A 57671-nucleotide genomic window follows, 5' to 3' on the forward strand; every position below is an offset into this window, starting at 1 on the left:
TTCATGCTTTTGTGCAAGGTGACATATGAACGGAAAAATATCCAGATTGTATTTTGCGGTGTTTTTTTCGTATGAGGTGTTGTCAAAGAAGAACAGATGGTTTATGGCAGACTCGCTGCCTTCTGCGGCAATGGACAGCAGATTGGTAAGAAACTCTGTTGGCTGAGCGATGACCTGAATATCAGAACCATTATGAACATCGCTGCATATAAGCACCTGCAGGTTTTTTCTAAGCTCACGTTTGTCGGTGTAGATGGATATCTCAGGCACAGAGTCAATATCAACTTCTGTCTTGAAAGTCAGAACGTCAGGATCTTCCATGTTGGTGTTTGCCATATCGTGTATTATCTTTGACACCTGCTTACGGCGATTGTAGACATCTTCCCCCATCTCAGAAATGTTATAAAGCTCCATGAGCCTGCTTTTATCCTCTGTGGAAAGCATGAGCTGCAAGCTTATATTTTCTACAAAATCTACGCTTGGCACTTTTCTTTCCCCTTTGAGTACCTTATGAAGATATGTTCTGTCGATACCACATTTTTCGGCAAGGGCTTTTATAGTAATATCTTTTTTCTTTATGTATTCTCTGAGAAGTTCCGAAAATTGTGACATTGGCATCATATCCTTTCTGTAGGAAACAGGCATTTAAAGTATATTTTTACATACCGATACCTATATTATATCCTATTTACGCACAATTGTCAACCTTTGATAATTTTATCTTATTAAGGCAAAAACCGTATATTTTTATAAACAGCTGCAAAAAATACAAGCGTAAAATGAAATGCTTTAAAATTTGGAGGAGTTTTCATGAAAATAATATTCTATGACGCAAAGCAGTATGATATAGATTCATTTGAAAAGCAGCGAAAAAACTATCCCGATATAGAAAGCGTCTACCTTGAAGCCGACTTGACGGAAGACACAGCAAGGCTTGCCGAGGGTTGTGAGGGCGTGTGTGCCTTTGTAAGCTCAACGATAACAGGCTCAGTGCTTAGACGGCTCCATGAACACGGTGTAAAGCTTCTTCTTATGCGATGTGCAGGCTATAATAATGTTGATATAAAAGCCGCCGATAAATACGGCATAACAGTGCTTAGAGTGCCTGGGTATTCTCCGGAAGCCGTGGCAGAACACGCCATGGCGCTTGCGCTTGCAGTAACAAGAAGAATACACAAGGGCTATATAAAGGTAAGAGAGAACAATTTCAGCCTGAATGGTCTTATGGGACTTGATTTCCATGGCAAGACTGCTGGTATAATAGGCACAGGCAGGATAGGTGCGGCAATGTGCAGGATATGCCATGGCTTTGGGATGCGTGTTATAGCTTATGACGTTTATCAAAACCCCGACCTTGATTTTGTGAAATATTATCCCCTTAGCGAAGTCCTGCGGGAAAGCGACCTTATCTCGCTCCATTGCCCGCTGACAGAGGCAAGCTATCATCTTATCAATACTGAAACTATCTCCCTTATGAAAGAGAATGTTGTTTTCGTAAATACCTCCCGAGGTGCGCTTGTGAATACCGAAGACCTTATAAAAGGTATCAGAAGCAGAAAATTCCACGGAGTGGGTCTTGATGTTTATGAGGAAGAAACAGAGAACGTCTTTGAAAACCGACAGGAGGATATCCTAGAAAGCTCCGTGACCGCAAGGCTTCTGTCTTTTCCTAACGTTATCGTCACCTCTCATCAGGGCTTTTTCACCGAAGAAGCCCTAGCCGCCATAAGCCGCACAACGCTTGAGAATGCTTGTGCTTTTGAGCGTGGCAGGATAATAAAAGAAAATCAGGTGAAATAGACCTACGGGAATATTCCCATAAGTCTGGCATGATATAAAAAAACGGACAGTCAGTTGACTGTCCGCTTCGTATATAGCTTTGTTTATACGCTTATATTAGTAAGCGATACCCTGCCACTTCATAGCGTCAGCGACCTTCAGGAAACCTGCGATGTTAGCACCTGCAACGAGGTTGCCTTCAAGACCGTACTCCTTAGCTGCATTGTATGAGTTGTGGAAGATGTTTGTCATGATGTTCTTGAGCTTAGCGTCAACTTCCTCGAATGTCCAAGAAAGTCTCTCGCTGTTCTGTGACATCTCAAGAGCTGATGTAGCAACACCGCCTGCGTTAGCAGCCTTAGCTGGTCCAAAGAGAACACCTGCATTCTGGAATACAGCGATAGCCTCTGGAGTTGAAGGCATATTAGCACCCTCAGCAACAGCAAATACACCGTTAGCTACGAGAGCCTTAGCTGACTCTTCGTTGATCTCGTTCTGTGTAGCGCATGGGAGAGCGATGTCGCACTTGATAGTCCAAATGCCGCTGCAGCCCTCATGGTACTCAGCACCCTGTACTCTGTTTACATACTCCTTGATTCTGCCTCTCTCAACTTCCTTGATCTGCTTAACAACATCGAGGTTGATGCCGTTTGGATCGTATACATAACCGTTAGAGTCAGAAAGTGCAACTACCTTGCCGCCCAGCTCTGTAGCCTTCTCTGTAGCGTAGATAGCAACGTTACCAGAACCAGAGATAACAACTGTCTTGCCTGCGAATGTTTCATTCTTCATGCACTTGATCATCTCAGATGTGTAGTAGCAAAGACCATAACCAGTAGCCTCTGTTCTTGCAAGTGATCCGCCGTATGAAAGACCCTTACCTGTAAGAACGCCTGTGAACTCGTTTCTGATTCTCTTGTACTGACCGAACATATAGCCGATCTCTCTTGCACCAGTACCGATATCGCCTGCTGGAACGTCTGTGTCAGCACCGATGTGCTTGCAAAGCTCTGTCATGAAGCTCTGGCAGAATCTCATAACTTCTCCGTCAGACTTGCCCTTAGGATCGAAGTCTGAACCACCCTTACCGCCGCCGATAGGAAGACCTGTAAGGCTGTTCTTGAAGATCTGCTCGAAGCCGAGGAACTTGATTACTGATGCACATACTGAAGGGTGAAGTCTGATACCGCCCTTGTATGGTCCTATAGCAGAATTGAACTGAACTCTGAAACCTCTGTTTACCTGTACCTTGCCATTGTCATCTACCCAAGGAACACGGAAAATGATCTGTCTTTCTGGCTCAACTATTCTGTCGATTATACCTGCCTCAACGAGGTCAGGTCTCTTTTCTACAACAGGAATGAGGCTTTCCAGTACCTCATATACTGCCTGGAGGAATTCCTTTTCGCCGGGATTTCTCTTCTCAACCTTCTCATAAACGCTTTCAAGATACGCATTGTTCAAAGCCATTATTAAAACTCCCATCTTATAAATTATAATTTGTGCACGGCTTTTTTTACTCATTCCGCACATCACTTACTTATTATAGCACACTATTTTGCAATTTGCAAGTAGTAAAATGCAAAACTTCATAATTTTATTGAAATTGTATAAAAATCATAGGCTTTTTTTGAAATGTGAAGTAAAATCACGATTATAAATTCATAATTCGTGTAAAATTTCCGTGAAATGTCGACAAATCATTGCACTGTGACCAAAGCTGTTTCAGCCCGCAAAAATGACAAAACGCATTTTTATGCCGATATAATGCACAAACCCGCTGAAATATCGTCTCTGATATGAAATTTTGGTTGACGAATCCTGCAAAAAAGTGTACAATATAAAGTAATAAAGCACTTATAAACAAAGGAGCAGTACCGATGACAAAGAAAGAACGTGCACAAATGATAGTGGAAAGGCTGGAGCAGGTCTACCCCGAGGGCATATGCTCCCTTGACTATAAAAAGCCCCACGAGCTTATGATAGCAGGCAGACTTTCTGCACAGTGTACAGACGCAAGGGTGAATATCGTCACGAAAGAGCTTTTTGCAAAATATAAGACCATTGAGGATTTTGCTAACGCAGATGTTGCTGATATCGAGGAGATAATACGCCCCTGCGGTCTGTATAAAACAAAAGCTCGCTCTATCGTAACAATGTGCAGACAGATAATGGATAATTTCGGTGGTGAGATACCTGATACCATAGAAAAGCTCACTACCCTTGCAGGCATAGGCAGAAAGACGGCAAATCTTGTTATGGGAGATGTTTTTCATAAGCCTGCGGTGGTAACGGATACACACTGTATAAGGATATGCGGCAGACTTGGGCTTACAAAAAATAAAGAGCCTGCAAAGGTGGAAGAGGATCTGAGAAAGATACTTCCCCCTGAGAGATCCTCTGATTTCTGTCACCGCCTTGTACTGTTCGGACGTGAATACTGCAAGGCAAGGGGAGAACGCTGTAGCGAGTGTCCCCTGCTTGATATCTGCGGCAGCAGAAAATGACCGCAGGCTGTTGAAATAATAAAGCAAAAGTAGTATAATAAGGTCACAAGATGAAATGCAGAGGAGATGAGCGTTTTGATAAAGGCATGGGAGCATTTCAAGACCATTACAAGACATCGCCACGGAGTGATAAAAAACTGCTATAAGGCAGGCATTTTGTGGCAGGGTCTGAGGCATGACCTTTCAAAATATTCCCCGGAGGAGTTTCTCAAGGGCTGTAAATATTATCAAGGCACACGTTCGCCCCATGAAGCAGAGCGTGAAGAATACGGATTTTCTTACGGCTGGATGCATCACAAGGGAAGAAATAAGCATCACTTTGAATATTGGACGGACTATGACCTGCGGACTAAGTTGATGACCCCTGTGAAAATGCCCCTTAAATATGTGAAAGAAATGTTCTGCGACAGAGTTGCCGCAAGCAAGATATATATGAAAGACAAATACGACGACGGTGCACCTCTTGCGTACTTTTTAAGAGCAAAAAAGACAAGAGCCATCCACCCTGAAACATCAGACCTTTTGGAGAATCTTCTTACAATGCTTCGTGATAAAGGCGAGGACTACACTTTCGCTTATATAAGACGTCTAAAAAAATATTAGGGGGAATTTCCGTGGGAATTTTCAAAAAGAAAACTGTCAAGCCCGTCCCTGAGGAGTGCAGGGGAATGGAGATAAAAATAATGTCAAGCACCTGTACCGGCGAGAAAACTATCGGCTTTTATAACCGCAACACTCGTGAGATAATGTATCCCGAGCTTGTGAAAAGCGACAGCGATGTTGAGGCTTTTTATGAAAAATACGGATTGAAAAAATGAATTATGTTGCATGAGAGAATATATAAAAGAATGTAAATATTTAATGAACTTTGAGATGAAATATATGTAAGAATATTTTGTGGGCGATTTTTACAAAGTGCGAAAAATAGGCGTTTATAAAAAAATAATGATGCTGATCGAAAGTTAATTATGGCTAAATTATAAATACTATTTCCAACGTGTGAATAAGTACAAAAATCAAGCGGCGACTGTGCCTCTTTTTTATGTAAAGCTACAAAGATTGCAAGAAAGCACGTAAAATCGGGCAAATTAATTGACAATAGGGGTCAAATACGTTATAATAACAGCATAAAAACAATGTAAAAAATTATAACGGAGGTAGATTCAAAATGACAAAAAATGATCTGATATCCGCAATAGCAGAAAAGGGCGGCTATTCTAAAAAGGAAGCAGAGCAGGCACTTGCGGCTGTAACAGAAACTATCACAGAGGCACTTGTAAAGGGCGAAAAGGTATCTATCGTAGGTTTTGGTGCATTTGAGGTAAGAGATCGTGCAGCTAAGGATTCTATCAATCCTGCAACAAAGAAGCCTATCCATGTTCCTGCAAAGAAGGTTCCTGCATTCAAGGCAGGCAAGGCTCTTAAAGAGGCTGTGGATAAGTAATTAGTAACACTTTTAAAGGAGAGGTTTTACAATGGCTGAAAAGAAGATCACCGCTGACAAGAAGGCAGAAGAAGCTGTAAAGGAAGTCAAGGCTGAGGTAAAGTCTGCCGCTGAAAAGACAGGCGCAGCAGTAAAGGAAACAGCAAAGAAAGCTGTCAAGACGGCAGAAAAGGCAGTAAAGACCGCAGCAAAGGCAACAAAGGCAAAGAAGGAAACTGTAAAGAAAGCAGTTGAGGCTGAGATAAAGGACGAGGTATTCGTTCAGTTCGCAGGCGGAGAGATAAATGTTGAAGCTGTAGTGGCTGCTGCAAAGGCTGACTACAAGGCAAAGGGTCACAGAACACCAAAGACAGTTTCAGTATACATCAAGCCTGAAGAGGGCGTTGCTTACTACACTGTAAAGGGTGTAGGCTCAGAGGACTATAAGGTAGAGCTCTGATTGTAACATTTGTGTGTAGGGGCGAACAGCGTTCGCCCGCTATTTAACACGTTCTATCTGTATGATAAGCTACATCAAGCGGAGGACAACACCTCCGCTTTTTTGCGTATATAAACAGAACGTGCAGCATATTTCCATGCTGCACGTTCTGCGTTATTTAAGAAATCGTAAAACACATTACTGTGGTGGCGTCGAGAAGAATGTCTGCCATGCGTAGCCCTTTGTGCCATTATATTCAACATAATACCAGCCGTTTTCGTTGCGGTAGTATTTGCAGGTCGCACCCGATGGGATAGTGAGAAGATTTTCACTGCTCGATGTAGGCTGTGGGTGGAGATAAACTGCACTTATGCACTGGATATCACCAACAGCGTCACCGTTGTCATCCTTATCACCGTCATATGGATCTTCGTCAGGCTCAGTGGTCTTTTTGGACTTTTTAGATGTTTTCTGCGGCTCTTCCGAAGTTGTGGTGGTCTTTGGCGGAATGTATTCCGTAGAAGTTATCGTACCGGTCTTTTTCGGAGTGGTGTTGGTGTTCACAAAAAGAGTTTTTGCAAATATCATTATTACTATGGCTACCACAAGTACAGTCAGCAGTATCGCTATTATTCCCTTTACAGTAGGAGTGAGCCAAGTGGAGCTTTCCTGCTGCTGAGGTCTGTTCTGACCCTGCGGTCTGCGATCCTGTTCAGGACGATAGTAGCCTTTATTGTTTCTGTTGTCAGGCATTATTTATATTCTTCCTTTCGGTTCATTGACTAAAGTTCGACACATTTCGTGTCTATATCTTTAATTATACAAAATATAAACTGTTCTGTCAATTAAAATTCGGTTACGATTTACATTTACTTTATAACAATATGGTGTAAATCGGGAGGCGTTTTTATGTAATAGATGTGAAAATTATCAAAGTGGATAGATATAACGTTTTATTGAAGGCTTGTTTTGTTACAAAGGGAAAAAATATGTTAATAAATTTTCATAACCCTTTTATTTGTATATATAATATGCTATAATAATAACAAATATGAGAATTTTAATATTCTCAGTAAGCTGTAAGGAGATTGATGATAATGAATATTGCCGTTGCACAATCAGGAGGACCTACCTGCGCTATCAACGCTTCATTGGTGGGAGTTTTCAAACAGGCTGTGAAAACTCCACAGATAGACGCCGTTTTCGGCTCGCTCAATGGTATCGAGGGTATCATAAACGACCAGCTCATAGATCTTAAGCTTGTTATAAAAACAAACGAGGATATGGAGCTTCTAAGACAGACACCGTCAACAGTTCTCGGCTCATGCCGTTATAAACTTCCTGATGTTGAGGAGGGCGGTGAAACATATGAGCGTATCCTGAACTGCCTTGAAAAGCATAGGATAGAAGCTTTCTTTTATATCGGAGGAAACGATTCTATGGATACCGTGGCAAAGCTTTCCGATTATCTTGCGGCAAGAAATTCAAAGATAAGAGTTATAGGCATACCAAAGACTATAGATAACGACCTGCCTGTAACAGACCATACACCAGGCTTCGGCTCTGCCGCAAAGTATGTTGCCGCAACGGTTCAGGAGATAATCCGTGACAGCTCGGTTTATTCTATCGAGTCCGTCACTATCGTTGAGATAATGGGCAGACACGCTGGCTGGCTTACAGCTTCCACCTGCGTACTCAGAGCAAATGACGAGATAGCCCCTCACCTTATCTATCTCCCTGAAAATAACTTTACCGCCGAAAAGTTCCTCGAGGACATAAGAAATCAAATGGCAAAGCACAAAGCCGTTATCATCGCAGTTTCCGAGGGCGTAAAGCTTAAGGGCGAGGAAAATAAGCCGAGAGTTGTGGATAATTTCGGTCACGAGTATCTCTCTGGCATAGGAAAGACCCTTGAACAGCTCGTTAAAGAGAATATCGGCTGTAAAGTCCGTTCTATTGAGCTTAACGTTATGCAGAGATGTTCTTCTCATATCTGTTCAAAGACGGATATAGACGAAGCCGAGGAAATAGGCTCAGCAGGCGTAAAAGCGGCTCTTGCAGGGAAAACAGGTAAAATGATGATATTCAAGCGTATCAGCGACGTGCCTTATGTTGTGACCGTTGACAGCGTTGACGCCCATGATGCTGCAAATAAGGAAAAATTCTTCCCTGCCCAGTGGTTAAGCGAGGACGGCAATGACGTAAAGCCGGAAGCCGTAAGATACTTCCTGCCACTTATCCAAGGCGAGGTAAAAATAGCAATGAAAAACGGTATGCCCGTTCATTTCAAGCTGTAAAGCGTAAATTCGTTTTTATGCAAGTTGTAGGAGACGGCACCCTCGGCGTCCCGCTTGTTTAAGTCTTTTTCAACACTCTCAGCAGAGCAGTTTCAAGCTGTTCTGCTTTTTTCGTTCCATACCGTCATCAGCCCTTGACAATTCGGTGCAAAAGTGAGATAATATTATAATAGGTGCAGTAATGCCATATCATGCGGAAAGGAAAGAATATAATGTGTGATCTCAAATTCAGCTTTCAAATGAAATTCACAGTTCCGTTTCGCAGACAGCCTAAGACACGAGTCTGACGGCAAAAAGGCAATGCCTCTTGGTCTTGCCACGATACTGTGATAAAAAAATATTTGCGAAAGGAATTGTTTTATAATGAAAAAAGAGCTTTCAAAGCTTTATGAGCCTAATAAGGTAGAAGATAAGATCTACAAATACTGGCTTGACGGCGGATTTTTCCATGCCGAGCCTGATTCCAAGAAAGAGCCATACTGTATAGTTATCCCACCACCGAACATCACAGGACAGCTCCATATGGGTCATGCCCTTGATGAAACTTTGCAGGATATACTTATCCGCTGGAAGAGAATGAGCGGATATGCCGCAGAGTGGATACCTGGTACAGACCACGCTTCTATCGCAACAGAAGCAAAGATAGTTGAAGCTATGCGTAAAGAGGGCCTTACAAAGGACGATATCGGCAGGGACGGTTTCCTTGAAAGAGCATGGGATTGGAAAAAGAAATACGGCGGCAGAATAGTTGAGCAGCTCAAAAAGCTCGGCTCTTCCTGCGATTGGGACAGAGAGCGTTTCACAATGGACGAGGGCTGTTCAAAGGCTGTAAAGGAAGTTTTCATAAACTACTATAATAAGGGACTTATCTATAGAGGCGAAAGAATAATCAACTGGTGCCCGCATTGCCGTACATCTATCTCAAACGCAGAGGTTGAGTATGAAGATCAGGCTGGTCACTTCTGGCATCTGAAATATCCTCTCACAGACGGAAGCGGATATGTAGAGCTTGCTACAACACGTCCTGAAACGCTCCTGGGCGATACAGCTGTTGCAGTAAATCCAAAGGACGAAAGATATAAGGATATCGTGGGCAAGACACTCACACTGCCGCTTGTTGGCAGAGAGATACCTGTCGTTGCCGACAGCTATGTTGATATGGAGTTTGGTACAGGCGTCGTAAAAATAACCCCTGCCCATGACCCTAACGACTTTGAAGTTGGTAAAAGACATAACCTGCCTGTTATCAACGTTCTTACTGAGGACGCAAAGATAGTTGACGATTATCCTGAGTATGCAGGTATGGACAGATATGAAGCAAGAAAGAAGATAGTTGAAGACCTTGAAAAGGGCGGCTTCCTTGCTTATGTTGAGGATCACGAGCATAACGTAGGTACTTGCTACCGCTGTGGAACAACTGTCGAGCCAAGAGTATCCCTCCAGTGGTTCGTTAAAATGGACGAGCTTGCAAAGCCTGCAATAAAGGCTGTTGAGGACGGCTCTATCAAGTTTGTTCCTGAAAGATTTGAGAAGAACTACCTTAACTGGATGAACGATATCAGAGATTGGTGTATCTCACGTCAGCTTTGGTGGGGTCATCAGATACCGGCATTTTATTGCGACGATTGCGGTGAAACTGTGGTAACAAAGGAAGACCATGCTTGCTGTCCTAAGTGCGGCAAGGAAATGCGTCAGGACCCTGATACCCTCGATACATGGTTCTCATCAGCACTGTGGCCGTTCTCAACTCTCGGCTGGCCTGACAAGACAGAGGAGCTTGAGTATTTCTATCCAACAAACACTCTCGTAACAGGCTATGATATCATTCCTTTCTGGGTATCCAGAATGATAGTTGCAGGCATGGAAAACATGAAGCAGAAGCCTTTTGATACTGTTCTTATCCACGGCCTTGTTAGAGATTCACAGGGCAGAAAGATGTCAAAATCTCTCGGAAACGGTATCGACCCGCTTGTTATCATCGACCAGTACGGCGCAGATGCCCTGAGATTTATGCTCGCAACAGGCAACGCACCTGGAAACGATATGAGATTTATCGAGGATAAGGTAAAATCCTCAAGAAACTTTGCCAATAAGATATGGAACGCCGCAAGATTTATCATGATGAATCTTCCTGACGATTTCAAGGCTGATAAGCTCCCTGAAAACCTCAATGTTGAGGATAAGTGGGTAATATCAAAGTTCAATACTCTTGCAAAGGAAGTAAACGATAATCTTGATAAGTTCGAGCTTGGCGTAGCAGTTTCAAAGCTTTATGACTTTATCTGGGATATCTATTGCGATTGGTATATCGAGCTTACAAAGCCAAGAATAGCAGCAGGCGGTGAAACAGAGGCCACAGCACAGGCAGTTCTCGTGTGGGTAATGAAAGGAATGCTTAAAATGCTCCACCCATTCATGCCTTATATCACCGAGGAGATCTGGCAGGCTCTCGTAAATGACGGCACAGCTATCATGGTTCAGGATTATCCTGTATATGACGAAAAGCTTGAATTTGCCGATGAAGAAGCAACATTTGAGAAGATAATCGCAGGCATAAAGAGCATAAGAAACTGCCGTGGTGAAATGAACGTTCCGCCGTCTGTAAAGGCAAAGCTTTATATTGAAACTGCACAGCCAGAAGTATTCTCACAGGGCGTAATGTTCTTTGAAAGACTTGCGTCTGCGTCTGAGGTCATTATCACAGATAAGTGCGAGGAAAAGGATTGCGCCGCCGCTGTTACAGACAGTGCAAGATTCTTCATTCCGCTTGCCGATATCATAGATGTTGACAAGGAGCTTGCACGTCTTGATAAGGACAGAAAGAACGCACAGAAGGATATAGACTTCCTCAGCAAAAAGCTCAGCAATCAGGGCTTCCTTGCAAAAGCCCCTGAACAGCTTATCGAAGCCGAAAAGGCAAAGCTTGCAAAGGCAGAGGAGAAGATGTCAAAGATAATGGAATCTATCTCCGCTCTGGAAGCAAGAAAGTAATATAGAAAATCAATGGCGAGGTCTTTCACCTCGCCATTTTTGTGTTTTATGTAGGGGGAGCTGTGAATGGCTTATAACCCAAAACAAAAAAGGCAGGACAGCCTGAAAGCTGTCCTGCTTGATTTTTTATATCTCAGAATTAGTTCTTCTTTATGCCGATAGAAACCTTTTCGCCGTTGATGTCCCAATCCTTTTCGTTGCCGACATTTTCGCCAAGTACGATATCGTCTGCAAGAACGTCATGAGAAATAGCCTCTCTGTTCTTGTCAACAACAGCCATAACCTTTTCGCTGCCGCTTACAGAAACAGTGATGTGATCCATTACCTCAAAGCCCGAATCCTTTCTCATTGTCTGAACCTTGCTGATAACTTCTCTTACAAAGCCCTCTTCAATAAGCTCAGGAGTGAGAACAGTGCTGATAGCTACAGTTACACCGTTTTCAGAAAGGGTGTAGAAGCCTTCTTTCTGCTCAGATTCGATGAGAACATCATCCTTGTCAAGTGCTATCTCACCGCTTGAAAGCGTGAGTTTCAGGCTGCCTGTTTCGTTCAGTTCGCCCATAGCCTTGTGACCGTCAAGCTGTGAAAGCTGTGTTCTTATCTCACCAAGCTGCTTGCCGTACTTTGGACCAAGTGTCTTGAGCTGTGGCTTGAACTTATAATCGATATATGCAGATACATCATTTGAGAACTGAACGTCCTTAAGATTAAGCTCATCTCTGATGATGTCAATATAGTAGCTGTCAAGTGGGTGGTCTGCTGCAACGTACATCACGCTCAAAGGCTGACGGTTTTTAAGGCTTGCGCCGTTTCTTGCAGAACGTCCCAGAACAACTATCTCCAGAACTTCCTCCATGTCAGACTCAAGCTTTTCGTCTATCATGTTCTCGTCGCAAACAGGATAATCGCAAAGGTGGATACTCTCAGGAGCGTCCTTGTCAACGCTTCTAACAAGATTCTGATAGATCTCCTCAGTGATGAATGGTACCATAGGTGCTGCACACTTGCAGAGCGTAACGATAGCAGTGTAAAGAGTCATGTAAGCGTTTATCTTGTCCTGTGACATACCCTGTGCCCAGTATCTCTCTCTGCCTCTTCTTACATACCAGTTGGAAAGATCATCAACAAACTCCTGCATAGCCTTTGCAGCCTCAGGTATCCTGTAGTTGTTAAGGTTGTCGTCAGCAGCCTTTATCATAGAGTTCATCTTTGAAAGCAGCCACTTGTCCATAACAGAAAGCTTGTCATATTCTATCTCATGCTTTGTAGGGTCGAACTGGTCTATCTCAGCATAAAGCACATAGAACGCATATGTGTTCCAAAGCGTGCCCATGAACTTTCTCTGACCCTCTGTTACGCCCTTGTCATGGAACTTATTAGGAAGCCATGGAGCAGAGTTTGTGTAGAAATACCACCTGATAGCGTCTGCGCCGTATTTAGCCAGTGCCTCGAATGGGTCAACAGCGTTGCCCTTTGACTTTGACATCTTCTGACCGTTCTCGTCCTGAACAAGTCCAAGCACGATAACGTTCTTGTATGGAGCCTTGTCAAATATAAGCGTCGAGATAGCAAGGAGTGAATAGAACCAACCTCTTGTCTGGTCAACAGCTTCTGAAATGAAGTCAGCAGGGAACTGTGACTCGAAAAGCTCCTTGTTCTCAAATGGATAGTGGTGCTGTGCAAAAGGCATTGAGCCTGAGTCGAACCAGCAGTCTATTACCTCTGATACACGGTGCATCTGTTTTCCGCACTTAGGGCATTTGATAGTTACATTGTCAATGTATGGTCTGTGAAGCTCGATATCGTCAGGGCAGTTGTCTGACATTGACTTCAGCTCTTCGATAGAGCCGATAGAATGTCTGTGACCGCACTCGCACTCCCAAATGTTCAGCGGAGTACCCCAATATCTGTTTCTTGAAATGCCCCAATCCTGAACGTTTTTCAGCCAGTCACCGAAACGTCCCTTGCCAATGCTCTCAGGAATCCAGTTGATAGTGTCATTATTAGCGATAAGTCTGTCCTTGACATCTGTCATTTTGATGAACCAAGTATCTCTTGCATAGTAGATAAGAGGTGAGCCACATCTCCAGCAGTGCGGATAATCATGCTCGAACTTAGGAGCGGCAAAAAGCTTGCCTGACTTGTCAAGGTCTTTGAGTACTTCAGGGTCAGCGTCCTTAACGAACATTCCAGCAAATGGAGTTTCCTCAGTCATGTCGCCCTTGCCGTCAACGAACTGAACGAAAGGCAGGTCATAATTTTTGCCGATACGGGAGTCGTCCTCACCGAAAGCAGGTGCGATATGAACGATACCGGTACCGTCTGACATAGTTACATAGCTGTCGCAGGTAACAAAATGAGCCTTTTTGCCCTGCTTCTTTGCACTTTCGCCTGCGCACTCATAAAGCGGCTCGTATTCAATATATTCAAGATCCTTGCCCTTGTAAGTTTCAAGCACCTTGTATGCAGGCTTGTCCTCAGTTGCAAGCTTGCCGAGAACAGTGTCAAGAAGCGCTTCGGCAAGAATATAAGTGTAGCCGTCAGCGGCTTCTACCTTGCAGTAAGTTTCATCAGGGTTTACGCAAAGGGCAACGTTTGAAGGGAGCGTCCAAGGAGTTGTCGTCCATGCAAGGAAGTATTCATCCTTGCCAACAAGCTTGAAACGAACGATAGCAGAACGCTCTTTGACAGTCTTATATCCCTGAGCAACTTCGTGAGAAGAAAGCGGTGTGCCGCAACGTGGACAGTAAGGAACTATCTTGAAACCCTTGTAAAGCAAGCCTTTTTCGTATATCTGCTTCAAAGCCCACCATTCAGACTCTATAAAATTGTTGTCATAGGTAACATAAGGGTGTTCCATGTCAGCCCAGAAGCCAACGGTGCCTGAGAAGTCCTCCCACATGCCCTTGTATTTCCATACAGACTCTTTACACTTCTTGATAAACGGCTCAAGACCATATTCCTCGATCTGCTCCTTGCCGTCAAGCCCCAGCATTTTCTCTACCTCAAGCTCAACAGGCAGACCATGTGTGTCCCAGCCGGCCTTACGAGGTACCTGATAGCCTTTCATAGCACGGTATCTTGGTATCATATCCTTGATAGCACGAGTGAGAACGTGACCGATATGCGGCTTGCCGTTAGCCGTTGGAGGTCCGTCATAGAAAACATAGGACTCGCCCTTTTTACGGCTGTCAATACTTTTTTCAAAGATATTGTTATCGTCCCAGAACTTTTCCACTTCTTTTTCTCTCTGAACGAAGTTCAGATTGGTGTCAACCTTTTTGTACACGAAGATCAATCCTTTCTGATTTTGTAATAAACGATCAGTTACGCATAAAGATAAAATGCAATAAAAAAGGCTTCCGCCCTGAAACAGGACGAAAGCCGTAAAGCCATTCGCAAACCACCTTTTCAGCATACTGACATATGCGTTCCCTTTAACGCAGGAAAAGCGGCGAAGCTTACTTATCATACTGATTTTCAGCCTGCAACTCGGAAGTGATATTCAGCCTGAAGCTAATCATACCGCCCTCTCACTGTCGGCGGCTCGCTGAGATTTTCGCATAAAGCCTACTGTCTTCGTCAACGTTTTTTACATATGAAATCAGTATATCACCATGCTGATGTTTTGTCAATGGTTATTTTGTTAATTTTCATGTATCCGACTTTTTTATTTTTGATATAAAGTCATTGAGCCTGTGTCCACGTTGCTCCTCACGCTGTTTGTCACGATATTTTTTCAAATGCTCGCCAAGCCTTGCACCTGAGCCCATGGAAAGCATAAATCTGTATTTTTCTTTTCTCTCCTCTGAACTTTCCCTGATGTGCCGTTTGAACTCCTCGTATCTGATGACCATATCGTTCTCTTCCGCAAACGTTTTTATCTTCTCTGCCAGCTTCAGGGAATAGAACAGGTCGATAGCAAAAACACCATAGAAAAATCCAATAAAGAACGAGAACGCCAAATTATTCGCAAGCCAGTTGAGTGCGTCAAGAATATATGGGTGTATAAAGAAATAATAGACCGCGCCCAGTGCTGCCCATATGAGCGAATACAACGGACATATTATGCCTTTATAGTTGAATTTGTTTCCCGTGTAGTCCCACAGCTTGACGTGCATTTTCACAATGAATATCTCGCCTGCAATAAGCTCTATCACTGTCATTGCGATAGCCATAAGCAAAAAGAGTATAAACTTCTGCAAAGCCGTGTTGTCAGTGTGTATAAATTTTTCAAGTCCTGCCAGCAGATAAAGGGTGCAAAGCCCGAATCCGTATAAAGGCAGATAAGGACCAATAAGAAAGCCGGGGTTTATCCATTTTCTTGCTTTGTTGTTAGGCTCAAATCGTCTGAAAATAACTTCTATCCCCCAGCCTATCAGACACCCTGCAAAGAACAGGAATGCCAGAATAAGTATATTGCTCATATAAAATATCCTTTCAAGGTTTATAAAAGCATTGTACCATATTTGCCACCCTTTTTCAATACTTTCAGACAAAAAAGTTTGACTTTAATCAAAAAAACGCCCCATTCTGTAGGGGCGAACAGCGTTCGCCCGTCGAAGCAACAAACCTAATAATTAACGGGCGACCCAAGGTCGCCCGCTTGCGTTCTTGCCTTTTTTCCATATTTGCACATACTCTGTTACTTCATTCTCCGCAAATAAAAAAGGCAGGAAACCGAAGCCTCCTGCCTTATATGATTTGAATAAGACGCTATTACATATAGCTCTTGAATTCGTTGTTTTCTTTTCTGATGCCTTCGATCTCAGCGTTTACCTGACTGATCTGAATATCAACCTGCTCCTTCTCGGCGTTGAGTGCCTTAGCCTTTTCCTGAAGCTTAACGATCTCCTCGTAGATATCGCTTGCCTGCTTACCGAGATCCAAAGACTTTGCCTCAGTTTCAGCAATGCTTGCCTTAAGCTCGTCGATTTTCTTGTTGTTCAGCTCGATCTGCTCCTGTGCAAACATACGCATTTTTTCCATTGGACTCATACCCATATTCTCGCCCTCCTCATTATTATTTGTATTTTCAGCTTCCGCAGCTTTCTTTTCAGCTATCTCGTCTTCTATAGACGGCATAGTAGACTCAGGGGCAGGTGAAACCACCATTGTGTCATCAAGGCTTATAGGCTCGATGGACGGCATCTCAACCTCGTCCATTGTAGGAATTTCCTCAGCCACAGCAGCTTCAGCCTTTGCATTTTCCTCTGCCTTAGCTTTTTCCTCAGCCTCTTTGAGAGCCTCAGGAGTAACAAGGTGAACGCTATTGTCCTCAGGAGGAACAGGAGCGGAAGCAGGTTCAGCCTTTGCAGGTGTTTCGATACCTGTTGCATACATATTGCTCTTTCTCTTTGCAATGCCGCTTGCAAGGCTTGCCGCCAGCGGATCAGTTATGTTCTGAACAGGCTCTTCCTTATGCTCAGACGCAGGGTCGACCTTTGGACCCTTGTATGTATTCATTCTTTTGAAATGCTCGTCCATACAGCCCTGAACAGCCTTGATATCCTCAGGATCTTTATTAAAGAATCCTGCAATATCGTTTACGCTTCTGCCTTTCTGAAGCATTGAGGCGATAGCCGCAACACTGTGATCAACAAATCCGTCATCGTCCATAGCCAGATTTACAGTTACCTTTGCAGGCTCAACATTCTCCTGCTTTTTGTTCTTCTTTCCGAAAAGCTCGCTTACAGACATATTGAAAACGCTCTTTTTTCCGTTGCCGTTTTCATCAGCACTCTCTCTTACAGGCTGTTCAAAGCTTGCATAGTCAGGGAAGTGCTTTTCAAGTATTCTCGGAACATTATCCTTAGGCATCTCCATTTCTTTTGCTATCTCAGGAATGGAGTAGCCCTCCTTATACAAACGAACGATCTTGTCGCTTATGCTTTCATTCTTCTTTGCCAAAGCAATCAATCCTTTCAATCAATTTCCCAATACCGTGACTATTTGTAAATAAATACATTTCCGCAATAAACGTTTAAGTAATTATGAACTGTCACGGCGGCACTATATATATTATACAACACAAAGCAGGTTGTGTCAATATAAAATATGCAATTTTTCTTTAAAAAGAGCGGAAAAAATGAATATGGTTAAATGACTTATTATTTACATATAAATTAACAAATCACGTTCCACGAGAACAGTTTTCAGGCAGTATAAACTCCCGACCATTTAGATCTATCAGCCCCTCACGGTGCATTTTTCCAAGCTCTGTTGACAGCGCACTGCGGTCAACGCAGAGAAAATCTGCAAGCTGTTGACGGTCGAAATTTGTCGTGACAATGTGCGATCCGCTTTTCTTTGCAAGCGAAGAAAGATAAGCCATAACACGCCCTCTGATAGTCCTGGGGGTTATCACTTGTATCTTTTCGTTGAGCCTGAGATTTTTCATAGCCGTTATCTTTAGAAGCCTAGCCGTCAGCGTCGAACTTTCCTTTATAATAGACTCAGGGGATAAAAACAGCACTGTGCATTGCTCCTTTGCACATACGCTCACCCCAAGCGGTTCACCTGTACAGGCATAGACCTCTCCGAAAAGCTGTCCTGCCTCCAAAGGAGCGATTATGCTCCTGCCGCCCCAAAGCTCGTCACGTTCGATAAGCGCCTTGCCCTCCAGAAGTATGCCGAAATAAGCGGTCTTGTCTCCTGCGTGAAAAATATAGCTTTCCTTGCGAAAGCTTTTTATGCCACTGCCGTCAGGTCTGAGAAACTGAGCTATCTCCTCATCGCTCATGCCCTGAAAAAGGGGAGTGCCTTTTATTATCTTGATGTATTTATTATCCATTTTATCTTCCTCATTTTTACGAAATAATTTTATGCTTTTGTTGTAATTACAACAGACTTTGCGATAAGATTATATTATAATCATAGCATAAAGTCAAGAGCTTTATGCCGAAACGAAAGATATCAATAAAAATACGGAGGTAACCATATGATAAGAAGAGTTATACAAATAGACGAAGAAAAGTGCAACGGCTGTGGTGCTTGCGCAAAAGCCTGCCACGAAGGTGCAATAGGCATGGTGAACGGCAAAGCAAAGCTTATGCGTGACGATTATTGCGATGGTCTTGGAGATTGTCTTCCAGCCTGCCCAACGAACGCCATATCCTTTGTTGAGCGAGAAGCTGCCGCCTATGACGAAAAGGCAGTGGAAGAAAACAAAAAACGTCTTGGCAAACCGGTTTTCCATGGCTGTCCAGGCTCAATGATGAAAACCTTTGCCAAAAAGCCAGCTCCAACTGATATCCCAACATCAAAGACTCCCTCACAGCTTATGCAGTGGCCTGTGCAAATAAAGCTTGTACCTGTGAACGCTCCATACTTTGACGGTGCAGACCTGCTTGTCGCTGCGGATTGCACAGCCTATGCCTGCGGAAGCTTCCATTCCGATTTCATGACAGGCAAAATAACCGTCATAGGCTGTCCGAAGCTTGATGCCACAGACTATTCCGAAAAGCTTGGCGAGATAGTGAAAAGAAACAATATCCGCAGCATAACAGTAGCCCGAATGGAAGTTCCATGCTGTGGCGGAATAGAACACGCAGTAAGAAAAGCAGTCACCGACAGCGGCAAAAATATCCCCGTGGCAGTAAGAATAATCACCACAGACGGCAATGTGATATAACACAAAAGGCAGGACAAAACGTCCTGCCTTTTTCATATCTGTAGGGGCGACCTCTGGCCGCCCGCATTTTTTGTGTCTGATTTATCTGACTTAGCGAAATTTATTCACCCCTAGCCATGACCTCAGCCAACTCGCCCAAAGCCTTTTCCGAAGCCTCATTAAGCGTAGAGCGTATAGTCACAACAGGCTCAGCAATTGTAACATTCTTGAAGTTTTCTACATAGCCCTTCATAACTCTTGCCGCAGTAGGCGCCCATGAGCCGTTCTCTACAAGACCTATCTTTCTGTTCTGATAGTTCTTTGACTTCAGGTGCATAAGGAAGTCCTCCATAACAGGGAACACACCACCGTCATAACTGCTTGCCATAAGTACGATCCTGTCATATCTGAAAGCGTCCTCGATATTTTCTGCCATGTCACTTCTTGAAAGATCGCTGATAACTACCTTCTCAGCACCCTTTTCTTTAAGCATCTCGCCGAACTTCTCAGCCGCCTTTGCAGTGTTTCCGTGTATCGACGCATACGCTACGAATACGCCCTTACTCTCAGGCTGATAGCTTGACCATGTGTTGTAAAGTCCAAGATAGTAACCAAGATCTTCTTTGAGTATAGGACCATGTAAAGGAAGTATCATCTTTATGTCCAGTGCCGACGCCTTTTTCAGCAGTGCCTGCACCTGTGCACCATATTTGCCCACAATGTTGAAATAGTATCTTCTAGCCTCGCAAGCCCAGTCCTCATCAACATCAAGTGCGCCGAACTTTCCAAATCCGTCAGCAGAGAACAAAAGCTTTTCGCTCTGCTCGTATGTCACCATTACCTCAGGCCAGTGTACCATAGGCACCATTACGAACTGAAGTGTGTGGCTTCCAAGAGAAAGCGTGTCCCCCTCTTTTACCACAACAGACCTATCGTCAAGTCCGTCAATGGTGAAAAACTGCTTCATCATAGGGAACGTCTTTGCGTTTCCCACTATCTTCATTTCAGAATATTTCTCCGCAAGCTTTTTGATGTTTCCTGCATGGTCAGGCTCCATGTGCTGAACAACAAGATAATCAGGCTTTCTGCCGCCCAAAGCCTTTTCAAGATTGTCAAACCAAACGTCCGTTACCCTAGGGTCAGCAGTGTCCATTACCGCTATCTTCTCGTCAATGATAACATAAGAGTTGTACGAAACGCCGTTTGGCACAACATATTGGCTCTCAAAAAGGTCAATGTCATGATCGTCTGCACCAATATAAATAACTGAGTCTGAAATTTTTGTGTCTGCCATTTTTATTACCTCCGTTGTACTTTTTCTAAATATACTATTTTAATATACTTTGATTTTATCACAAGCTCAGCATTTTGTCAATAACTGAAACAATGTTTATGAGAATTTTACCTCCTCAAAGAAAAGGTCTTTCCCCATGACCTCTTTCACAGGCATTTCCTCCTGATTGTAAGCAAGCAGAAGCTTCATATAAGCCGCCACCGCTGAGGTGGTGTATATTGGTATGCTGCCTGCCTTTATTATCTCCGCCACAGTGGAGTATATAGGCACTTTTCTTTTCAGACCGCAAATATACACCATAATGTTCTTTGTTATGCACCGCTTGATAAATTCCGTCAGTGCATAGCTTTTTCCTTTTGAAACGTCAGTGCAAGCCGTCGCACTGTGATAAGGTGAGTAAAGCACCGCCGCCGTGTCCTCGTTTGGCATAAAGCACCCAAAGTCCATTGCAGGATAACCCTCTATAAAAAGAATACGTTTCCCAAATTTGACATCATTATGGAAGATCCGTTCCCTAGGGCGTGACAGCATATTCTCGCTCACTCCGCTGAAAACCGAAAAATCATTGAAGCCGTCATAACCATATACCCCAAACCTGTCCCGACAGGTGTCTGCAGGTATCACCCTAGTAGGAAGCATGACCCTCTCGTACAGCGTGAAAACACCCTTGTATTTTCCCTCTTTTATAAGCCCCACCGCCGAGGTGAAGTTGAAAAGCCCGTTTGAACCTTTCTCGCCAATGGGCTTGTTGCTTGCGATAATAAAAAGGGGTATATCAAAATGCCTGAAATACATTCCAAGCAGAGCAGAAGTGTAAGCCAGCGTGTCGCTTCCGTGGGTGAGGATAACTCCCGAGTATAAAGCCGTGTCGATGCTGTTTATCTCGTGTATCATTTTCTCCCACCCCGAAAACCCCATGTTTTCGCTGAGTATATTAAGTATTTGTCGACATTCAAATTCCACGTCATCGCCGTATGCACTCTTGTAAGCCTCCACAACAGCGTATTTTCCCTCACGCTCAACATCTATTATGCCGTCAGTAGTAATGCTCCCGATAGTTCCGCCTGTGAAAAGCACAAGTATCTTCTTCATATTTTTATCCCTGCCTTTACCAAAAATCAACCCTTGACATTTGTTATAAATATAATATCATTTCACGATTGATTTGTCAATAGTTGTACAAAATGCACAAAAGTGTGGATTATATTAATGAAAAATGAGTATTGAGAAATATGCCAAAGTTTGATATAATAGTAATGTTGTATTTTGTACAGTTTAACTATAGTTTCGCAGATAACCAATAAAATATGAATGAGTTGAAGAAATTGGTGTACAAATAACGTAACGCTACCCTGTAGGGGCGAACAGCTTTCGCACGCTTTTTCTCAGCAAATCATATTTCATCTGCGAACAACATTTTCTATTAGTATCAGAAAGGAAGATAATATTATGTGGGCATACGAAAGTGTATTTTATCAGATCTATCCTCTTGGATTCTGCGGTGCGCCATTTGAGAATGACGGCAAAGAGGAAAGCAGAATATTAAAGGTAATAGATTGGATACCTCATATCAAAAAGCTTGGTGCCAACGCTATCTATTTTTCACCAGTGTTCGATTCCGACACTCACGGCTATAATACCAGAGATTACCGCAAGATAGATTGCCGCCTTGGCACAAATGAGGACTTTGCAAAGGTCTGCAAAGAGCTTCACGAAAACGGCATAAAGGTAGTTTTGGACGGCGTTTTCAATCACGTCGGCAGAGGCTTCTGGGCTTTTCAGGACGTTCTGAAAAACCGTGAGAACTCACCATATAAAGATTGGTTCCATATCAATTTCGGCGGCAACAGCAATTATAATGACGGACTTTGGTATGAAGGCTGGGAGGGTCACTTCGACCTTGTTAAATTGAACCTCAACAATCCGCAGGTAGTGGATCATATCTTGGAATGCATAACAAATTGGGTCAAGGAGTTTGATATAGACGGACTCCGCCTTGATGTTGCATATTGCCTTGATAAGAACTTCTTGAAGCGCCTTAGACAGCATTGCGATTGGCTCAAGCAGGATTTCGTTCTTATCGGCGAGCTTCTACATGGTGATTACGCTCAGTGGGTAAATCCTGAAATGCTCCATTCCTGCACGAACTACGAGTGCTATAAGGGACTTTATTCAAGCTTCAACTGCATGAATATGTTCGAGATATGCCACTCTCTGAAAAATCAGTTCGGACCTGAGAACTGGTGCAGATACAGAGGAATGCACCTGCTGTGCTTTGTTGATAACCATGACGTATCAAGAATAGCAAGCCAACTCACAAATGAGCGTCATTTGCCACTTATTTATGGAATGCTCTTTGGTATGCCTGGTATCCCATGTGTATATTACGGCTCAGAGTGGGGAACAAAGGCAAACAAGAGCGAGGGCGACCCTGCTCTCCGTGTAAGTTTTGAAAAGCCTGAGTGGAACGACCTTACAGAGCTTATTTCAAAAATGGCAGAGGCACACAAAAACAGCAAGGCTCTCTGCTATGGCTCTATCAAAATACCTGTTCTTACCAATAAGCAGTGTATAATCGAGCGTGAGTTCGAGGGTGAGCGTGTCCTTGTTGCAATAAACGCTGACGATCAGCCTTTCACAGCTCACTTTGACGCAGGCTGCGGTCAGGCAGAGGAGCTTCTAACAGGCACTATCCATGATTTTGGTGGCGGCAGCGAGCTTAAGCCATACTCTGTAGAGTTCTGGAAAATGGAAAGATAGACCCATATGAATATAGAAAAAGGACAGCATTTTTCCAAAGTGCTGTCCTTTTTTGTGTAGCAATAAAAATGTAGGGGCGAACATCATTCGCTTGTTTGGTTTACCTCAATTGTGTAGCGTACCAGTCATGTATCGTAGTGGCGACTGATGATATATGGCGAAATTACACAAGTTTTTTGCAATCTTACAAATGGTAACGTTCCGAAATCGGGACGTCGTATTTCTGCAAAGCAGAAATTGCGCCGCTCCCCTACAATGCTTGAACTATCGTAGGGGCGACCTTTGGTCGCCCGCATATCTCCTATCACTTGCTTATTTTATATCATATGTTTCTGTATCCAGCCTACCTGACAATAACCATAACCGCCTGCGAAAAAGCCCCGTAAGAAGTCTTTCCGTTTACAGTTTTGTAAGCCCTTACCTTTACCATTCTAAGTGAGTAAGGCTCAAATCCTGATACGATAGCACTCTTGTGAGAGCCACCCACCTTTGCCGACTTCACATAATCACTGCCATTTGAAGAGGAGTATATCTCATATCCGCTTGCACCCCCAACAGCTTTCCATGATACCTCAATGCTACCGCTGCCTGCTGATTTAGCCGTGCATGAAGCCTTTGCAGGCTTTGTGACAGCCTCTACAGCCTTTGAGTAGCTAGCCGAAATGTATTCTTTTCCGCCAGATTTTTTCACAGCCTTTACCTTGTAGCTGTACCCCTTTGCACGAGCAAGTCCGCTGTCAGTGAAGCTCACAGCCTTTACAGTTTTTATCCTCTGCCATTTCTTGCTTGTGTTGTCATATCTGTATATAGCGTAGCTGTCAGCACCTGTAACCTTTTTCCAAGAAAGCTTAACGCTCTTTTCACCGGTGGAAGAAACTTTTAGCTCTGTCACTGTGGCAGGACGAATGTTGAAGTTCACAGTTTTTGTGCCTTTGTATAAGCCCTTGCCTGTTATTTTTACGCTTGCCTGACCTATGGCTGTGTTCTTTGAGTAGCTCACAGTGTAGTCAGTGTTCTTTACAAGCTTTTTGCCGCCATATGTCACTGCAGGCGCAGGAGAAACCGCCTTCCCTGTGTAGCTTTGCGTCTTTATAGCCGAAATACTGCTGTCACTGATTTTACCCTTTACAGTGACGGTACATTTAACATTTTTTCCTCCTGTTGTGTATGCCGTGATAGTTGCTCTGCCAACCCCTTTTGCAGTGACCTTTCCGTCTGACACAGAAGCAATTTTGCTGTTAGAAGACTTCCAGGAAACAAAGTCCGTCAGACCGCTTCCGCCACCCATTTTTGCAGAAATAACACTGCTTTTGCCCTTGTCAAGAGTCAGTGATGCCTTATCCAATGTTACCGAAGCCGCAGGCTTTATGCTAGCCTTTATAGTTTTTGCTGAGCTGTTTCCGTATTTGTCATAAGCCGTTACCTTAACGGTAAATTCACCGCTTTTTACTGAATAGTCCTCAGCAGAAACATAAGCCGAAGCCTTGCCACCCGAAAGCTTTCCGCTTGCGTATTTCTTTGCACTTTCACCATTTTTTGTAGGGTAAGCAGGGAAGACCACCTTTGAAACTCCGCTCTTGTCGCTCACATTGCAAGAAACATCAAAGCCCTTTGCTGTGATGTTCTCCACCTTTGCCCCCGATATGGTCGGCGCAGTTGTGTCAACATAAGTCTTTATGACCTGCTCAGAGTTGTTCCCAGCCTCGTCAGTAGCCGTTATAGTTGTAATATAATATCCGTCCTTGCTCCCAAGGTCAGTTACCTTTACTGAGTGTGAAAGCGAGTTCACCGCCGATGTGTAAACACGGCTTATAGTCTTTGTCTTGTTGCCCTCAAAATAAGTGGATACCTTTACCGAAGCCACAGCCCTGTTGTCAGAAATATCCGCTTTAACAGTGTAGCCTTTTCCCGTGATGTTCTCACAGCCTGCGTTTGCGATAACAGGTCTTGTCATGTCGATGTCAAGGCTTTGCGCAACGCCGTTTATGTAAAGTCTGTAGAAATAGTGATTGTTAGTAAGTACCTTTCTGTTTTTCACAGTGTAAACAGTGTCGTTCCAAGTCCATTTGTAGTTCTGCTCAATAAGAGTAGCCGTCGTTCCCTGACAGTCCTTTACAATGGCAACATGAGAGTAATCCTTGTCCTGCATTATGTCCCCTGCCTGCGGAGTTTTCACTTCACGAAGCTCCGCCCTTTTGCCGTAGCAGTACACGCTAGGCTTGTCGTCCACCATGTTTATGTTGTATACTGTAACGCCAAACTTTTCTTCATAAAAACGTGAAACATATCCTGCACAGCAGTAATAACCGGTGTCGGAATAGCCGAGAACGTATTTAGCGTCAACGCCCTCAAAAGAGTCTATGACCTGATAATCATAGTCCACAGTGACGGTCTGTTCGCTGTAGCTCACCGCATTTGTCACCTGACAAAGCATGATCATCATAACAGCACAAAATACTGCGCCCATAGCCGAAAAAACTTTTTTCAGCCCCTTTTCCATTCCAAACGCCCCCTAACTGACAGAATTATCTTATACGTTTTCGTATATCAACTTCATAATATCATAAAGGTTACAATTTGGCAACAGATTTTATCGTTTTTTGCCGAAATGACTAAAATATTTGTTTGTTTTCACAGGGAACACAAGTTCTATATTCAAATATATCCTCAGAATATAGACTGTTATATGCCATACGAACAAATGTCGGAGCAAAAATTACAATTTGTAACTTTTATACTGAACACGCTATCAAAAACGTTTAACTTAACATATATCCCCGCAAAAAATCTATAGGAGAGAACAGCATTTGCCCATCGAAGCTACTATTCCGCCTAGATATCCGTACCAATTGATCGCCACTACCCACTTCCAAAATCGTAAACGGAAATTGTTTTTTTCATTTGCACAAAAATTCACTCATACTGCACGAGAAGCTATTGAAAAGCCATCTGAAATAGATTATAATGTCTGTAAAATATAAACGGAGGTCACAATATGAAGTACATAAATCCAGTCATATCAGGCTTTTACCCTGACCCTAGCATTTGTAAGGCTGAGGGCAAATACTATCTTGTTTGCAGCTCTTTTCAGTTCTTCCCGGGCGTTCCCCTCTATGAAAGCGACGATCTTGTGAATTGGAAGCAGATAGGTCATGTTCTCACAAGAAAAAGTCAGCTCCCGTTGGAGGGGGCAGGCTCTTGTGGCGGTATCTATGCCCCAACTATAAGATACAATAATGGCAGATTTTACATGGTAACGACCAACGTCACGAATGGCGGAAATTTCTATGTCTACACTGACGATATCCATGGTGAATGGTCTGAGCCTGTTTATGTTCAGCAGGGCGGTATCGACCCGTCATTGTATTTTGAGAACGGCAAAGCCTACTTTATGTCCAATGGTGAGGACGATGAGGGCAACCATGGTGTTACACAGTGCGAAATAGATATCGAAACAGGCAAAAAGCTCACGCCAAGCAAGACCATCTGGACGGGTGCAGGCGGACGTTTCCTTGAAAGCCCGCACCTCTACAAAATAAAGGGCGAATACTACCTTATGGCGGCTGAGGGTGGCACGGAATACGGTCATATGATAGTCTATGCCAAAGGTAAGACCCCTTATGGTCCTTTTGAGAATTATCCTCACAACCCAGTTCTAACAAACAGAAATCTTGGTGGATACGAGATACAAGGGTGCGGTCATGGTGACCTTGTGGAGGACGAAAACGGCAACTTCTGGTGCGTCCACCTTGCGTTCAGAATGATAAATATGTGGGTGATGCACCACATTACAGGCAGAGAAGTATATCTCGTACCAGTGACTTTCGACGAGAACGGCTGGTTCACAATGGGCGATAATGGCACAACTCGCAAGGAAGTTGAAACCGACAGACTCGGGGATATCAGGCAGGAGTTTTGGAAAGAATACACTTTCGAGAATACCAAAGTCGGACGTGAGTGGTGCTTTATGCAAAACCCCGATATGAACCTTTATAAGCTCGATAAAAAACGCTTTGAGCTTACGCCAAACGAGCATACGATCTTTGAGGCAGACGGCTCGCCTGCTTTTATCTGCATAAGACAGAAAGAAATGAATTTATACGTGGAGTGCAAAGTCGAGATAACAGAGGGCGAAGCAGGATTGGTGTTCTACATGACCCCAGATCAGCATTATGAGATAGCGTTAAGACGCACAGATAAAGGCGTCGAGCTATTCCGAAGACTTTGCATAGGCGATATTCGCCATGAGGATCATGTCATAGCATTGCCACAGGGAGAAAGCTCGGCTGTGCTTTGCTGTAATGCTTCCAACTTTACATACAATTTCTCGGCGAAAACGCTTTCGGGAGATATAGACTTGGGCGGAGCTCAAACGAAGTTTTTGTCTACTGAGCTTGCAGGTAATTTCACGGGAGTTGTTATTGGTCTTTACGCTCAGAAATATGAGGATAAAGGCAATAAAGCGGTGTTTACGGAATTCAGATGCGAAAATAAGGAAAAGTATGATAGCTAAAAGATAAAATACAAAAGGTCCGTGGGCGTACCCATGGACCTTTTACTTTGTTATGCTTTTTCATCACAACCGCAGTTCACACCGTTCTTAACATCATCAAATGCCTTCAGCATTTCCTCGGACGGCTTCTTTGTGCAAAGGCTCACAATAATGATAAGTATAAGACTTACCGCAAAACCTACTACCAATGAGTAAAGCCCGGTCCTGTCACCTAAAGTCTGTCCGTTTATAAGCGGTATGTAATCCCATATTATTACCGACAACGCACCGCTGGCAACGCCTGCCGCCGCACCTGCGAGGTTTGTTCTCCTCCAATAAAGGGACATAAGTATTATCGGACCAAACGAAGCTCCAAGTCCTGCCCATGCGTTTGAAACAAGACCCATTATACTGCTGTTAGGGTCAAGTGCTATTATGTATGCTACTACCGCTACAGCAAGAACCGTTATCCTGCTCACAAGCAGGACTTTCTTGCTCTCCGCCTTAGGTGCAATACATGAGTGGTAAATATCCTCCGATACCGATGAGGCAGTTACAAGAAGCTGCGAATCAGCCGTTGACATTATGGCAGCCAGTATTCCGCAAAGGAAAATTCCGCCGACGAATGGCAGACCGATATCGGAGTTGAATACCTTCTGTATCATCTCGATGAAAACATTCTCAGACTTGTTGTTTGCAAGTGCAGGCACAAGATAAGCCCTGCCCACGATAGCTATAAAGCAAGCGAAGCAAAGTGATATAGCACACCATACACAGCCTATGACTCTTGACTTTTTTACCTCTTTTTCAGAGCTTATAGCCATGAATCTTACCAGAATGTGCGGCATACCGAAATAACCAAGCGCCCAGCCGAGCTGAGAGATTATGTCGATGGCTGAAAGGGTCTGACCCTTTTCATCATTGAATATGTTAAGATAGTGATGTGCCTCAACACCGCTTGCAGTGATGTTGTCCATAACGTTTCCTGCTCCAACAAGGAAAAACGCAATGATAGGTATAGTCACAACTCCTGCCAGCATGAGCAGACCCTGAACAAAGTCAGTTACACATACTGCCATAAATCCGCCCATAAAAGTGTAGCCAAGTATTACTACTGCACCGATAGTAAGACATATCTTATAGTCGATACCGAATATAGAGTTGAAAAGCTTTCCGCCTGCCGAAAGAGCAGACGCCGTGTAAACAAGGAAGAATATGACGATTGCCACCGACGATACCAAAAGCATTACCTTGTGCTTGTCCTCAAATCTGTTTTCAAGATACTTAGGAAGCGTCATGGAGTTGTTCGCCCTGATAGTGTATCTTCTCAGTCTGCCCGAAACTATCGCCCAGTTAAGTATAGTGCCGATAAGCAGACCTACAGCTATCCATATCTGCCCCGTTCCGAATGCGTAAACAGCGCCAGGCAGACCCATGAGCATCCAGCCTGACATATCAGAAGCCTGAGCAGAAAGTGCCGCTACCCAGCCGTTAAGTCCTCTGCCACCAAGGAAAAAGTCCTCGGAGCTTTTTGTTTTCTTCATATATGCGGCACCTATGAGAAGCATTCCTGCCAAATAGAATGCAAATGCCACAAGCGTCCAGATCATATCTGATTTCATCTATTACCTCTTTCCCGAAGCGGATTTTATCCTGTCCGCCCCATATTTTATAAACGGCAACGCCGCACAAGAGAAACTCCCCTGTGCGGTATCGCATAAAACGTCTGTATAACAAAGCCGATTACTTAGCCTTAGTCTTTATTTCCTCATCAAGCTTAGCGATAAGCTCGTCAACAGGCATTGCAGGAAGCTCGCCCTCTTTTCTTGAACGAACAGTAACAGTGTTGCTGTTTACCTCGTTGTCGCCAATGATGAGCATATAAGGAATCCTCTCAAGTCTTGCAGCCTTGATCTTAGTACCAATGTTCTCATCTCTGTTGTCAACAGTAACTCTCATGCCCATAGCAGTCATTCTGTCGGCTATCTTCTGAGCGTATTCAGCATGACCCTCCTTGATAGGAAGAAGTCTTACCTGCTCAGGAGCGAGCCACAGAGGAAGAACGCCGTTGAAATGCTCAAGCATATAAGCAAGTGTTCTTTCAAAGCAGCCAAGTGAAGTTCTGTGAATGATGTAAGGAAGCTTCTTCTGACCGTCCTTGTCAACATAGTACATACCAAATCTTTCAGCCAAAAGCATATCTATCTGGATAGTAACAAGCGTGTCTTCCTTGCCGTATACGTTCTTGTACTGAATGTCGAGCTTTGGACCATAGAACGCAGCCTCGTCGATACCGATATCGTAATCAACGCCAAGGTCGTCAAGAATAGTCTTCATTGCAGCCTGTGCGTGCTCCCACTGCTCAGCCGTACCCTCGTACTTGTTCTTAGGGTTAGCAGGATCCCATTGTGAGAATCTGAATGTGCAGTCATCAAGCAGACCAACAGTGTCAAGGAAATACTTGGCAAGCTCCAAACAGCCCTTGAACTCTTCTTCAAGCTGGTCAGGTCTGAGAATGTAGTGACCCTCAGAGATAGTGAACTGTCTTACTCTGATAAGACCGTGCATCTCACCGCTGTCCTCGTTTCTGAACAGCGTAGAAGTCTCTGTCAATCTCATTGGCAGCTCTCTGTATGAACGCTGTCTGTTAAGGAATACCTGATACTGGAATGGGCAAGTCATCGGACGAAGTGCGAAGCACTCTTTTTCCTCGTCATATGGGTCGCCAAGAATGAACATTCCGTCAAGATAGTGATCCCAGTGACCTGATATCTTATAAAGATCTCTCTTTGCGAAAAGCGGAGTCTTTGTAAGCAGACAGCCCTTTGCCTGCTCCACATCTTCTACCCAACGCTGAAGAAGCTGGATAACTCTTGCGCCCTTTGGAAGCATAACAGGAAGTCCCTGACCGATACAATCAACAGTTGTGAAATATTCAAGCTCTCTGCCTATCTTGTTGTGGTCACGAAGCTTAGCTTCCTCCTGCTGTTTAAGGAACTCATCGAGCATTGAAGCCTTAGGGAATGCAGTTCCGTAAATTCTTGAAAGCTGCTTGCCGTCCTCTGCCTTGCCCCAGTATGCACCTGTGCATGAAAGAAGCTTAACAGCCTTGATAGGTGCAACGCTCATTATGTGCGGACCTGCGCAAAGGTCAACGAAATCACCCTGCTTGTAGAATGAAAGCTTTTCGCCCTTATCGTCATGCTTGTGGATAAGCTCTACCTTGTAATCTTCGTGTCTTTCCTCCATGAGCTTTATAGCCTCGTCAGCAGAAAGCTCAAAACGCTCCAAAGCATAGCCCTCTTTTGCAAGCTTTTTCATTTCAGCCTGTATCTTTTCAAGGTCAGCAGGCGTAAAAGGCTTTTCTACCTCAAAATCATAGTAGAAGCCTGTGTCTGTAGCAGGGCCTCTTGCCAGCTTTGCCTCAGGATAAAGATTTTTTACAGCCTGCGCCATAAGGTGAGAAGCTGTGTGCCAGAAAGTTTCCTTACCAGCCTTTGAGTCAAAAGTCATGACTTCAAAATGGCAGTCATGGTCAACGACAGTTCTCATGTCGAAAACTTCGCCGTCCAGCTTTACGCAGCAGGCAGCCTTGTAAAGTCCCATGCCGATATCCTTGATTATCTCGCTTGCAGGCATTGCCTTTTCGATCTCACGGACAGAGCCGTCTTTTAATTTCAGCTTGATCATTTTTGATTCCTCCGATTTATATAATATTGTAATTCTTTATTATAACGTGCATAAACACGTTGTTTCTTTTTGTAATGCGTCACATATCACAAGTTTTTTGTGGGCGACCTCAGGTCACCCCTACAGGCATATTATTTGAAGTTCAGCAGTTCAGTATACTGCGAAACATACACATATATCCAGAAGCAAAGAAGCACTACGCTCAGCACCGTTGAAATGTCGCTCAAAATGTGCCTTGCCCTTTTTTTGATAGCCCATTGCCTGGAGCCGTCTTTTTTCACCCTGCAAACAAGCTGAGAGAAAAATGTATTGAACCAGTATGATACTATCCATATGGGCAGAAAGGTGAGAAACCCTTGCTTGTCGGATATAGTCCCGTTCCATGATAACCAGCAAACATATCCCGCTGCACCATAAGCGCAAAACCCAATGGTATAGCAAATGATCGCAAGGATACGCCTTGTTTTCATGGCGTTCCTGTCTTTCATAGTATCATCACCCTCTTACATAACAAAAAAGTCCCACAGGATACAAATATCCTATGGGACGATGATATCGTGGTTCCACCCAACTTCATGCGCAGTTTCCTGCACAACTCATTAGCCGCTCCTTTAACGCTGAGCCTGCGGCGTGTATTAAACGCACTCAGGGGCGGTATCCTCACTCTGCATAGTCCTGCACCGCTCACAGCTCGTATAAAAACGTGCGGCGCTCTCTGAAAAGACCTTTCGCCGAGGGGCTTCCCCGTCAAAGCTTTCAAGTATAACTGCAAAAGACTTTATCTTTTGCTTCGACTAACATTTTAACACCTCTTCACCCACTTGTCAAGGGGTTTGTTAGAAAATATATAATTTTGTGGATTTAACTAAAAAAATTCTTGACAACAGAGAAGTTTTATTATACAATAATATTATGCATTATAATTTTTATATAACTGAAAGATGAAGTATAGTTTTTTGTATTATTCTGATGTTTTTTATAAAATAAATTTTGCAATTTTGTATCTTTACAATTTAATATCAGGTGGATATCTTTTTTCATGCGTTTTTACGCACAAATATGGATATCCATACTTTCTAAGAAGGAGGAAAGCTATACATGGAACCAGGTATTGCTATTCTACTATGTGTAGTTGCTCTTGTTCTTGGTGCCGGTGTGAGCGGATTTATCTGCTTCAAACAGGGTATAAGCTATCGCAAAAAAACAGCCGAAGCTGCTGTAGGCTCTGCGGAAAAAGAAGCGGAGCGTATCGTTGACGACGCAAAGAAAAACGCTGAAACTCTGAAAAAAGAGGCATTAATCGAGGCGAAAGACGAGATCCACAAGTCACGCCAGGAAACGGAAAAAGAGCTTAAAGAGAGAAGGATCGAAGTTTCCAGACAGGAAAGACGTGTTCAGCAGAAAGAGGAGTCTATCGACAGAAAGCTCGATAATTTGGAGAAAAAGGAAGAAACTCTCCAGAACAAGCTGAAAAATGCTGACGAAAAGGTGGCTGAGGCTGACAGGATCAAGAAGTCACAGCTCGATATGCTTGAAAAGATATCTCAGTTCACTGTTGATCAGGCTAAGGATTATCTGCTTTCAAAGCTGGACGAGGATCTGGTGCATGAAAAGGCTGTGAGGGTCACAAACTTTGAAAATCAGGTGAAGGATGACTGTGAGGCTAAGGCCAGACAGTATATCTCGCTTGCTATCTCACGGTGTGCTGCCGATCAGGTGTCTGAATCAGCAGTGTCAGTCGTTGCATTGCCTAATGATGAGATGAAGGGCAGGATAATCGGACGTGAGGGAAGAAATATCAGAACTATCGAAACTCTCACAGGCGTTGATCTTATCATTGACGATACTCCTGAGGCTATCACCATCTCGTGCTTTGATCAGGTGAGAAGAGAGGTCGCAAGGATCGCACTTGAAAAGCTTATCCAGGACGGACGTATACACCCTACACGCATTGAGGAAATGGTAGAAAAGGCTAAGCGTGAAGTCGAGCTGAAGATCAAGCAGGAGGGCGAGAGAGCTATTCTTGAAACCAATGTTCACGGCGTGAACCACGAGCTTGTTAAGCTTCTTGGACGTCTGCGCTATAGAACGAGCTATAGACAGAACGTGCTCAACCACTCTATTGAAGTCGCTCACCTTGCAGGAATGATGGCGTCAGAGCTTGGCGTTGACGCAAATCTGGCAAGAAGAGCAGGACTGCTCCACGATATAGGAAAGGCTCTCAGCTATGAGATAGAAGGCTCGCACGTTCAGATAGGTGTTGACGTATGTAAGAAGTACAAGGAAAGCCCTGAAGTTATTCATGCTATCGAGGCTCACCATGGCGACGTTGAAACAAGAACTGTTGTTGCGGCACTTGTTCAGGCGGCAGACGCAATAAGCGCCGCTAGACCGGGAGCAAGAAGCGAGAACTATGAGAACTATATCAAGAGGCTCCAGAAGCTTGAGGAGATCTGCACGTCCTACGAGGGCGTTGAGAAATCCTTTGCTATACAGGCAGGCCGTGAGGTTCGTATCATGGTACAGCCTGAGAAGATCAACGATGAAAAAATGGTGCTCGTTGCTCGTGAGATCGCTAAGAGGATCGAAACTGAAATGGATTATCCGGGACAGATCAAGGTCAATCTTATCCGTGAGAGCAGAGCTATCGAATACGCAAAGTAAATTGTGTAAACAGCGGGCAGACTTTAGGGTTTGCCTGCTTTTTTATTTCCCGCTCTGTTTTTAATGAGGAATGAGGAGTGAGGAATGAGGAATTAAGGTATCGCCTGCGGCGATGATTTTTAATTTTCAATCATAAAATAATAAAATATCTATGCTTTTTGGGGGATTTTTTATGTCAAAAGCAAAAGAGAAAAAAGAGGTCACTACCAATCAAGGTAAAAAGCACCTTTTCGGCAGTTCGGAAAAGTCGGATTTTATTCTGAATATGTCTGCCGAGTCTGCACAAAAGCTGTGCGGAGTTTACAGCATTATTGCTGTGCTTGTTCTGTGCGTTATCACAATACCGTATTATTTCACACAGAATATCAAATACGGTATGGACGAAAGCGTCAACCGTACTCTTTATCTAAACGAAAAATTTATATTCTTTATATCTGCCGCTGTGCTTGCGGTCGGCTTTGTGGGATTTATCATTTTCCTTATTGCCAACATGAAAAAGCAGGTGGAGCTTAAAGACAACAAGAGCCTTATCGTACCACTTGCGGTGGTGCTTCTGTCGGTGGTATCTTGCTTGCTTTCAGCGGATATCTTCACATCTTTCTACGGCTATCTCGACCGCTCCGAGGGTATGCTCACCATACTTGGCTATTGGGGACTTTTTGCCGCAGGAATGACAGTTACGGCTGACGACCGCAGGATAAAGCTTTCAGACTTTATCGTAGGAATAGGCGCATTTGAAGCTATCGTGGGAATTTTGCAGGCTATACCTGCCACCGCAAAAATAATTCCAAACTATTTCAAAGAGATATTCTCGGGCTTCTCATCAGGCGGTATGACCTATACAAAAGAATATATCGCAACAGGCTTTTTGTGTACGCCTTTTGCATTGGCGGCAGTGCTTACAGTGATATCTGCCTTTGCGCTTAATGGTATGCTCTATGATGATAAAAAGGCAAGAAAGATATTCTATGCTATCTCCCTTGCACTTATGACAGCGGCTGATATCCTCGCCTGCGTTGTCCCTGCTATCTTGGGACTTGGTGCGGTTTATGTTATATCTCTTATTATTGCCGCTGTAAAGTCGGGCTTTGCAAAGGATAAGAAGCCTTTTATAGCCTGCCTTGTGGCTTTTATAGTCGCAGGAGGGATCTTTGCTGGACTTTTCGCCTCAAACGAGTTCAGACTTATGGACGAGAAAATAATCTTCCATGACAGTTTCGACAGACTTTCTATCACAGGCACAGGCAGAGGCGATGATACCGAACAGTGGATATATCCTTATCTGTGGGACGACGGAATGTATACTGCCGAGCAAAACCTTATCTGGGGAACCGGTCCAGACAACTGGGGAACGATATTCGAGTCGGGTGCTATAATAGACCGCTCTTATAATGAGTATATCGACCTTTTGCAGTCAAGAGGACTCATCATTTTCGCACTTACAATAGTATTCCTTATTATGACTATAGTAAAAATGTGCAAGCTCGTAGCAGGCTTTATGAAAGACAAAAACGGCTGGACGGGCTGTGCAGTATCAGCGGCAGTTCTTTGCTATCTGATACAGGCATTTTTCAACATAAGTTCTGTTACCTCATCACCATACTTCTGGATCGCGGCTGGACTTGTGTGGAGTTTCACAGCGGTAAAATCCAGTGCAAAGAAAAAGAGCTAACAAACCTATCTGTAGGGGCGGCCTTGGGTCGCCCGCTCTTTCATCAATACATTGATAAAAAATTCGGACGCAGTAAAATGAGTCCGATTTTTTTATGCCTTTTTGCAGACAATGATATAAACATATTAGCTTTTACATATATTGAAATATGGCTATAGACCTGTGCCGAATTTTTTCGCCCATAAATAACGAGCGGATTTGAACGAACGAGAATAGGTGAGATTGCAAGAGATGCAGCGAGCTAAATCAAAAAATCTGTTCACTGCTGACTTCCGCTGACTTCCCCGAACTTTGTCGGACTTTGCTAATTTGTAAGGCTTATGATATAATCATATTAAACCAAAGAACAGAAAGCCTTTGGTTAGACGGCAAGTCGAAAGACTTTGTTTTATATGAAAGGAAAAAATCATGAGCAAAGAAAAGGTCATTGACATTTCAACAAGAAAAACAGGAAAGATCGTTGGCATTTGTGCGGCGGCAGTTGCGGCTATAATAGTGGTCGTATCCTCTGTATCCATAGTTCCGGCAGGCTGTACGGGCGTTGTGACGACCTTCGGCAAGGTGTCAGACACTGCACTCAACGAAGGATTGCATCTGAAAGTGCCTTTTGCACAGCGTGTAACAACAGTGTCAAACAAGATACAAGTTTATCAGGCTGACGCTGACGCAGTTTCAAAGGACTTGCAGACTGTGAACTCTACCATAGCGGTGAACTTCCGAATAAAGTCGGCTTCTTCTGCAAGCATTTTCAAGAATATCGGCTCAGATTACGAGAACGTTATCCTTATGCCAACAGTGCAGGAATGTATGAAGTCGGTATGTGCAAAATATACGGCTGAACAGCTTATCACTGACAGAGCGCAGGTGGGCGAGGAAATAAAGGCACAGCTCGTTTCAAAGGTGGATGAATACGGTATCGAGATAGAGAAATTCAATATTGTGAATTTTGATTTCTCATCTGAATTTAATGAAGCCATAGAGGCAAAGCAGGTAGCAGAGCAGAATCTTTTGAAAACAAAGACCGAGCAGGAGCAGGCTATAGTTGTAGCTGAGGCGGAGGCTAAGAAAAAGGTTATTGCCGCAGACGCTGAGGCAACTTTCATAAAGACCAAGGCTGAAGCTCAGGCAGAAGCCAACAAGACTATCTCTGAATCTCTTTCAAACGAGCTTATAAAGTACCAGACCATCGATAAGTGGGATGGTGTTCTGCCTAAGGTGGCCAATGACGCAAACCCTCTGATATCTCTTGACCTTGACGAGCAGAAAACCGCTGAATAACGCTGATTCCTGACAGAACGGCTGTCAATCGTTAAAAACACCAATGAAAGGTATAAAAATATGTTTAAATGGACAAAAAAGAATTTTTTTTGAACGTTGTATGACATATTTCTTGACACGAAAAGCGTTTTCTGTTATCATAAACATATGTGAACATATTTTAGTTTTATGTAAAATATGGAGTTGGGAGGAGAAAAAATGTTGAAAAAGCTATACCGCACATTAGGCTTTGCACTTATTTCCTGCAATTTGTTTTTCACCCCTGTCATGGCATATGCCGACAGCAGTGTGAGCGTGGGAACAAATATGTGCTTTGCTATACCGGGAGGACTTATAACAGGCTTTGTGCTTGTTTCAATGAGCCGCACAAAACAGAAAGCTACCAAGGCAGATAAATACATAAAGAGTAATCTTAAACTCAATGGGCGTAACGACACCTATCTGCGTACCACCACTGATAAGACTAAGATAAAAGACGATTGATAGGGGGTACGGAAAATGGCTGTTAATATTTCTTATAAATGCCCTAACTGCGGAGCAGAGCTTTTCTGGAGCGCTGACAAAAACTGCTGGGCATGTGAATACTGCGACGGACAGTTTACTTTGAAGGACCTTGAAGAAGCAGGCGGTGACGCTAAAAAGGCTGAAGAGCTGAACAAGGATAATGTTGAAAAGCATGAAGAGGTCGATAAGGACGAATACAGTATGTCAAATGACGGAACTGTAGGAAATGACCTTGTAAAATATACCTGCTCACACTGCGGAGCGGAGATAATCACCGACCGCTCAACTGCAGCAACAGTTTGCGTTTACTGCGGAAATGCGGTAATAATGGGAGAGCAGATAATAGACAATTTCTCCCCTGACTATGTTATACCTTTTAAAGTGCCGAAAACTCAGGTAATGGACGCTTTCCAAAAATTCAGCAAGAAGCCTCTTACACCGAAAGATTTCAACTGCGATAGGGTAGTGGACAAGATGCAGGGCGTTTATATCCCGTTTTGGCTCTATTCAGGAAACTGCGAAGGCTCTATTACTGCGGAGGGTATAAACACAAGAACATGGACTTCAGGAAACTACAGATACACTGAGAAAAAGTATTATTCAGTTTACAGAAACGGAACCCTCGATTTCAAAGCTGTTCCTGTGGACGCTTCTTCAAAGACTGACGATGACGCTATGGACTCTATCGAGCCTTTTGATTACTCGGAAATGACAGCGTTCAACCCAGGTTATCTTTCGGGATATCTTGCAGAGAGATATGACGAGGATAAGGATAAGTGCCTGCCTAGGGCTAAAGAACGTATCGAGAACACAACTCGTGACGAACTTAGAAATACTTGTAACTACAACAGCGTAAACGTTCAGTCATATGAAAAGCACACCGAGATAAAGGACGTTAAATACGCTATGCTTCCAACATGGCTTTTGTATACAACCTATCAGGATAAGCCTTATTTCTTTGCAATGAATGGTCAGACAGGTAAATTTATCGGAAACCTGCCTATAAGCAAGGGAAAGCTTGTGGCTTACTCGCTTCTTGGGGGCGTGGGCGGATATATTATCGGAGCTATACTTCAGATAATGGGAATATTCTAGTAGGGGGTATCAGCTAAATGCCTGAAATATCAACGGCACTTATAATAAAAATAATAGTTATAGCGGTCGCCATAGGCGGTGGTATAGCGGTGATATATTCTGTGAAAAAAGCGGTATCGAACGCCATTGGCAGACAACTGAGCCGTGCCAACGACCTGCTAAGGACCATAAATGACGCAACTGAGGAAAGACAGAACAACGCCATGCAGTTTACTTATGTTGATCCTAATGTGGTGAACAACATAAAGAGAGATTTTCCTGACTATGATGAAAATATAGCAAGGAGCATAGTGGAAAACACTGTGATGAAATATTTTCTTGTTATAAACGGAGAAGCAAGCGAGAATCAGCTTGAATACTGTACCGAAGCGTTCAAGCAGAGAGCAGCCACGATGGCAAAAGACAACTTGTCAACGGTTACACCAAAGCATTATGACGATATACATATCCACAAGTCGCAGGTGGCGTCTTATCATAGAGATCATGACGCTGCAACGGCAAAGTTTCAGGTATCTCTTGAATACAAGCTCAACGGGATAAAGGCACAGCACATTTATGAGGCGGATTATTCATACTATCTTTCAATGGGGATAGAGGGCGAAAACGCCAGCCTTATATGTCAGTTCTGCGGAGCACCTGTGGACACCGCAGGCTCGGTTTGTCCTTACTGCGGTTCTGAGATACACAGCTCTGTAGAGCGCACATGGAAAGTCAGCAGGATATCCATGCTGAGATAGACAAGTTTAAAACCCCTTGGGGTGAAATAATACAGACAATGAAAGGAATTTAACTATGGGACTTATTAAGATGTTTACATCAGCAGTCGGCTCAACATTTGCCGATCAGGTAGTAGAGTACTTCAGATGTGAGGATATGTCAACTAAGATACTCTGCCAGCCGGCTACTCTTGTTGAGAGAGGAAAGACTGTGAACAACGGCACAGAGGGCGTTATCTCAAACGGTTCACGCTTTGATGTTGCGGTAAATCAGGCGGCTTTGCTTATCGAGAACGGCAGAGTACACGATTTTGTTATCGGTACACAGGAAACAGCAGGTCAGTATAAGTATGATTCAACTGTATCTCCGTCACTTCTTGGCGGCGGCTGGGGTGACCTTGGCGCTTCTATCAAGGAGATAGGCAGAAGATTTACAGCAGGTGGTCAGGCTATGAACACCATGCGTCTTATCTACATAAACCTCAGACCTCTGCCTGGAAACAAGATAGGCTTCGGCAAGATACCTTTCAGAGACGGCGAAATGAACCTCACTCTTAACGCACAGGGTCATGGTCAGTATGAGCTTCAGATCGTAAACCCTATGAACTTCTATGAGAACGTTGTTCAGAACGTAAATAAGGTACTTACTGTTGACAGCCCTGACGGCGTGGCAGTTCTCGGCCAGCTTAAGGCTGATATGACACCTAAGTTCCAGAAGGCTCTTACAAGGATATCCGCTCAGAAAATACCATACGATCAGCTTGGTCTTTATCCTGATGAGCTTGCTGAAGCAATGAATGCAGAGCTTGAAGAAAAGTGGGCTACAAAGGGTGTTAAGATAACAAGCCTTGCTATTGAGCTGAACGTGGACGAAGAGTCAAAGCAGAGAATCGCAAAATTCCAGGAGGCAAAAACTGTTGGAAGTGATCCTTCAATGCTCTATGCTATGGACAGAATGTCTATCAACAAGGCAAGAGAGGCAGCGGCAAGCAACTCAAACGGTGTTATGGCAGGCTTTATGGGCATGGGCATGGCAGGCGGCATGATGGGTCAGCCAATGGACGCAACAATGTATCAGCAGCAGATGCAGCAGAACATGATGAATCAGCAGGCTGCACAGGCAGCTCCACAGCAGGCAGCACCAGCGGCTGCACCAACACAGGCTGCACCTGAGAACGGCTGGACTTGTGCTTGCGGAACAACAAACACAGGAAAATTCTGTGCTAACTGCGGACAGCCTAAGCCTGAGCCAAAGCCGGCAGCAGACAGCTGGAAGTGTTCATGCGGCACAGAGAACACGGGAAAGTTCTGTGCAAACTGCGGTTCACCAAAGCCTGAGCAGCCAGTAGGCTGGACTTGCTCATGCGGAGCAGTGAACAAGGGCAAGTTCTGCGCTGAGTGCGGAAAGCCAAAGCCTGCATCAGAGCCGCTTTACAAGTGTGACAAGTGCGGCTGGGAGCCTGAAGATCCGAAAAATCCTCCTAAGTTCTGCCCTGAATGTGGAGATCCATTTAACGATAACGATATTCAGAAATAATTCTTATAGTTATTTTGAGCCGTCCTGCGGAATGCGGGGCGGCTCTTTTTGTGGGGCGATGTTCGGAAATGTGTTGGTTTATATAGTTTGTTTACATATGAAATATTGAAATCATCACGGATATGTGATATAATATATAGCGTATGATATTTTATATGGGTCTTTACCGATATACTAAAAATTTTTCCGAAAGGACTTGATCTAAATGCTGTCAGATATCGAAATCGCAAAGCAGGCGAAAATGCTCAAAATTGGGGAGGTCGCTGCTAAGCTCGGCATCTCAGAAGATGAATATGAGCCTTATGGTCACTACAAGGCTAAGCTTTCTGAGTCGCTTTATGCTAAAACTAAAAATGATCCAGATGGTAAGCTTATTCTTGTTACCGCTATAAACCCTACGCCTGCAGGAGAGGGCAAGACCACTATTTCCGTTGGATTGGCTGAGTCTATGAACAAAATAGGCAAGAAAGCTATGCTCGCTCTGAGAGAGCCTTCACTTGGTCCTGTTTTTGGTATCAAGGGCGGTGCAGCTGGCGGTGGATACGCTCAGGTCGTTCCTATGGAAGACATCAATTTGCACTTCACAGGAGATATGCACGCTATAACTGCGGCTAACAACCTGCTCTGCGCCCTTATCGACAACCATATGCAGCAGGGAAATGAGCTTCACATTGACCAGAGAAGGATACTTTTCAAGCGCTGCCTTGACATGAATGACAGAGCGCTGAGAGATATTGTTATCGGTCTTGGCTCAAAGGTGAATGGTATTCCTAGAGAGGATTCTTTCCAGATAACTGTCGCTTCTGAGATAATGGCTATTCTTTGCCTCGCTTCCGATCTGGCTGACCTTAAGGCTAGAATTGAGAAGATACTCGTTGCTTACACAACTGACGGAAAGCCTGTTTATGCTAAGGATATAGGCGGTTGCGGTGCTATGACTGCTTTGCTGAAAGACGCTTTGAAGCCTAACCTTGTTCAGACGCTTGAGAACAATCCTGCTCTTATCCATGGCGGTCCATTCGCTAATATCGCTCACGGCTGTAACTCAGTAAGAGCAACAAAGCTTGCTTTGAAGCTTGCTGACTACACTATCACTGAGGCTGGCTTCGGCTCTGACCTTGGCGCTGAGAAATTCTTTGATATCAAGTGCAGATACGCTGGTCTTAAACCAAGTTGCGTAGTTCTGGTGGCTACTGTAAGGGCATTGAAATACAATGGCGGTGTTCCGAAAACTGAGCTTACTAACGAAAATGTTGAGGCTCTCGAAAAGGGTATCGTAAACCTGAAAACTCATATCGAGAATATGCACAAGTTCGGTGTGCCTGTAGTGGTGGCTATAAATAGATTCCATACTGATACTGAGGCTGAGCTGGCTGTTATCGAGAGAGTTTGCGGTGAAATGGGTGTTGAGTTCTCACTGGCTGAGATTTTTGCAAAAGGCTCTGAGGGCGGTATCGACCTTGCGGAAAAGGTTTGCAAGACTATCGAAACAAAGCCGTCTGAGTTCAAGCCACTTTATGACGAGAAGCTCCCTATCAAGGAAAAGCTTGGTATACTTGCAAAGGAGATATACCGTGCAAACGGCGTGATCTATACAAAGCAGGCTGAAAAGGCTATAAAGGAGATCACTGAGCTGGGATTCGGGGATATCCCTGTTTGCGTGGCTAAGACGCAGTATTCACTGTCTGACGACCCGACAAAGCTTGGCAAGCCTGAGAATTATGAGATAACAGTAAGAGATGTAAGGCTTTCAGCCGGTGCAGGATTTGTGGTAGCTTATACGGGCGATATTATGACAATGCCTGGTCTGCCTAAGAAGCCTGCGGCTTATAATATCGATTGCGATAATGAGGGCAATATCTACGGATTGTTCTAAGCCGTTTAAGTGAGGAGTGAGGAATTGGCATAGCCGACCGAACGAGTCACTTTGATAGAGTAAATACCGAGCGGAGCGATTTTGCGGCGTGGCAAATGTAGGGGACGGCGCCCTCGACGTCCCGTTTTTGGGAGCGACGAGGTTTGAATTTATACAAACCATGTAGGCGACCAAGACGAGCGAACGCTGTTCGCCCCTACACGATTTGTGCGATAAGATAATTTGTAGGTAAGCAGATAATAAGTCGGGTAAACAGGTGTGTTGAGATAGCAGAGTGAAAAAAACATGAACCGAGGTGAGCGGCAGTGACAGATACAGCGGTGAAAAAAAGTGCGGAAAGTGTGAAAATGCCTGAGAACGGCAAGAAAAAACATCTATCTTGGCAGGTCATTGCCTGCGTTTGCCTTGTGGCAGTCAGCGTGGTGCTGAACGTGGTCGCCTGGAAAAGTACGGCGTTCTGCGACTGGTATACGGCTCACGTTTTTCCAATATGGGAAAATACATATGGCAGGCTCACTTCGCTGTTGCCGTTCTCTTTTGGCGAACTGCTTATTGCGGTGGCGGTTTTCGGTATTCCGCTTTCGTTGGTGGCTATGCTGGTGCTTGTGATAGTCAGAAAAGGCAAGAGAAAGAAAACTGCGAAAATTTTCGGGCTTGTTTATATGTGGATAGTCACTTTTGTGGTGACGGTGCAGACCTTTAACTGCTTTGTTATTTATCATTGTTCAAGCTTTGCGGAACTTAACGGCATACTAACTGAACAGCACACCAGGACGGAGCTTGAAGCTCTTGGCAACAAGCTTGTTACGGAGATAAATGCGCTTAGCAAAGAGGTGGAGCGTGACAGCGAGGGAAAATTCGTGTTGACCGCTGACCTTGACAAGACGGCGCAGGAGGCCATGCGTGGGCTTGGAAGCGAATTTAAAAACCTTGGTGGGTTCTATGTCACTCCGAAAGCTATAAAATGCTCGTTCTTTATGAGCCAAATGAACCTTATGGGCATCTATTTCCCGTTCTCTATGGAGGCTAACTACAATCAGGATATGTATAAGGCGAAGCTTCCTGACACTATCTGCCATGAGCTTGCTCATACGAAAGGCTACATTCAGGAGGACGAGGCGAACTTTATCGCCTTTATGGCGTGCGACAGATCGGACAATGCTGATTACCGCTATTCGGGCTATCTGGCGGCGCTTGGCGAGGTTAGAAACAAGATTTTTGACTACGCTTCTGACGATAAGAAGATAGAATTTGACAGCTCTATCTGCGACGAGGTGTGGGCTGATATGGAAGCAAACTGGGACTACTGGCGGAGCGTTGACGAGGCTAAGGACACTGTTTTCGACAGCGAGGCAGTGGGGGAGATATCTGACAAGGCAATGGAAAAATCTCTGAAGCTCAACGGCGTTGAGGACGGCAAGCAGTCCTATGGCAGAATGGTGGATCTTATGCTAAACTACTTCAAGGACAAGGGTGAGCTGTGATGAAAATTCTTGCGGTCATTCTGTTTCTCGGGATAATTCTCAGTTCATGCGGAAATAAGGCGGACAGTGAAAGGCTTAATGATTCGGCTTTTACCACTACTGCGGAAAGCTCTGTGGTGGATAGTGACAGCATGGACGTTGACGAAAGCTCGCAGGTCGGTGATGAGAGCGATATTCAGGGCGACAGCTCGGAGGACGATATGAAGTGGCGGCTTTTTGAGGACACTTATAAGGAAACTGACAGCGGCAGGGCTGCGGAAAATTATGCTCACAACAAGGGCATAAAGATAGAGGGCTTTGTGAAATATGGGCAGGAAAATCCCCCTGTGTGCGATTTGATGCTTGGCGAAAACAGGTTCGCAGGGGTAGGCTGTGAGGTCATTGCGGCTTATAATTATCTCACATACGAGGGCTTTGAGCCTGACATGGCAAAGCTTGCTTATGATTTTGAAAAGAATGCTCTTATTGCGGCAGATGGTTCGCTGGGGTCTAATCCTAGAAAAATAAGCGGTCTTTTTAAGGCAATGGGAGTGGGATACAAAAGATTTTATAAGGTTGATGAGGCTCAGGCGGCTGTTGAAGAGGGCAAGCCTGTGATAGTTTCTTACCATATCGGGTTGAATATTTTCAGCGGTATCCACACGGTTTTCGCTGTTAAAGAGGAGGGCAGGCTGTATGTTTACAACTGCTACAATTCAGCGGCGGACAAGACAGAGGTGGAGAGCATTTATCAGCTTATGAATAAAAACAGCCTTTTTATTGTGGGCTACACGGAAGATGACGGTCAAATGAGGTGATAGGTTGACAAAGGTATACAAAACATCATCTGCGGCGGAAACTATCGCTTTGGGTGAGGAGATAGGCAGACGGCTGAAAGGCGGCGATCTTATCGCTTACAGCGGCGGTCTTGGTGCAGGAAAGACTACTATTACCAGGGGGATCTCCATTGGAATGGGACTTGGCGACGAGGTTACTTCTCCGACATTCGCACTGGTGAACGAATACCGTGGGGACAGTCTCAGCCTTATACACTTTGATATGTACCGCATAAATTCGGCGGACGATCTGGAAACTACAGGCTTTTTTGACTACATGGACGAAGACACTGTGCTTGCGGTGGAATGGTCGGAGAATATTGCTGAGGAGCTTCCTGAGGACGCTTTGAGGATAGATATTCAGCGCATTGACGAGGACAGCAGGGAGATAAGCATAACTGCACCTGAGGGAGATGATAGATTTGAAGATATTAGCTATTGACACAAGCGGAAAGGTCGCTTCAGTGGCAGTGACGGACGGAGAGAAGCTTCTTTGGGAGAAGTCTGTTTACACAAAGCTCACTCACTCCCAGGTGATATTGCCTATGGTGAAGCAGGCACTAGAGGAAACAGGGCTTACTTATACTGACCTTGATTGTGCGGCTATTGCAAAGGGTCCGGGGTCTTACACGGGACTTAGGATAGGCGTGGCGGCTGTAAAGGGAATGTGCTTTGGCTGTGAGAGCTTAAAAAGCGCAGGAGTTTCCACTCTGCTTTCGCTGGCTTACAACTGCATAGATTTTGAGGGCAGGATAATTTCTGTTATGAGGGCAAGGCCTAAGATAGTTTACGCAGGCGAGTTTCAGTGCAAAAATGGCGTTGTCACGAGGATATCCGCTGACAGAGTTTGCCCTGAGGAGGAAGTTTTTTCGGGAGAGTTTACTGAAAAGACAATGCTTGTGGGTGACTGTGCGGCAGAGATAAAGGCGAAATATTTCGCTGACAACGAAAATGTTCAGCTTGCAAGCTATGTGAACAGGCTGCAGAGGGCTTCGTCACTGTGTCTTGCAGTGGAGGCTCAGCCTGAGATAATGGTTTCGGCTGACAGGCTGGAGGTATCATATTTGCAGGCTACAAAGGCGGAAAAGGATAAGGCACATAGGGATAAATAGGAGGAAATTAATATGAAAATTGCTATTGGCTGTGACCATGCAGGTCCTGAGCTTAAGGCGGAGATATTGGCACATTTGGACGAAAAGGGTGTGGAATACACTGATTTTGGTATTCAGGCAGGAGAGAAAGTGGACTATCCTGACAAGGCAAAGGAAGTTTGCGAGAAAGTGGCTTCGGGCGAATACGAAATGGGAATACTCATATGCGGAACTGGTATTGGAATGTCAATGAGCGCAAACAAGATAAAGGGAATAAGAGCGGCTTGCTGTTCGGACTATTTCTCTGCTAAGTATACAAGAGCGCATAATGACGCGAACGTGCTTTGCATTGGTGCGAGAGTGCTGGGGGCAGGCTTGGCTATCGAGCTGGTGGACGTTTTCCTTGAAACGGAGTTTGAGGGTGGCAGACATCAGAGGAGAGTGGATAAGATCTCTGAGCTGGAGAAGTAGTGAGGAATTAAGGTATCGCCTTGTGGCGAAGGATTTTTTCTGACTTTTTGCATTATGGAGCAGGGTGGCTTGTTGTTGCCCTGCTTTTTTTGTGGGTACAAAAACGGCTGACAAGCTTTTCGCCTGTCAGCCGTTTCTATATTGAGGTTTGTATTTTTAGGTAAAAACCGTAATGGCAAAAGGTTTTTATTAGATAGCGTCGAATGCTTCGCTGAGATCGTAGATGATATCGTCGATATGCTCTGTGCCGATAGAAAGTCTGATAGTGTTTGGCTTGATACCCTGATCTGCAAGCTCTGCTTCGTTAAGCTCTGCGTGTGTTGTTGATGCTGGGTGGATAACCAGTGACTTAACGTCTGCTACGTTTGCAAGGAGTGAGAAGAGTTTCAGGTGGTCGATGAAGTTCTGAGCTGTCTTTGCGTCGCCCTTTATCTCGAATGTGAAGATAGAACCACCGCCGTTAGGGAAATACTTCTTGTAAAGTGCCTGCTGGCTTGGATCGTCTGATACTGAAGGGTGATTTACCTTTTCTACCTTTGGGTGCTTGTTAAGGAAGTCAACTACCTTAAGTGCGTTCTCAACATGACGTTCAACTCTCAGAGACAGTGTTTCAAGACCCTGCAGGAAGATGAATGCGTGGATAGGTGAAAGTGTTGCACCTGTATCACGGAGAAGGATAGCACGGATACGAGTTACAAATGCTGCGCCAGGGGCTGCGTCTGCAAAGCTTACGCCGTGATAGCTTGGGTTTGGTTCTGTGAGCTGTGGGAACTTGCCTGACTTCTTCCAGTCAAACTTACCGCTTTCAACGATAACACCGCCGATTGTTGTGCCGTGACCGCCGATAAACTTTGTTGCAGAATGGATAACGATATCTGCGCCGTACTCGATAGGTCTTACGAGATATGGAGTAGCGAATGTGCTGTCAACGAGAAGTGGGATATTGTGTGCGTGTGCAATATTTGCGATAGCTTCGATATCAACTACGTCTGAGTTAGGGTTGCCAAGAGTTTCGATATAGAGAGCCTTTGTGTTCTCCTTGATAGCCTTTTCAAAGTTAGCTGGGTCAAGCGGATCGACAAACGTTGTTGTTATGCCGTAATCAACAAGAGTGTGTGCAAGCAGGTTATATGTGCCGCCATAGATGTTCTTTGCAGCTACGATATGATCGCCTGCAAGGGCTACGTTCTCAATAGCGTATGTTACTGCTGCTGCGCCTGATGCAACTGCAAGAGCTGCTGTGCCGCCCTCGAGAGCTGCGATACGTCTTTCAAAAACGTCCTCAGTTGGGTTTGTAAGTCTGCCATAGATGTTGCCTGCATCCTTAAGAGCAAATCTGTCAGCGGCATGCTGTGAGTTATGGAAAACGTATGATGATGTCTGATAAATAGGAACGGCTCTTGCGTCTGTTACAGAGTCTGCTGTTTCCTGACCAACGTGGAGCTGGAGTGTTTCAAATTTAAGATTTCTTTCGTTTATTGCGCTCATTTTAAATTACCTCTTTCATTAAATTGATGTTTTTTAAATCCGATAAAAATTTTTGTTACTGAACTTTATGCTGATTTTAACAGCAACACATACAGCACATACACATTCGTGAATCGTACGCTGTTTTCAGTTTCAGTATTTTTACACTCATTTTCAACGCCTCATTTCAAATTCATATTAATCCTAGTCGTTTAGTATGTTTTAGCGTATCTATACTATACCACACCCATAGAGGAATGTCAATAGGTTTAAGATGATTTTTCGCATTTTTGTGAAAACTGATATTAATTCTATCAATTTAGTAGGATTTAAGGGCGAAATGCACAATGGGGAGTGAGGAAGTGAGGAATGAGGAAGTGAGGAATGAGGAAGTGAGGAATGAGGAGTGAGGAATGAGGAATTGGCAAAGCTGAACAGAGTAGTGCTCAAGTACGAAGTAAAAGACAGCACCGAGCGTAGCGAGAGATAAAACGCAGGCTCAAGCCCGGCGTTAGAGGGCTTGCAGGGTCAAGGGACAGAGTCCCATGTGGAGTTTGAGGCAAAGCCTCAATCGGCGACAGCCGACTAGGTGCAGATTTAATGAGAAAAAGCACGCAGAAGTTGTGCTTTATATAGATGTAGTATCGGAGCACAAAATCTGCACCGTTTTCCCTATCCCTTAGCAAAATGTAAATCCGCAAAGAGCGTAGCGATTTTGCGGTGGTATGAAGTTGCCCGAATAAACTGTAGGGGCTTGGCTCAATTTCTGTTTCACCGAAATGCGACAGCTCGTTCGGAAGGGCAATGCCGTGTTTTCGCTGTTTGTTATTAAATTTGTATAAAACTATCGTTTACCGACTCCTTATAATTGTATACCAAAATAAATATTTTTGGTTGACAATAGACTCGGTATGTGATACAATATTAATTGTCAAATAAAAAGTAAAGGATAGGTTTACAATGAATAACAATGCTAAAAACAAAACAAAACAAATAGTCGGTATCGGAGTTATGACGGCTATAATCGCTGTGCTTTCGCAGATAACTATTCCGCTTCCTACTCACGTTCCTGTTACGCTCCAGACTTTTGCTGTGGCTCTCGCAGGATATTTTCTCGGCTGGAAGGGCGGTGCTGTGTCTGCTCTGGTCTATGGTCTGCTGGGCGCTATCGGTGTGCCCGTGTTTGCAGGCTGGTCAGGCGGTTTCTCCGTTATCGTAGGGTATACAGGTGGATTCATTTACGGATTTATCGTTATGGCTCTTCTTTGCGGTCTTGGCGCAAAGTTCTGCTCTGACAAGGTAAGCGGTAAGGTCATCGCTATCGTGCTTGGTATCGCAGGTCTTGCTTGCGACCACCTGCTCGGTGCTATCCAGTACGCTATCGTTGCTAATATCTCTATTGGCAAGTCTATACTTCTTGTTTCTGTTCCTTATCTTGTAAAGGATGTTATCTCTGTTGTTGCTGCTTACCTTATCAGCATCGAGCTTGTAAGCAGACTTGCAAAGACAGGTTGCTATGCTTACAAGAGAGCCTGAGCTTAGATTTCATCATCTGCTGTGCCTACCGCTTTTTCAGGGAAAAGGCTACAGTGACGGTTTTTCGGTGAATATGCAGTCTGTGAAAGACAGATTGGAGAGCGAGGACACTGCGGTGCGGTTTGTGTGCAGCGGAGATATGATATGTCAGCACTGCCCAAACAGGACGGAGGACGGTTGTTTGCTTGACGGCTGTGGCGGAACGGTGGCACAGAAAGACAGCGAGGTTTGCAGACTTTCTGAGATAGAATGTCACTCAGTGGAGAATTATCGTAGTGCGCTGACAAGGCTGAGAAGCAAAATGGATAAAAAGGCATTTGATATACTATGCTCGGAATGTCGCTGGGCAAAGCTTGGTTTGTGCAGCTTTGAAAAGTGGCGTGAGGGCGTTGATGGATTGCTTTCTTCGTGACAGGTCACGTCTGTCATTTTTTTACACAAAAGTACAGCTCCTGAGAAGAAACTCGGGAGCTGTACATTTTTTTTGCTTATTCTTCACTTGCCTGATATGCGGACAGGAATTTCTCGTAGATATCGGGATAATGTTTTTTTAGTCTTACAGGCTTAAGGTCGGAGGTGGTGAAGCAGTGGGAGGTGTGGGCAAGGCAGGCTGTTTTCTGAGTGGTAAGGTCAAAGACTTCGTAGTCAAGTTCGTAGGCACAGCCGTTGAACTTTGACAGCTTACAGCGCACTTCAAACTCATCTCCGAAACGGACGGGATATTTATAGTGCGTTTCAACAGAGAGGACAGGAGAAACTATGCCACGTTCTTCTATTTCGTGGAAAGGACAGCCAAGCTGTTCCATAAGGTCAACACGGGCTTCCTCAAGCCAACGGACGTAATTTGAATGGTGGATTATATCCATGCGGTCTGTTTCATAATAAAAGGCTTTTCTTTTGTATGGGGTAAGTGTCATTTTATGTCCTTCTTTCTGTGGGTTTGACGTTGACGTTATATATGGGTGTGATAAAAATAGCGGGCGACCAATGGCCGCCCCTAATTGTTGCTGAGTTATTCAAGCCAGATGAAGTTGTTATCGGTGTTCACAAAGTCCATATTATAAAGGAAAATGACCTTTGTTATACCGTTGTCTTTTACATATTCACTGACGGTTTTATCCATGATGTGGTAATAACGCATATCTATCATTGTGATGTGCTTATACTTGTCGGCAAAGAACGGCATGACGGTGTTTGCATAGCTGTCTTTTATAATAAGGACGTGTTCGTCGTTTTCGCCGTTTGTCTCTATTTCCGTGAGGGCAAAGTTTCCGCCCATGAATGTGGAGTATTTATCCTTTTTGGTCTTGAATGAATCGTCAAAAAGGGTGTCTGTTTGTTTGTTTTCTTGAACATAATTTACCTTTACGCTGTTGTCAGGGTTTGTGTAGAAGTGCATTTCGTCAGCAGCGGAGAAGTCTGTTGGGGCTTTTGAATAAAGAGTGCCATGAAAGTCCTTTACAGTTTCTATATTGTAGGATACCTGTGGGATATCTTCATTCATGGCTGTCATAAGTGTGTCAAATCCCACTTTTGCGCCCTCGGCTGTCCAGTGGTGGTCGGTCTTATAGAAAACCTGAGTGGACTTTGCAGCATCTTTGAGCTGGTCATATGGGAAGCAGAGGTTTATCCTGTCGCTGAGGATAGAGCTTATATACTTTTCGCTTTCAAGCTGATCGTCGGTCTGTGTGACCGCAGGGAGCTTGTCTGACATAACGGAAACTGCATTCGGCACAAGAAGAAAGCTTACGTCGACGGATTTATCAAGGCTGTCAGCAAAATCGTTAAGACAGCTTATATTTTTCTCGATAAGAGGTCTGTTTTCCTGATAGTCTTGGAGATAATAGCCGTCCTTGCCGAAATATACACCGTTCTGATAGTTTTTCAGAAGCGTGCGGTCGGTGACTGTTTTAAGACTCACAAGCTGGTCTTTCATGAATATCTGATCGGACATATAGCTTTCGATATCCGATGTGAACTCGCCTTTTTCAAGCTTTTTCCATGAAAATTCAGGGGCTTGCTGGAGATAGCGGTTCTCATTTTCGGAGAACTCACGGTCCTCTGAGATGAAGCTTGCCACTGCAAAGCCGAATATGAACAGCAGAAAGCACACTATCATAATATAGTTTTTAAGTTGTTTTTTCATATCTGCCGTCCTCCTTTAAAATCTGAAATACAGGAACGGATTGAATGAATTACCTGCAAGGTAGGCGGTGGAAACTGCCAAAAGTGTTAATGCGAACAGCGGTTGGAGTATACAGCCGCATATCTCAGGACACTTGATCTGAAGCTTAAGGCAGAGCTTTTTTGGAAGCTGTGTTGAAGCTATCACAAGTATCACTATTGTTACTGCATACTGTGCGAGCCAGAACACTGTTTGGTGATTTATGAGAGGTAGTCCCCCTGCGCCGAACATATTTTTGAAGTTCTGTGTGAGCTTGCCGAAATCTTCATAGGAGAATATTCCCCAGCCTATGACTATAAAAAGAAGTGCATAGAGGTGCTGGAAAAATGCAGGTATCTTTTTCAGGGCTTTGCCAAGGAAAAGCTTTTCACATAGGAGTATTACACCGAAGTACACACCCCATAGCATAAAGTTCCAGTTTGCACCGTGCCAGAAGCCTGTGAGAAACCATACTATCATGATGTTAAGGCACTGTCTTGCTTTGCCCTTGCGGTTGCCGCCAAGTGGGATATAGACATAATCTCTGAACCAGCTTGAAAGTGACATATGCCAGCGTCTCCAGAAGTCTGTGATAGAGGTGGAGATGTAAGGGTAGTTGAAGTTCTCGAGAAAGTCGAAGCCGAACATTTTGCCAAGACCTATCGCCATATCGGAATAGCCTGAGAAGTCAAAGTATATTTGGAATGTATAGGCTATTATGCCCAGCCAGCTTGCGGCAACGCTCAGTTCGGATTGTGCTGAGTTTGAGATAGTGTCGAAAAGCTCGCCGATAGTATTTGCGAGAATGACTTTTTTGCCAAGACCTATGGAAAATCTCCACACGCCCTGTGCAAAATGCTCTATGCTCTCGTTACGCTTTTTGAGTTGTTCCGCAACGTCGATGTATCTTACGATAGGACCTGCGATAAGCTGTGGGAAAAGTGCAACATAGGTGGCAAGGTCAAGGAAGTTCTTCTGACTTCTTACTTCGCCCTTATAAACGTCGATAACGTAGGAAAGGGTCTGGAAGCTGTAGAATGAGATACCGATAGGGAGGGCAAGACCCAAGGTCTTTATCTGCGTGCCGAAAATGCTGTTTGCCGCACCGATGAAAAAGTCGGTATATTTAAAAAACAGAAGAAGCCCGATGTTCCACACCACCGCTCCTATCATTGCGATGAGCGGAGTGTATTTTTTTGCGTTTTTACGCTGTTTGTCTGCCAATAGTCCTGTTATATACGCAACGATAGTGGAAGCTATCATGAGGACGATATAAACAGGTTCGCCCCATGCGTAAAACACAAGGCTGAAGATAAACAGCACCAGATTGCGTGTTATGCGTGGGACGATATAATACGTTATCAGTACAATAGGCAGGAATGCGAACAGAAATGTTGTACTTGAAAAAAGCATATATTTATTACTCCTAGCCTATTATCTCTTTTGCTTTATCGTTATCGTTTGAAAGACAGAGGTAAACATAATTGCCGTTGGTTACAAGAACAGGGTCGCCTAGCTTTGTCATTTCCTCAGGGACATAGTTTTCAAAAACCTTTTTCTGGCTTTCGACTCTTGCTGTAAGTGTATCTGCGATAGCCTTTGCACTGTCTGCGTCCTTGGCTTCAAAGCAGTCTATCTCCTCGGCTGTTCCTCCTGATGAGCTTACATAGACCTTAGCCTTTGTATAGCTGTCTGCTGATATGCCGATTATCTTTTCTATCTTTGCTTCGTCAAGCTCTGCGAGCTCGTCCTTGAACTCTATGCCGTCCTTGAGCTTGTCCGCAACGGCTGTTACGTCAACGCTTTCGTTTGTCTGAGCGGCTGCCACTGAATTTGCGGAGTTTGCTGTGCTGCTGTCAGAGTCTGAACCGCAGCCTGTAAGTGCTGCTGTGCCAATGCACATAACTGCCATAAGAGTGCAGAGTATCTTCTTTGTTTTCATAATTCTTCTTTCCTTTCTTATGTGTTGTCGATTATATAGTTGAGCCACTTGTCGCAGTATTCGCTCATAAGGTGTATTCCGTCTGAGGAGGCTTCCTCTGGAAGAGTGCCGTCTGCGCCTGCTACAGCGGAGGTGCAGTCAAGATAATTTATACCTGTCTGCTGTGCCACCTCTGAGATAGCCTGATTGAATGTGGCTACATTTGTGTTATTTATGGCGTCGCCCTGCAAGCTTCTTGAAGCTGTTACAGGAAGGATAGATTCAGCATAGATAACAGCGTCAGGCTGTATCTCCTGAATTTTTGTGATAAGCTGTGTATAATAATCCTTGAAGGTGTCGATATAAGGCCAGCCAAGCTCGTTAGTGCCGAGGTTTATATACACTCTGCCATATTGTCTTTCTCCAAGAGCGTCGATAACAGTGCCTGCATTGCCGTTTGAGAGGGTGATGTTCTGGTCTGTCATAACGGTGTCGATGTGCATTCCCACAGAGCAAAGGAACGTTGCTTTTGGTTTATCGCAGTTGTTTTGCAGACCAACTGTTCGTGAGTCGCCTATGAAAACTGCGTCGGAAAGGTCGTCGGCGTCATCATGGGTAACTGAGCTGTCAGTAAGGCTTTCATCTATGCCGCTCTCATCGACCATGCTTTCTGCCTGAGAAGAGTTGTCTGCATTGCTCTCGGAGCTTTCGTTCTCTGCCACAGAGCTTGAAGCTGACATCTTCTTTGCTTCCACAGCCCTGCTGTTGCCGCTTCCTGCATGGAAGCCCCATATTGCCGCAAATGCTATGCACACAAGGCAACTCAATGACACTATGCTTTGCTGTGCTGTGGCTCTTTTTTTTCTTATATTTTTCAAATTGCTACCGTGTTGGCTCTCCATTATACTACCTCTTATATTATCTCTCCTGACCTGCAAAAATGCAGATCCGTTTCAAAGATTATCATAACACATTTTACAGCCTTTTTCAAGTGCTTTTTAGTCGAATTAAGGATTTTCTTCACTTTTTACAAACAGACGCAAAAAAGTCGGGAGAATTTGTTCTGCCCGACTTATTGTTGACAATTTATTCTGTATTATTTGTTTGTTTGAGTTTTATTTCCAAAGCTTTTCAGGATAAATGCCAGCCTCTATAAGCTTTGCGATATCGGCTTTAACGGTTGGCTTATCCTCTTTATATGTAACGCCGAACCACTTATCGTGAGTTTCCAGAAGCTTGCAGTCTGCAATACCTGTTTTTATCATTGTATCGATACCCGCAGGGAGGAGAAACTCCGCTGTCAGGCTGTCTTTATTTTCTTTCATAAAGTCTGTGAACATACCATTGAGCTTATCTATAAAGCCGTCAGGGCAAGCCCACATATTCATTGACACATAGCAGTTCTCGTCAAGCTCGGCTGTTTCTTCCTTGCCTGAATAGACCTTGCCGTCATTCTCACGGCGGATATTGTAGGTTTCAACAACGTCTGTGAGCATAGAGTCTTTCACTTCACAGACGCCTCTGTTCACTGCACCGAAGTCGCTTAGAGTGTTTTTCAGTATGAAGCCTGCCATGCCGAGATGAAGCTTTTTGCAATCTGAGTTTTCATTGCAGAGAAAATCGTGGAGCTTCACAAAAGCTTCCTTGCCGTAAAAATCATCAGCGTTTATTACTGCGAAAGGCTCATTTATAACGCCCTTGCAACAGCAGACTGCGTGACCGTGACCCCACGGCTTAACACGTCCCTCAGGTATGGAATAGCCCTCCGGAAGACAGTCAAGCTCCTGATAAACGTAATCTATCTTGACGTACTTTGAGATACGGTCGCCTATCATTTTATCAAAGGCATCACGGATATCCTTTCTTATAATGAATACGACCTTGTCAAAGCCTGCCTCAACGGCGTCATAGATAGAATAATCCATTATTATCTCGCCGTTTGGTCCGAAAGGTTCAAGCTGTTTTATGCCGCCTTTGAAGCGACTTCCAAGACCTGCGGCAAGTATGCAAAGGGTACAACTCATAATTTTTTATCTCCTTGTTCTTTGTTCTTTGATTTCTCAGTTTAATTTTATTCTATTTCTTAAAATTATATTAACATTATGCCATACTTTAAAGTAAATGTCAAGAGATTTTGACATTTTTATTCAGTTTTTTGCGATGCTTTTCTGCGTATTTTACATCTTTCTTACACTTGACAGGGTGATACTAATGTGATATACTGATATGACAAAAATCAAATAATATCCCTGAAAAGGGTGGAGGATGATATAAATGGCTAAGACGGCTTTGGTAACAGGCGCAAGCTCGGGAATTGGCAGAGAGATAGCGAGAGATCTATCTGCAAGGGGCTTTCGTGTGATACTCAGCGCAAGACGTGAGGAAAGGCTCAGAGAGCTTGCGGAGGAGCTTGGTGACAACACGAGGGTGATAGTTTGTGACGTTTCCGACAGGGAAGAATGTCTGCGGCTTTATGAGGAAACAAAGAGCGAGAAGATATCAGTGCTTGTGAACTGTGCAGGCTTTGGTGCAGTGGGCAGCTTTGACAAGCTTCCTCTGGACACTGAGCTTAAAATGATAGACACCAACATTACGGCGGTGCATATGCTCACAAAACTGTTTTTGAAAGACTTTGTTGCCGCTGACAGGGGTTATATAATGAATATAGCTTCCTCGGCAGGGCTTATGTATGGTGGTCCTATGATGGCAACATACTATGCTTCAAAGGCTTATGTTGTGAGCCTTACCAGCGCAATATATGAGGAGTTGAGGGCGAGAAACAGCAGGGTACACGTTTGTGCGGTATGCCCGGGTCCTGTGGATACGGAGTTCAATGACGTTGCAAACTGCAAGTTCGGCGTAAGCTCCATAACACCACAGTTTTGTGCAAAAAAGGCTCTTGAGGGAATGTTCGGCAGAAAGCTCATCATTATCCCTGAGAAGTCTATAAAGGCACTTTATGCAGGGGCTAAATTTGCTCCTAGAGGTATCGTGCTGAAAGTGACTGGAAAGGTGCAGAAGAAAAAGCTTGATAAATGACGGTTTAGTATTTTTACATAAGATAAAAAAGTTTTGTAAAGTGCGAAAATTGGGCTATACTTCTAAAAATCAATAGTATAAATTGTTATGATTGCATAAGAAAACGTTATCATATTTGGTGAATCGGCCGATTGAAATTTTACGAAAAATAAAGTACAATGTAAGTAAAGTTATTTAAGAAAGGAAGTTTTAGAAATGAAACTTACAAAGATTTTTGCAGGCATGGCAGCAGCAGCTATCGCTACATCTGCTATGGCTATGACAGCTTTTGCAGCTGACGCAGGCAAGGGACCAAACAATGATGACGGTGTTTCTGTATTTGGCGTTTATATCGGTATGACAAAGGACGAGGCTATCGCTAACAGCGTTCTTCAGGAAGACGGCAAGGAGCCTGATGACTGGACAACAGTTCCTGTTAAGGTAACTATCGACGAGATCAAGTTCGATGATAACGTTGTAACAGCTAATGGTACAGGTATGATGTACTGGCAGGGCGATGAGCTCAAGTTCGAGCTCGTTAACGTTTATAACGACGACGTAAATGGTGGTAAGGATGGAGCTACAACAGTATTCACAACTCTTCCTTCAAAGACTATCGAAGTAACATTCACAATTGATGGTCTTTCTTCTGACCTTTCCGGTAAGGCATATGTAGGCGGTGGCTTCCAGACAGCAGGCGCTGACTGGTCTTCAACATTCTTCGGCAACAAGCCAGACGGTGTTAACCCAGCAGGCACAACATTTGAGATGCCAGACGTAACAGGCAATGGTACATACACAGCTAAGGTATTCTTCCCAGATCAGGGCGGCGATAACACATCAAGCGGCACTGACAGCAAGGCTGACTCAACAGCAGACAGCAAGAAAGACAGCAAGACAGACAGCAAGACTGATTCAAAGGCTAACAGCACAGCCGCAACAACTTCTTCAAAGGCTGGTACAACAGGTACAACAACTGCTACATCTTCAAGCGCAGCTTCTGATAACACAGCAGCTACAGGCGCAACAGCAGGTATCGCTCTTGCAGGTATCGCTCTCGCAGGTGCAGCTATCGTAG

The 57671-nt window shown here is 44.2% G+C and carries 48 protein-coding genes (2 of these 48 cut by a window edge); 28 read left to right on the forward strand and 20 right to left on the reverse strand.

Annotated features, from left to right (window positions below; genetic code table 11):
- Positions 1 to 612, reverse strand: partial view of a helix-turn-helix domain-containing protein gene (locus OCV57_RS03900; protein WP_267300499.1) — the start only. The gene continues 798 nt to the left of window position 1, outside the view; 612 of the gene's 1410 nt are visible here — the first part of the coding sequence; its start codon is at positions 610 to 612; its stop codon lies beyond the left edge, outside the window.
- 198 nt (positions 613 to 810) lie between these two features.
- Here OCV57_RS03900 and OCV57_RS03905 point away from each other — a divergent pair, with 198 nt between their 5' ends.
- Positions 811 to 1800 carry a 2-hydroxyacid dehydrogenase gene (locus OCV57_RS03905; RefSeq protein ID WP_117924358.1) on the forward strand — a complete coding sequence of 330 codons (990 nt, stop codon included), beginning with the start codon at positions 811 to 813 and terminating at the stop codon, positions 1798 to 1800.
- Positions 1801 to 1896: 96 nt separating this feature from the next.
- Here OCV57_RS03905 and gdhA read toward each other — a convergent pair whose 3' ends face one another.
- Complete coding sequence (gene gdhA, locus OCV57_RS03910) at positions 1897 to 3249, reverse strand: NADP-specific glutamate dehydrogenase (RefSeq protein WP_038670652.1); 1353 nt, start codon at positions 3247 to 3249, stop codon at positions 1897 to 1899.
- A gap of 410 nt (positions 3250 to 3659) precedes the next feature.
- Between gdhA and nth the strand changes: the two genes are divergently transcribed.
- From nth to OCV57_RS03935, 5 genes are all read left to right on the forward strand, one after another.
- The gene (nth, locus tag OCV57_RS03915; protein WP_117876321.1) at positions 3660 to 4286 is read left to right on the forward strand and encodes an endonuclease III; all 627 of its coding nucleotides are present in this window, start codon (positions 3660 to 3662) and stop codon (positions 4284 to 4286) included.
- Between the two features lie 66 nt (positions 4287 to 4352).
- Positions 4353 to 4889: a DUF5662 family protein gene (locus tag OCV57_RS03920; RefSeq protein WP_117857482.1), complete on the forward strand. Its 537-nt coding sequence runs from the start codon at positions 4353 to 4355 to the stop codon at positions 4887 to 4889.
- A gap of 11 nt (positions 4890 to 4900) precedes the next feature.
- A complete protein-coding gene (locus OCV57_RS03925) occupies positions 4901 to 5104 on the forward strand; it encodes a hypothetical protein (protein WP_038670658.1) in 204 nt (67 codons plus the stop codon).
- Positions 5105 to 5454: 350 nt separating this feature from the next.
- Entirely contained in the window at positions 5455 to 5730 is a 276-nt protein-coding gene (locus OCV57_RS03930) for an HU family DNA-binding protein (protein ID WP_022286828.1), read from the forward strand.
- Between the two features lie 31 nt (positions 5731 to 5761).
- Positions 5762 to 6169 carry a DUF6465 family protein gene (locus OCV57_RS03935; RefSeq protein ID WP_022286827.1) on the forward strand — a complete coding sequence of 136 codons (408 nt, stop codon included), beginning with the start codon at positions 5762 to 5764 and terminating at the stop codon, positions 6167 to 6169.
- Positions 6170 to 6346: 177 nt separating this feature from the next.
- On the opposite strand, the gene OCV57_RS03940 is transcribed toward OCV57_RS03935, so the two are convergent.
- On the reverse strand, positions 6347 to 6901 hold the full coding sequence (locus OCV57_RS03940) for an SH3 domain-containing protein (RefSeq protein WP_186490092.1): 555 nt from the start codon (positions 6899 to 6901) through the stop codon (positions 6347 to 6349).
- A gap of 344 nt (positions 6902 to 7245) precedes the next feature.
- Between OCV57_RS03940 and OCV57_RS03945 the strand changes: the two genes are divergently transcribed.
- The gene (locus tag OCV57_RS03945) at positions 7246 to 8445 is read left to right on the forward strand and encodes a 6-phosphofructokinase (protein WP_117863161.1); all 1200 of its coding nucleotides are present in this window, start codon (positions 7246 to 7248) and stop codon (positions 8443 to 8445) included.
- A gap of 363 nt (positions 8446 to 8808) precedes the next feature.
- On the forward strand, positions 8809 to 11436 hold the full coding sequence (locus tag OCV57_RS03950; RefSeq protein ID WP_022286824.1) for a valine--tRNA ligase: 2628 nt from the start codon (positions 8809 to 8811) through the stop codon (positions 11434 to 11436).
- 139 nt (positions 11437 to 11575) lie between these two features.
- Here OCV57_RS03950 and ileS read toward each other — a convergent pair whose 3' ends face one another.
- From ileS to OCV57_RS03970, 4 genes are all read right to left on the reverse strand, one after another.
- Complete coding sequence (gene ileS / locus OCV57_RS03955; RefSeq protein WP_267300508.1) at positions 11576 to 14725, reverse strand: isoleucine--tRNA ligase; 3150 nt, start codon at positions 14723 to 14725, stop codon at positions 11576 to 11578.
- A 364-nt stretch (positions 14726 to 15089) separates the two neighbouring features.
- Positions 15090 to 15863, reverse strand: coding sequence for a putative ABC transporter permease (locus OCV57_RS03960; protein ID WP_181979691.1), 774 nt, complete (start codon positions 15861 to 15863; stop codon positions 15090 to 15092).
- Positions 15864 to 16155: 292 nt separating this feature from the next.
- A complete protein-coding gene (locus OCV57_RS03965) occupies positions 16156 to 17346 on the reverse strand; it encodes a coiled-coil domain-containing protein (protein WP_267300509.1) in 1191 nt (396 codons plus the stop codon).
- A gap of 223 nt (positions 17347 to 17569) precedes the next feature.
- Positions 17570 to 18229 (reverse strand): Crp/Fnr family transcriptional regulator, encoded by a 660-nt coding sequence (locus OCV57_RS03970; RefSeq protein WP_267300510.1) that lies wholly within the window; start codon positions 18227 to 18229, stop codon positions 17570 to 17572.
- Positions 18230 to 18376: 147 nt separating this feature from the next.
- Between OCV57_RS03970 and OCV57_RS03975 the strand changes: the two genes are divergently transcribed.
- Positions 18377 to 19069 carry an ATP-binding protein gene (locus tag OCV57_RS03975; RefSeq protein ID WP_267300511.1) on the forward strand — a complete coding sequence of 231 codons (693 nt, stop codon included), beginning with the start codon at positions 18377 to 18379 and terminating at the stop codon, positions 19067 to 19069.
- A 100-nt stretch (positions 19070 to 19169) separates the two neighbouring features.
- Here OCV57_RS03975 and OCV57_RS03980 read toward each other — a convergent pair whose 3' ends face one another.
- Positions 19170 to 20342, reverse strand: a complete 1173-nt coding sequence (locus OCV57_RS03980) for an FprA family A-type flavoprotein (RefSeq protein ID WP_267300512.1) — start codon at positions 20340 to 20342, stop codon at positions 19170 to 19172.
- Positions 20343 to 20438: 96 nt separating this feature from the next.
- Positions 20439 to 21434, reverse strand: a complete 996-nt coding sequence (locus OCV57_RS03985) for an asparaginase domain-containing protein (RefSeq protein WP_267300513.1) — start codon at positions 21432 to 21434, stop codon at positions 20439 to 20441.
- 357 nt (positions 21435 to 21791) lie between these two features.
- Between OCV57_RS03985 and OCV57_RS03990 the strand changes: the two genes are divergently transcribed.
- A complete protein-coding gene (locus OCV57_RS03990; RefSeq protein ID WP_022286667.1) occupies positions 21792 to 23102 on the forward strand; it encodes an alpha-amylase family glycosyl hydrolase in 1311 nt (436 codons plus the stop codon).
- 343 nt (positions 23103 to 23445) lie between these two features.
- Here OCV57_RS03990 and OCV57_RS03995 read toward each other — a convergent pair whose 3' ends face one another.
- Entirely contained in the window at positions 23446 to 25602 is a 2157-nt protein-coding gene (locus OCV57_RS03995) for an Ig-like domain-containing protein (protein WP_267300514.1), read from the reverse strand.
- Between the two features lie 495 nt (positions 25603 to 26097).
- On the opposite strand from OCV57_RS03995, the gene OCV57_RS04000 reads away from it, so the two are divergent.
- Positions 26098 to 27615, forward strand: a complete 1518-nt coding sequence (locus OCV57_RS04000) for a glycoside hydrolase family 43 protein (RefSeq protein WP_267300515.1) — start codon at positions 26098 to 26100, stop codon at positions 27613 to 27615.
- A 50-nt stretch (positions 27616 to 27665) separates the two neighbouring features.
- Here OCV57_RS04000 and putP read toward each other — a convergent pair whose 3' ends face one another.
- The 3 genes from putP to OCV57_RS04015 form a co-directional block, all read right to left on the reverse strand.
- Positions 27666 to 29216, reverse strand: a complete 1551-nt coding sequence (putP, locus tag OCV57_RS04005; protein ID WP_267300517.1) for a sodium/proline symporter PutP — start codon at positions 29214 to 29216, stop codon at positions 27666 to 27668.
- Positions 29217 to 29337: 121 nt separating this feature from the next.
- Entirely contained in the window at positions 29338 to 31284 is a 1947-nt protein-coding gene (gene thrS / locus OCV57_RS04010; protein WP_046441614.1) for a threonine--tRNA ligase, read from the reverse strand.
- Positions 31285 to 31415: 131 nt separating this feature from the next.
- On the reverse strand, positions 31416 to 31772 hold the full coding sequence (locus OCV57_RS04015; protein WP_267300518.1) for a hypothetical protein: 357 nt from the start codon (positions 31770 to 31772) through the stop codon (positions 31416 to 31418).
- Positions 31773 to 32382: 610 nt separating this feature from the next.
- Between OCV57_RS04015 and rny the strand changes: the two genes are divergently transcribed.
- From rny to rpiB, 13 genes are all read left to right on the forward strand, one after another.
- Positions 32383 to 33948 carry a ribonuclease Y gene (gene rny / locus OCV57_RS04020; protein ID WP_038670686.1) on the forward strand — a complete coding sequence of 522 codons (1566 nt, stop codon included), beginning with the start codon at positions 32383 to 32385 and terminating at the stop codon, positions 33946 to 33948.
- A 172-nt stretch (positions 33949 to 34120) separates the two neighbouring features.
- Positions 34121 to 35620, forward strand: coding sequence for an O-antigen ligase family protein (locus tag OCV57_RS04025; protein ID WP_267300521.1), 1500 nt, complete (start codon positions 34121 to 34123; stop codon positions 35618 to 35620).
- Between the two features lie 408 nt (positions 35621 to 36028).
- Complete coding sequence (locus OCV57_RS04030) at positions 36029 to 36898, forward strand: prohibitin family protein (RefSeq protein ID WP_267300523.1); 870 nt, start codon at positions 36029 to 36031, stop codon at positions 36896 to 36898.
- Positions 36899 to 37096: 198 nt separating this feature from the next.
- A complete protein-coding gene (locus OCV57_RS04035) occupies positions 37097 to 37381 on the forward strand; it encodes a hypothetical protein (RefSeq protein WP_038670690.1) in 285 nt (94 codons plus the stop codon).
- Positions 37382 to 37396: 15 nt separating this feature from the next.
- Positions 37397 to 38497, forward strand: a complete 1101-nt coding sequence (locus tag OCV57_RS04040) for a TFIIB-type zinc ribbon-containing protein (protein WP_267300524.1) — start codon at positions 37397 to 37399, stop codon at positions 38495 to 38497.
- Positions 38498 to 38514: 17 nt separating this feature from the next.
- Positions 38515 to 39234 (forward strand): TFIIB-type zinc ribbon-containing protein, encoded by a 720-nt coding sequence (locus OCV57_RS04045; RefSeq protein ID WP_022287999.1) that lies wholly within the window; start codon positions 38515 to 38517, stop codon positions 39232 to 39234.
- A gap of 55 nt (positions 39235 to 39289) precedes the next feature.
- Positions 39290 to 40750, forward strand: coding sequence for an SPFH domain-containing protein (locus OCV57_RS04050; RefSeq protein WP_267300525.1), 1461 nt, complete (start codon positions 39290 to 39292; stop codon positions 40748 to 40750).
- 205 nt (positions 40751 to 40955) lie between these two features.
- Entirely contained in the window at positions 40956 to 42626 is a 1671-nt protein-coding gene (locus OCV57_RS04055; protein ID WP_267300526.1) for a formate--tetrahydrofolate ligase, read from the forward strand.
- Positions 42627 to 42931: 305 nt separating this feature from the next.
- On the forward strand, positions 42932 to 44110 hold the full coding sequence (locus OCV57_RS04060) for a DUF3810 domain-containing protein (RefSeq protein WP_267300528.1): 1179 nt from the start codon (positions 42932 to 42934) through the stop codon (positions 44108 to 44110).
- Positions 44110 to 44907: a cysteine peptidase family C39 domain-containing protein gene (locus tag OCV57_RS04065; RefSeq protein ID WP_256320899.1), complete on the forward strand. Its 798-nt coding sequence runs from the start codon at positions 44110 to 44112 to the stop codon at positions 44905 to 44907. The genes OCV57_RS04060 and OCV57_RS04065 overlap by 1 nt, the downstream gene beginning before the upstream one ends.
- A gap of 4 nt (positions 44908 to 44911) precedes the next feature.
- Entirely contained in the window at positions 44912 to 45367 is a 456-nt protein-coding gene (tsaE, locus tag OCV57_RS04070; protein WP_117927658.1) for a tRNA (adenosine(37)-N6)-threonylcarbamoyltransferase complex ATPase subunit type 1 TsaE, read from the forward strand.
- The gene (gene tsaB, locus OCV57_RS04075) at positions 45348 to 46037 is read left to right on the forward strand and encodes a tRNA (adenosine(37)-N6)-threonylcarbamoyltransferase complex dimerization subunit type 1 TsaB (RefSeq protein WP_195551817.1); all 690 of its coding nucleotides are present in this window, start codon (positions 45348 to 45350) and stop codon (positions 46035 to 46037) included. The genes tsaE and tsaB overlap by 20 nt, the downstream gene beginning before the upstream one ends.
- Before the next feature lie 12 nt (positions 46038 to 46049).
- Positions 46050 to 46487: a ribose 5-phosphate isomerase B gene (gene rpiB / locus OCV57_RS04080; protein WP_022287992.1), complete on the forward strand. Its 438-nt coding sequence runs from the start codon at positions 46050 to 46052 to the stop codon at positions 46485 to 46487.
- A gap of 189 nt (positions 46488 to 46676) precedes the next feature.
- Here rpiB and OCV57_RS04085 read toward each other — a convergent pair whose 3' ends face one another.
- Positions 46677 to 47975, reverse strand: coding sequence for an O-acetylhomoserine aminocarboxypropyltransferase/cysteine synthase family protein (locus tag OCV57_RS04085; protein ID WP_022287991.1), 1299 nt, complete (start codon positions 47973 to 47975; stop codon positions 46677 to 46679).
- A 939-nt stretch (positions 47976 to 48914) separates the two neighbouring features.
- Here OCV57_RS04085 and OCV57_RS04090 point away from each other — a divergent pair.
- Entirely contained in the window at positions 48915 to 49490 is a 576-nt protein-coding gene (locus OCV57_RS04090) for a biotin transporter BioY (RefSeq protein ID WP_267300532.1), read from the forward strand.
- Entirely contained in the window at positions 49471 to 49902 is a 432-nt protein-coding gene (locus OCV57_RS04095; protein ID WP_051706313.1) for a DUF1284 domain-containing protein, read from the forward strand. Before OCV57_RS04090 ends, OCV57_RS04095 begins: the two co-directional genes overlap by 20 nt.
- A gap of 76 nt (positions 49903 to 49978) precedes the next feature.
- Here OCV57_RS04095 and OCV57_RS04100 read toward each other — a convergent pair whose 3' ends face one another.
- The 6 genes from OCV57_RS04100 to OCV57_RS04125 form a co-directional block, all read right to left on the reverse strand.
- Positions 49979 to 50407: an acyl-CoA thioesterase gene (locus OCV57_RS04100; RefSeq protein WP_117876297.1), complete on the reverse strand. Its 429-nt coding sequence runs from the start codon at positions 50405 to 50407 to the stop codon at positions 49979 to 49981.
- Between the two features lie 95 nt (positions 50408 to 50502).
- The gene (locus OCV57_RS04105) at positions 50503 to 51636 is read right to left on the reverse strand and encodes a DHHW family protein (RefSeq protein WP_267300534.1); all 1134 of its coding nucleotides are present in this window, start codon (positions 51634 to 51636) and stop codon (positions 50503 to 50505) included.
- 15 nt (positions 51637 to 51651) lie between these two features.
- Entirely contained in the window at positions 51652 to 53067 is a 1416-nt protein-coding gene (locus OCV57_RS04110) for an MBOAT family O-acyltransferase (protein ID WP_195249263.1), read from the reverse strand.
- A 13-nt stretch (positions 53068 to 53080) separates the two neighbouring features.
- Positions 53081 to 53596, reverse strand: a complete 516-nt coding sequence (locus OCV57_RS04115) for a DUF4358 domain-containing protein (RefSeq protein WP_267300535.1) — start codon at positions 53594 to 53596, stop codon at positions 53081 to 53083.
- Between the two features lie 17 nt (positions 53597 to 53613).
- Complete coding sequence (locus OCV57_RS04120) at positions 53614 to 54477, reverse strand: GDSL-type esterase/lipase family protein (protein ID WP_267300536.1); 864 nt, start codon at positions 54475 to 54477, stop codon at positions 53614 to 53616.
- A 213-nt stretch (positions 54478 to 54690) separates the two neighbouring features.
- Positions 54691 to 55599, reverse strand: a complete 909-nt coding sequence (locus OCV57_RS04125; RefSeq protein WP_267300537.1) for a nucleotidyltransferase family protein — start codon at positions 55597 to 55599, stop codon at positions 54691 to 54693.
- 250 nt (positions 55600 to 55849) lie between these two features.
- Here OCV57_RS04125 and OCV57_RS04130 point away from each other — a divergent pair, with 250 nt between their 5' ends.
- Both OCV57_RS04130 and OCV57_RS04135 read left to right on the forward strand, forming a co-directional pair.
- A complete protein-coding gene (locus OCV57_RS04130; RefSeq protein WP_267300538.1) occupies positions 55850 to 56614 on the forward strand; it encodes an SDR family NAD(P)-dependent oxidoreductase in 765 nt (254 codons plus the stop codon).
- A gap of 195 nt (positions 56615 to 56809) precedes the next feature.
- Positions 56810 to 57671: the 5' portion of an NPXTG-anchored protein gene (locus OCV57_RS04135; RefSeq protein WP_046441495.1), read on the forward strand. The gene runs 17 nt beyond the window's last position; 862 of the gene's 879 nt are visible here — the first part of the coding sequence; it begins with the start codon at positions 56810 to 56812; its stop codon lies off the right edge, out of view.

It is taken from the genome of Hominimerdicola aceti, assembly GCF_025567495.1.
GTDB classification, from domain to species: domain Bacteria; phylum Bacillota; class Clostridia; order Oscillospirales; family Ruminococcaceae; genus Hominimerdicola; species Hominimerdicola aceti.

Excerpts from the sequence above, each read along its gene's own strand:
- OCV57_RS03905 (WP_117924358.1), top strand. The coding sequence starts at position 811 with ATGAAAATAATATTCTATGACGCAAAGCAGTATGATATAGATTCATTT.
- gdhA (WP_038670652.1), bottom strand. The coding sequence starts at position 3,249 with ATGGCTTTGAACAATGCGTATCTTGAAAGCGTTTATGAGAAGGTTGAG.
- nth (WP_117876321.1), top strand. The coding sequence starts at position 3,660 with ATGACAAAGAAAGAACGTGCACAAATGATAGTGGAAAGGCTGGAGCAG.
- OCV57_RS03920 (WP_117857482.1), top strand. The coding sequence starts at position 4,353 with ATGAGCGTTTTGATAAAGGCATGGGAGCATTTCAAGACCATTACAAGA.
- OCV57_RS03930 (WP_022286828.1), top strand. The coding sequence starts at position 5,455 with ATGACAAAAAATGATCTGATATCCGCAATAGCAGAAAAGGGCGGCTAT.
- OCV57_RS03935 (WP_022286827.1), top strand. The coding sequence starts at position 5,762 with ATGGCTGAAAAGAAGATCACCGCTGACAAGAAGGCAGAAGAAGCTGTA.
- OCV57_RS03940 (WP_186490092.1), bottom strand. The coding sequence starts at position 6,901 with ATGCCTGACAACAGAAACAATAAAGGCTACTATCGTCCTGAACAGGAT.
- OCV57_RS03945 (WP_117863161.1), top strand. The coding sequence starts at position 7,246 with ATGAATATTGCCGTTGCACAATCAGGAGGACCTACCTGCGCTATCAAC.
- OCV57_RS03950 (WP_022286824.1), top strand. The coding sequence starts at position 8,809 with ATGAAAAAAGAGCTTTCAAAGCTTTATGAGCCTAATAAGGTAGAAGAT.
- OCV57_RS03960 (WP_181979691.1), bottom strand. The coding sequence starts at position 15,863 with ATGAGCAATATACTTATTCTGGCATTCCTGTTCTTTGCAGGGTGTCTG.
- OCV57_RS03970 (WP_267300510.1), bottom strand. The coding sequence starts at position 18,229 with ATGGATAATAAATACATCAAGATAATAAAAGGCACTCCCCTTTTTCAG.
- OCV57_RS03975 (WP_267300511.1), top strand. The coding sequence starts at position 18,377 with ATGATAAGAAGAGTTATACAAATAGACGAAGAAAAGTGCAACGGCTGT.
- OCV57_RS03980 (WP_267300512.1), bottom strand. The coding sequence starts at position 20,342 with ATGGCAGACACAAAAATTTCAGACTCAGTTATTTATATTGGTGCAGAC.
- OCV57_RS03985 (WP_267300513.1), bottom strand. The coding sequence starts at position 21,434 with ATGAAGAAGATACTTGTGCTTTTCACAGGCGGAACTATCGGGAGCATT.
- OCV57_RS03990 (WP_022286667.1), top strand. The coding sequence starts at position 21,792 with ATGTGGGCATACGAAAGTGTATTTTATCAGATCTATCCTCTTGGATTC.
- OCV57_RS03995 (WP_267300514.1), bottom strand. The coding sequence starts at position 25,602 with ATGGAAAAGGGGCTGAAAAAAGTTTTTTCGGCTATGGGCGCAGTATTT.
- OCV57_RS04000 (WP_267300515.1), top strand. The coding sequence starts at position 26,098 with ATGAAGTACATAAATCCAGTCATATCAGGCTTTTACCCTGACCCTAGC.
- putP (WP_267300517.1), bottom strand. The coding sequence starts at position 29,216 with ATGAAATCAGATATGATCTGGACGCTTGTGGCATTTGCATTCTATTTG.
- thrS (WP_046441614.1), bottom strand. The coding sequence starts at position 31,284 with ATGATCAAGCTGAAATTAAAAGACGGCTCTGTCCGTGAGATCGAAAAG.
- OCV57_RS04015 (WP_267300518.1), bottom strand. The coding sequence starts at position 31,772 with ATGAAAGACAGGAACGCCATGAAAACAAGGCGTATCCTTGCGATCATT.
- rny (WP_038670686.1), top strand. The coding sequence starts at position 32,383 with ATGGAACCAGGTATTGCTATTCTACTATGTGTAGTTGCTCTTGTTCTT.
- OCV57_RS04025 (WP_267300521.1), top strand. The coding sequence starts at position 34,121 with ATGTCAAAAGCAAAAGAGAAAAAAGAGGTCACTACCAATCAAGGTAAA.
- OCV57_RS04030 (WP_267300523.1), top strand. The coding sequence starts at position 36,029 with ATGAGCAAAGAAAAGGTCATTGACATTTCAACAAGAAAAACAGGAAAG.
- OCV57_RS04035 (WP_038670690.1), top strand. The coding sequence starts at position 37,097 with ATGTTGAAAAAGCTATACCGCACATTAGGCTTTGCACTTATTTCCTGC.
- OCV57_RS04040 (WP_267300524.1), top strand. The coding sequence starts at position 37,397 with ATGGCTGTTAATATTTCTTATAAATGCCCTAACTGCGGAGCAGAGCTT.
- OCV57_RS04045 (WP_022287999.1), top strand. The coding sequence starts at position 38,515 with ATGCCTGAAATATCAACGGCACTTATAATAAAAATAATAGTTATAGCG.
- OCV57_RS04050 (WP_267300525.1), top strand. The coding sequence starts at position 39,290 with ATGGGACTTATTAAGATGTTTACATCAGCAGTCGGCTCAACATTTGCC.
- OCV57_RS04055 (WP_267300526.1), top strand. The coding sequence starts at position 40,956 with ATGCTGTCAGATATCGAAATCGCAAAGCAGGCGAAAATGCTCAAAATT.
- OCV57_RS04065 (WP_256320899.1), top strand. The coding sequence starts at position 44,110 with ATGAAAATTCTTGCGGTCATTCTGTTTCTCGGGATAATTCTCAGTTCA.
- rpiB (WP_022287992.1), top strand. The coding sequence starts at position 46,050 with ATGAAAATTGCTATTGGCTGTGACCATGCAGGTCCTGAGCTTAAGGCG.
- OCV57_RS04085 (WP_022287991.1), bottom strand. The coding sequence starts at position 47,975 with ATGAGCGCAATAAACGAAAGAAATCTTAAATTTGAAACACTCCAGCTC.
- OCV57_RS04090 (WP_267300532.1), top strand. The coding sequence starts at position 48,915 with ATGAATAACAATGCTAAAAACAAAACAAAACAAATAGTCGGTATCGGA.
- OCV57_RS04095 (WP_051706313.1), top strand. The coding sequence starts at position 49,471 with ATGCTTACAAGAGAGCCTGAGCTTAGATTTCATCATCTGCTGTGCCTA.
- OCV57_RS04100 (WP_117876297.1), bottom strand. The coding sequence starts at position 50,407 with ATGACACTTACCCCATACAAAAGAAAAGCCTTTTATTATGAAACAGAC.
- OCV57_RS04105 (WP_267300534.1), bottom strand. The coding sequence starts at position 51,636 with ATGAAAAAACAACTTAAAAACTATATTATGATAGTGTGCTTTCTGCTG.
- OCV57_RS04110 (WP_195249263.1), bottom strand. The coding sequence starts at position 53,067 with ATGCTTTTTTCAAGTACAACATTTCTGTTCGCATTCCTGCCTATTGTA.
- OCV57_RS04115 (WP_267300535.1), bottom strand. The coding sequence starts at position 53,596 with ATGAAAACAAAGAAGATACTCTGCACTCTTATGGCAGTTATGTGCATT.
- OCV57_RS04120 (WP_267300536.1), bottom strand. The coding sequence starts at position 54,477 with ATGGAGAGCCAACACGGTAGCAATTTGAAAAATATAAGAAAAAAAAGA.
- OCV57_RS04125 (WP_267300537.1), bottom strand. The coding sequence starts at position 55,599 with ATGAGTTGTACCCTTTGCATACTTGCCGCAGGTCTTGGAAGTCGCTTC.
- OCV57_RS04130 (WP_267300538.1), top strand. The coding sequence starts at position 55,850 with ATGGCTAAGACGGCTTTGGTAACAGGCGCAAGCTCGGGAATTGGCAGA.